The sequence below is a fragment of the Chitinophaga oryzae genome (assembly GCF_012516375.2).
Lineage (GTDB): Bacteria > Bacteroidota > Bacteroidia > Chitinophagales > Chitinophagaceae > Chitinophaga > Chitinophaga oryzae.
In genome coordinates this window covers 4,209,038-4,266,708 of sequence record NZ_CP051204.2, presented here as the reverse complement: position 1 = coordinate 4,266,708, position 57,671 = coordinate 4,209,038, and the positions used below count along the sequence as shown (strand labels likewise).

49 protein-coding genes (2 of these 49 running past the window's edge) are annotated in these 57,671 nt (G+C 51.7%); 28 read left to right on the top strand and 21 right to left on the bottom strand.

The features are described 5' to 3' along the window. From HF324_RS17745 to HF324_RS17730, 4 genes are all read right to left on the bottom strand, one after another. Positions 1 to 738, bottom strand: partial view of an NHL repeat-containing protein gene (locus HF324_RS17745; RefSeq protein ID WP_168860388.1) — the 5' portion only. It extends 288 nt beyond the left edge of the window; the window shows 738 of its 1,026 coding nt (coding positions 1-738); the start codon lies at positions 736 to 738; the stop codon falls past the left edge of the window. 14 nt (positions 739 to 752) lie between these two features. Next, positions 753 to 2,207 (bottom strand): DUF1501 domain-containing protein, encoded by a 1,455-nt coding sequence (locus tag HF324_RS17740; protein WP_168860387.1) that lies wholly within the window; start codon positions 2,205 to 2,207, stop codon positions 753 to 755. Between the two features lie 54 nt (positions 2,208 to 2,261). Further along, positions 2,262 to 4,583, bottom strand: coding sequence for a PSD1 and planctomycete cytochrome C domain-containing protein (locus tag HF324_RS17735; RefSeq protein WP_168803749.1), 2,322 nt, complete (start codon positions 4,581 to 4,583; stop codon positions 2,262 to 2,264). A 262-nt stretch (positions 4,584 to 4,845) separates the two neighbouring features. Next, complete coding sequence (locus tag HF324_RS17730; protein WP_168860386.1) at positions 4,846 to 5,988, bottom strand: glycoside hydrolase family 43 protein; 1,143 nt, start codon at positions 5,986 to 5,988, stop codon at positions 4,846 to 4,848. Between the two features lie 255 nt (positions 5,989 to 6,243). On the opposite strand from HF324_RS17730, the gene HF324_RS17725 reads away from it, so the two are divergent. Genes HF324_RS17725 through HF324_RS17715 form a run of 3 tightly spaced genes read left to right on the top strand, consistent with a single transcriptional unit; the run spans position 6,244 to position 7,475 of the window. After that, positions 6,244 to 6,660: an EbsA family protein gene (locus tag HF324_RS17725; RefSeq protein WP_220101197.1), complete on the top strand. Its 417-nt coding sequence runs from the start codon at positions 6,244 to 6,246 to the stop codon at positions 6,658 to 6,660. Further along, positions 6,644 to 7,150, top strand: coding sequence for a hypothetical protein (locus HF324_RS17720; RefSeq protein WP_168860385.1), 507 nt, complete (start codon positions 6,644 to 6,646; stop codon positions 7,148 to 7,150). The genes HF324_RS17725 and HF324_RS17720 overlap by 17 nt, the downstream gene beginning before the upstream one ends. A gap of 16 nt (positions 7,151 to 7,166) precedes the next feature. Then, positions 7,167 to 7,475, top strand: coding sequence for a putative immunity protein (locus HF324_RS17715; protein ID WP_168860384.1), 309 nt, complete (start codon positions 7,167 to 7,169; stop codon positions 7,473 to 7,475). 5 nt (positions 7,476 to 7,480) lie between these two features. Here the strand turns inward: HF324_RS17715 and HF324_RS17710 are convergent, their stop codons facing one another. Beyond that, a complete protein-coding gene (locus HF324_RS17710) occupies positions 7,481 to 8,425 on the bottom strand; it encodes a terpene synthase family protein (RefSeq protein ID WP_168860383.1) in 945 nt (314 codons plus the stop codon). A gap of 382 nt (positions 8,426 to 8,807) precedes the next feature. On the opposite strand from HF324_RS17710, the gene HF324_RS17705 reads away from it, so the two are divergent. The 3 genes from HF324_RS17705 to HF324_RS17695 are packed head-to-tail and all read left to right on the top strand — an operon-like array spanning position 8,808 to position 11,237. After that, the gene (locus tag HF324_RS17705; protein WP_168803743.1) at positions 8,808 to 9,689 is read left to right on the top strand and encodes a pentapeptide repeat-containing protein; all 882 of its coding nucleotides are present in this window, start codon (positions 8,808 to 8,810) and stop codon (positions 9,687 to 9,689) included. A gap of 11 nt (positions 9,690 to 9,700) precedes the next feature. Beyond that, on the top strand, positions 9,701 to 10,468 hold the full coding sequence (locus tag HF324_RS17700) for an ABC transporter ATP-binding protein (RefSeq protein WP_168803742.1): 768 nt from the start codon (positions 9,701 to 9,703) through the stop codon (positions 10,466 to 10,468). 1 nt (position 10,469) lies between these two features. Further along, positions 10,470 to 11,237, top strand: coding sequence for an ABC transporter permease (locus HF324_RS17695; protein ID WP_168803741.1), 768 nt, complete (start codon positions 10,470 to 10,472; stop codon positions 11,235 to 11,237). Positions 11,238 to 11,244: 7 nt separating this feature from the next. Here HF324_RS17695 and HF324_RS17690 read toward each other — a convergent pair whose 3' ends face one another. Continuing rightward, positions 11,245 to 11,595 carry an immunity 51 family protein gene (locus tag HF324_RS17690; protein WP_168803740.1) on the bottom strand — a complete coding sequence of 117 codons (351 nt, stop codon included), beginning with the start codon at positions 11,593 to 11,595 and terminating at the stop codon, positions 11,245 to 11,247. A 342-nt stretch (positions 11,596 to 11,937) separates the two neighbouring features. On the opposite strand from HF324_RS17690, the gene HF324_RS17685 reads away from it, so the two are divergent. Genes HF324_RS17685 through HF324_RS17665 form a run of 5 tightly spaced genes read left to right on the top strand, consistent with a single transcriptional unit; the run spans position 11,938 to position 15,456 of the window. Continuing rightward, a complete protein-coding gene (locus HF324_RS17685) occupies positions 11,938 to 12,267 on the top strand; it encodes an ArsR/SmtB family transcription factor (RefSeq protein ID WP_168803739.1) in 330 nt (109 codons plus the stop codon). Positions 12,268 to 12,322: 55 nt separating this feature from the next. Beyond that, on the top strand, positions 12,323 to 13,162 hold the full coding sequence (locus HF324_RS17680; RefSeq protein WP_168803738.1) for an arsenite methyltransferase: 840 nt from the start codon (positions 12,323 to 12,325) through the stop codon (positions 13,160 to 13,162). Positions 13,163 to 13,217: 55 nt separating this feature from the next. Then, positions 13,218 to 14,291, top strand: a complete 1,074-nt coding sequence (gene arsB / locus HF324_RS17675) for an ACR3 family arsenite efflux transporter (RefSeq protein WP_168860382.1) — start codon at positions 13,218 to 13,220, stop codon at positions 14,289 to 14,291. A 29-nt stretch (positions 14,292 to 14,320) separates the two neighbouring features. Further along, complete coding sequence (locus tag HF324_RS17670) at positions 14,321 to 14,734, top strand: arsenate reductase ArsC (protein ID WP_168860381.1); 414 nt, start codon at positions 14,321 to 14,323, stop codon at positions 14,732 to 14,734. Continuing rightward, positions 14,734 to 15,456 carry a sigma-70 family RNA polymerase sigma factor gene (locus HF324_RS17665; RefSeq protein WP_168860380.1) on the top strand — a complete coding sequence of 241 codons (723 nt, stop codon included), beginning with the start codon at positions 14,734 to 14,736 and terminating at the stop codon, positions 15,454 to 15,456. The genes HF324_RS17670 and HF324_RS17665 overlap by 1 nt, the downstream gene beginning before the upstream one ends. Here HF324_RS17665 and HF324_RS17660 read toward each other — a convergent pair. The 4 genes from HF324_RS17660 to HF324_RS17645 all read right to left on the bottom strand — a co-directional run bounded on the left by HF324_RS17660 (position 15,346) and on the right by HF324_RS17645 (position 21,606). After that, the gene (locus HF324_RS17660; RefSeq protein WP_168803734.1) at positions 15,346 to 16,269 is read right to left on the bottom strand and encodes a phosphatase PAP2 family protein; all 924 of its coding nucleotides are present in this window, start codon (positions 16,267 to 16,269) and stop codon (positions 15,346 to 15,348) included. The two genes, HF324_RS17665 and HF324_RS17660, sit on opposite strands and share 111 nt — an antisense overlap. A 77-nt stretch (positions 16,270 to 16,346) precedes the next feature. Then, a complete protein-coding gene (locus HF324_RS17655; RefSeq protein ID WP_168860379.1) occupies positions 16,347 to 17,102 on the bottom strand; it encodes an SDR family oxidoreductase in 756 nt (251 codons plus the stop codon). Positions 17,103 to 17,255: 153 nt separating this feature from the next. After that, positions 17,256 to 19,367, bottom strand: a complete 2,112-nt coding sequence (locus HF324_RS17650) for a sigma-54-dependent Fis family transcriptional regulator (protein ID WP_168860378.1) — start codon at positions 19,365 to 19,367, stop codon at positions 17,256 to 17,258. A 97-nt stretch (positions 19,368 to 19,464) separates the two neighbouring features. Next, the gene (locus tag HF324_RS17645) at positions 19,465 to 21,606 is read right to left on the bottom strand and encodes a DPP IV N-terminal domain-containing protein (RefSeq protein ID WP_168860377.1); all 2,142 of its coding nucleotides are present in this window, start codon (positions 21,604 to 21,606) and stop codon (positions 19,465 to 19,467) included. A gap of 723 nt (positions 21,607 to 22,329) precedes the next feature. Here HF324_RS17645 and HF324_RS17640 point away from each other — a divergent pair. The 8 genes from HF324_RS17640 (at position 22,330) to HF324_RS17605 (ending at position 33,714) form a co-directional block, all read left to right on the top strand. Then, the gene (locus tag HF324_RS17640; RefSeq protein WP_168860376.1) at positions 22,330 to 25,476 is read left to right on the top strand and encodes a SusC/RagA family TonB-linked outer membrane protein; all 3,147 of its coding nucleotides are present in this window, start codon (positions 22,330 to 22,332) and stop codon (positions 25,474 to 25,476) included. Positions 25,477 to 25,497: 21 nt separating this feature from the next. Further along, on the top strand, positions 25,498 to 26,949 hold the full coding sequence (locus HF324_RS17635; protein ID WP_168803727.1) for a RagB/SusD family nutrient uptake outer membrane protein: 1,452 nt from the start codon (positions 25,498 to 25,500) through the stop codon (positions 26,947 to 26,949). 125 nt (positions 26,950 to 27,074) lie between these two features. Next, complete coding sequence (locus HF324_RS17630; RefSeq protein WP_168803726.1) at positions 27,075 to 27,731, top strand: Imm19 family immunity protein; 657 nt, start codon at positions 27,075 to 27,077, stop codon at positions 27,729 to 27,731. Positions 27,732 to 27,739: 8 nt separating this feature from the next. Further along, positions 27,740 to 28,480 carry a DKNYY domain-containing protein gene (locus HF324_RS17625; RefSeq protein WP_168803725.1) on the top strand — a complete coding sequence of 247 codons (741 nt, stop codon included), beginning with the start codon at positions 27,740 to 27,742 and terminating at the stop codon, positions 28,478 to 28,480. Between the two features lie 319 nt (positions 28,481 to 28,799). Beyond that, complete coding sequence (locus tag HF324_RS17620; RefSeq protein ID WP_168860375.1) at positions 28,800 to 29,597, top strand: terpene synthase family protein; 798 nt, start codon at positions 28,800 to 28,802, stop codon at positions 29,595 to 29,597. Positions 29,598 to 29,835: 238 nt separating this feature from the next. Continuing rightward, positions 29,836 to 31,518, top strand: coding sequence for a hybrid sensor histidine kinase/response regulator (locus tag HF324_RS17615; RefSeq protein WP_168860374.1), 1,683 nt, complete (start codon positions 29,836 to 29,838; stop codon positions 31,516 to 31,518). A 97-nt stretch (positions 31,519 to 31,615) separates the two neighbouring features. Next, on the top strand, positions 31,616 to 33,094 hold the full coding sequence (locus HF324_RS17610) for an adenosine deaminase family protein (RefSeq protein WP_168803722.1): 1,479 nt from the start codon (positions 31,616 to 31,618) through the stop codon (positions 33,092 to 33,094). A gap of 131 nt (positions 33,095 to 33,225) precedes the next feature. After that, the gene (locus HF324_RS17605) at positions 33,226 to 33,714 is read left to right on the top strand and encodes a hypothetical protein (protein ID WP_168860373.1); all 489 of its coding nucleotides are present in this window, start codon (positions 33,226 to 33,228) and stop codon (positions 33,712 to 33,714) included. A 100-nt stretch (positions 33,715 to 33,814) separates the two neighbouring features. Here the strand turns inward: HF324_RS17605 and HF324_RS17600 are convergent, their stop codons facing one another. After that, positions 33,815 to 35,299: an FAD-binding oxidoreductase gene (locus HF324_RS17600; RefSeq protein WP_168860372.1), complete on the bottom strand. Its 1,485-nt coding sequence runs from the start codon at positions 35,297 to 35,299 to the stop codon at positions 33,815 to 33,817. 227 nt (positions 35,300 to 35,526) lie between these two features. Here HF324_RS17600 and HF324_RS17595 point away from each other — a divergent pair, with 227 nt between their 5' ends. After that, complete coding sequence (locus HF324_RS17595) at positions 35,527 to 36,117, top strand: YdeI/OmpD-associated family protein (RefSeq protein ID WP_168803719.1); 591 nt, start codon at positions 35,527 to 35,529, stop codon at positions 36,115 to 36,117. A 53-nt stretch (positions 36,118 to 36,170) separates the two neighbouring features. Here the strand turns inward: HF324_RS17595 and katG are convergent, their stop codons facing one another. The 3 genes from katG to HF324_RS17580 form a co-directional block, all read right to left on the bottom strand. Beyond that, positions 36,171 to 38,438, bottom strand: coding sequence for a catalase/peroxidase HPI (gene katG / locus HF324_RS17590; protein ID WP_168860371.1), 2,268 nt, complete (start codon positions 38,436 to 38,438; stop codon positions 36,171 to 36,173). 224 nt (positions 38,439 to 38,662) lie between these two features. Continuing rightward, positions 38,663 to 39,817 (bottom strand): FAD-dependent oxidoreductase, encoded by a 1,155-nt coding sequence (locus HF324_RS17585; RefSeq protein ID WP_168860370.1) that lies wholly within the window; start codon positions 39,815 to 39,817, stop codon positions 38,663 to 38,665. Between the two features lie 75 nt (positions 39,818 to 39,892). Beyond that, positions 39,893 to 40,753 (bottom strand): AraC family transcriptional regulator, encoded by an 861-nt coding sequence (locus tag HF324_RS17580; RefSeq protein ID WP_168860369.1) that lies wholly within the window; start codon positions 40,751 to 40,753, stop codon positions 39,893 to 39,895. A gap of 76 nt (positions 40,754 to 40,829) precedes the next feature. On the opposite strand from HF324_RS17580, the gene HF324_RS17575 reads away from it, so the two are divergent. Then, positions 40,830 to 42,068 (top strand): thioredoxin family protein, encoded by a 1,239-nt coding sequence (locus HF324_RS17575; protein ID WP_168860368.1) that lies wholly within the window; start codon positions 40,830 to 40,832, stop codon positions 42,066 to 42,068. Positions 42,069 to 42,078: 10 nt separating this feature from the next. Next, the gene (locus HF324_RS17570) at positions 42,079 to 42,636 is read left to right on the top strand and encodes an SMI1/KNR4 family protein (RefSeq protein ID WP_168860367.1); all 558 of its coding nucleotides are present in this window, start codon (positions 42,079 to 42,081) and stop codon (positions 42,634 to 42,636) included. Between the two features lie 27 nt (positions 42,637 to 42,663). On the opposite strand, the gene HF324_RS17565 is transcribed toward HF324_RS17570, so the two are convergent. Then, positions 42,664 to 43,302, bottom strand: a complete 639-nt coding sequence (locus HF324_RS17565) for a response regulator (RefSeq protein WP_192023256.1) — start codon at positions 43,300 to 43,302, stop codon at positions 42,664 to 42,666. After that, positions 43,266 to 45,221, bottom strand: a complete 1,956-nt coding sequence (locus HF324_RS17560; RefSeq protein ID WP_168860366.1) for a sensor histidine kinase — start codon at positions 45,219 to 45,221, stop codon at positions 43,266 to 43,268. The genes HF324_RS17565 and HF324_RS17560 overlap by 37 nt, the downstream gene beginning before the upstream one ends. Positions 45,222 to 45,370: 149 nt before the next feature. Between HF324_RS17560 and HF324_RS17555 the strand changes: the two genes are divergently transcribed. Beyond that, positions 45,371 to 46,330 (top strand): TolB-like translocation protein, encoded by a 960-nt coding sequence (locus tag HF324_RS17555; RefSeq protein ID WP_168860365.1) that lies wholly within the window; start codon positions 45,371 to 45,373, stop codon positions 46,328 to 46,330. A 73-nt stretch (positions 46,331 to 46,403) separates the two neighbouring features. Here HF324_RS17555 and HF324_RS17550 read toward each other — a convergent pair whose 3' ends face one another. Together HF324_RS17550 and HF324_RS17545 are read right to left on the bottom strand one after the other, a co-directional pair. Further along, positions 46,404 to 47,549, bottom strand: a complete 1,146-nt coding sequence (locus tag HF324_RS17550; RefSeq protein WP_168860364.1) for an FAD-dependent monooxygenase — start codon at positions 47,547 to 47,549, stop codon at positions 46,404 to 46,406. Between the two features lie 141 nt (positions 47,550 to 47,690). Continuing rightward, a complete protein-coding gene (locus tag HF324_RS17545; RefSeq protein ID WP_168803710.1) occupies positions 47,691 to 48,488 on the bottom strand; it encodes a GNAT family N-acetyltransferase in 798 nt (265 codons plus the stop codon). Between the two features lie 357 nt (positions 48,489 to 48,845). On the opposite strand from HF324_RS17545, the gene HF324_RS17540 reads away from it, so the two are divergent. Both HF324_RS17540 and HF324_RS17535 read left to right on the top strand, forming a co-directional pair. Beyond that, positions 48,846 to 51,242 carry an ABC transporter permease gene (locus HF324_RS17540; protein ID WP_168860363.1) on the top strand — a complete coding sequence of 799 codons (2,397 nt, stop codon included), beginning with the start codon at positions 48,846 to 48,848 and terminating at the stop codon, positions 51,240 to 51,242. 117 nt (positions 51,243 to 51,359) lie between these two features. Next, a complete protein-coding gene (locus HF324_RS17535) occupies positions 51,360 to 52,259 on the top strand; it encodes a DUF6892 domain-containing protein (protein WP_168860362.1) in 900 nt (299 codons plus the stop codon). Here the strand turns inward: HF324_RS17535 and HF324_RS17530 are convergent. Then, positions 52,251 to 53,273 (bottom strand): WG repeat-containing protein, encoded by a 1,023-nt coding sequence (locus HF324_RS17530; protein WP_168803707.1) that lies wholly within the window; start codon positions 53,271 to 53,273, stop codon positions 52,251 to 52,253. The two genes, HF324_RS17535 and HF324_RS17530, sit on opposite strands and share 9 nt — an antisense overlap. A 62-nt stretch (positions 53,274 to 53,335) precedes the next feature. Next, entirely contained in the window at positions 53,336 to 53,866 is a 531-nt protein-coding gene (locus tag HF324_RS17525; RefSeq protein ID WP_168803706.1) for a class I SAM-dependent methyltransferase, read from the bottom strand. 125 nt (positions 53,867 to 53,991) lie between these two features. On the opposite strand from HF324_RS17525, the gene HF324_RS17520 reads away from it, so the two are divergent. Continuing rightward, positions 53,992 to 54,912, top strand: a complete 921-nt coding sequence (locus HF324_RS17520) for an SDR family oxidoreductase (protein WP_168803705.1) — start codon at positions 53,992 to 53,994, stop codon at positions 54,910 to 54,912. A gap of 38 nt (positions 54,913 to 54,950) precedes the next feature. Here HF324_RS17520 and HF324_RS17515 read toward each other — a convergent pair whose 3' ends face one another. Continuing rightward, positions 54,951 to 56,186, bottom strand: a complete 1,236-nt coding sequence (locus HF324_RS17515) for an amidohydrolase family protein (RefSeq protein WP_168803704.1) — start codon at positions 56,184 to 56,186, stop codon at positions 54,951 to 54,953. Positions 56,187 to 56,249: 63 nt separating this feature from the next. Here HF324_RS17515 and HF324_RS17510 point away from each other — a divergent pair, with 63 nt between their 5' ends. Continuing rightward, complete coding sequence (locus tag HF324_RS17510) at positions 56,250 to 57,137, top strand: helix-turn-helix domain-containing protein (protein WP_168860361.1); 888 nt, start codon at positions 56,250 to 56,252, stop codon at positions 57,135 to 57,137. Between the two features lie 81 nt (positions 57,138 to 57,218). Further along, positions 57,219 to 57,671: the start of an NADPH-dependent aldehyde reductase Ahr gene (ahr, locus tag HF324_RS17505; RefSeq protein WP_168860360.1), read on the top strand. Its footprint extends 558 nt past the window's final position; the window shows 453 of its 1,011 coding nt (coding positions 1-453); it begins with the start codon at positions 57,219 to 57,221; its stop codon lies off the right edge, out of view.

Sequence of the window (57,671 nt, the reverse complement as noted above, 5' to 3'; positions counted from 1 at the left end):
TACGCAGGCGCCGGGCAGGGAGATCACTTCCAGCAGCTTGCCGTCCATGCTGAAACGTTTGAAACAGTTACGGGTGCGATCTGTCACCAGCAGGGAAGGAGCGCCCTGGCGACGGTCGACGCAGATGCCGTGGGCATTGTCCAGGTGAGCATCGCCTTCGCCACGGCCGCCGAAAGTATTTAACAGTTTACCCTGGCGGTCGTAATGCATCACATACTGTGCACCATAACCGTCAGCGATATAGATATCACCTTCGTCGGTAACGGTGGTTTCGGTAGGAACGAATTCTTCTTTCTTTTTGTAGTGCCCTGTTTCTGCCGGGTAGCTGATCGTCATCACGATCCTGCCGTCCATGGTGGTTTTATAGACCTCGTGTTTGTCGGTGTCGGTGATGAACAGGTATTCGGTACCGTTTTCATTGGCCAGCGTCAGCCCGTGGGCGCCGGGAAACGCGTGGCCCCAGGAATCCAGCAGTTTACCGGATTTACTGTAAACGAGGATATTGTTCTTCGTTTCATTGGTGAGCAGGATAATACGGCCCTTTTTGTCCTGCACCATTTCGTGACAGTCCTTCACCGGATGGCGGCTGCTGTCGAGCGTGCCCCATCGTGTGTCGAGGGTATAACGCATGTCCTGGTGGCCGTATACCGGTCCTTTGGGACGGGCAAACAGGTCGCGGGAAATGTAAAAAGAGGCGGCTAGTAACGCAGACGATTGTACGAATTTTCTTCTCTCCATGTGTAATATTTTTATCAGGCCATCAATCCGGGAATGACTTTCCCGGCCACATCGGTAAGACGGTAGCGGCGGCCCTGGTGTTTGAATGTTAGTTTTTCGTGGTCCAGCCCCATCAGGTGTAAAACGGTGGCATGGAAATCATGTACGTGCACGGGATCTTTCACAATATTGTAGCCGAACTCGTCTGTCTCTCCGTAAACGATGCCCGGCTTTACGCCACCGCCGGCCATCCAGATGGAAAAAGCGCGTGGGTGGTGATCGCGGCCATAATTATCTGCGGTCATCTTACCCTGGCAATAGTTGGTTCGGCCAAATTCACCGCCCCATATTACCAGCGTTTCATCCAGCAGGCCGCGTTGTTTCAGATCGGTGATAAGCGCGGCGGAGGCGCGGTCCACATCTTTTGCCTGTCCGGCCATTTCATTGGGCAGGTTACCGTGCTGGTCCCATCCCTGGTGATAGAGCTGTACGAAACGCACGCCGCTTTCGGAGAGCTTGCGCGCCAGCAGGCAGTTGGCCGCAAACGTGCCGGGAACAAGGCATTCCGGGCCATATAGTTTGATGATGTCGTCCGGTTCCTTGGACAGGTCGGTCAGCTCCGGCACAGCCGTTTGCATACGGTAGGCCATTTCATACTGCTGGATCTTGGTGCTGATCTCCGGATCACCGAAGTCTTTGTAGGACTGATCGTTGAGTGCTGCCAGCTGGTCCAGCATCTGTCGGCGGTTGGACATATCGATGCCTTCGGGATTGTTGAGGTACAGCACGGGGCTGTCGCCGCTGCTGAATTGCACTCCCTGGTGGATGCTGTCGAGGAACCCGTTGGACCACAATTTGGAATATACCCCCTGGCCGTTGCCTTTGCCGCGGGAGAGCAGCACGCAGAAAGCGGGAAGGTTTTTGTTTTCGCTGCCGAGGCCGTAGCTCATCCAGGAGCCAAAGCTGGCGCGGTTTCCCTGTTGTGCGCCCGTCTGGAAGAAAGTAAGCGCGGGGTCGTGGTTGATGGCTTCGGTGAACATGGAACGCACGATGCAGATGTCGTCTACTATTTGTGCGGTATGCGGAAAGAGATCGCTTATCCATGCCCTGGCCTGGCCATACTGTTGGAAGTCATAATGAGAACCTACCAGCGGGAATGACGACTGTCCGGCGGTCATGCCGGTAAGCCTTTGTCCCATGCGGATGGAGGGCGGCAGTTCCTGGCCCATCATCTCCCGCAGTTTGGGTTTATAGTCGAAGCTCTCCAGCTGTGAAGGAGCGCCGTTCTGAAACAAATAAATGACCCTTTTAGCTTTGGGGGCGAAGTGCGGCATGCCGGGGATGAAGGGCGCCTCGCTGGCGCTGCTTTTTCCGAACAGGTCCGGTATCAGCAGGGAGCCAAGCGCTACGCTGCCGACGCCCAGACTGAGCCGGGAGAGGAACTTCCGGCGGTTCATATTCAGGTGACGCTCCAGGAATTCGTTTTTCATCTTGTTATTATTTTAAAGAGAAAAAATGAGAGATGATAAATGATCAATGCCGGTTTATGTTTTGGAAAGTGTTTCTTCCAGGTTATAAATAGTGGTGATCACCTGCATCATGGCCGCCCAGGAGGCCTGGTCCAGATTGGTCGCCATGGGATATTCGCCGTGGTGCAACAGTTTGGAGGCATTGGCCGGTTGTTGTTTATAATACGCTTGCTGCTGTTCATAGTATTTCAGCAGGGTAGCGGTCTCCTGTGCCTGCGGCGTACGGCATACGATCAGGCGGAAAGCCTGTTGTATGTTTTGTTGTATGCCGCTGCTGTTTTGTTGCAACAGGCGGGAGGCCAGTACCCTGGAGGCTTCCAGCACTGTCGGGTCGTTGAGCATAATGAGCGCTTGCAGCGGTGTATTGGTGGCCGCGCGTTTCACTTCGCACTGGTCCCTGTTGCTGGCATCGAAGATCATCATCGATGGCGGTGGTACGGTTCTTTTGATGAAGGTATACAGCCCGCGGCGGTAAAGGCTGGCGCCATGGTCCTGGCGGTAGGTGGACAGCTGTCCGCGGCCGGAGGTAGCCATTTCCCACAGCCCTTTAGGTTGGTACGGTTTTACGCTGGGGCCGCCGACTTCGGGCACCAGCAGGCCGCTGCTTTGTAATACAAGGTCACGTACGGTTTCCGCCGGCAGCCGGAAACGTGGCCCTCTTGATAGATATACGTTCTCCGGATCTGCTTTCAGTTTCTCCGGGGAGATGACGGCTGACTGCCGGTAGGTGGCCGACATCACGATTTGTTTCACCAGTCTTTTAATATTCCAGCCGTGCTGCACGAAATCTGTCGCCAGCCAGTCCAGCAACGCAGGGTGGCTGGGCAGGTCGCCCTGCATGCCAAAGTCGCCGGTGCTTTTGACGATGCCCCTGCCAAAAAATTCCTGCCATACCTGGTTGACGAATACGCGGGCGGTAAGCGGGTTCTTCGCATCGAACAGCCAGTTGGCGAGCCCCAGCCTGTTGGCGGCGTAGCTGCCGGTGCTGAAAGGTAATATGGCCTGCGGCGTGCCCGGTGTCACTTCCGTGGTGGGATTGTCGTAGTTGCCGCGGCCCAGGATAAAGGTCTTTCGCGTGCTGTCTCTTTCGCCCATCACTGATACGATCAGCCTGGACGTGTCCTGTTTGTTGATGAAATGCAGTATGCCGTTGAGATCTTCCCTGGTGATCTCCATGTAAGGTTTTTTAGCATACGTTTCCGGGCCGCCGACGGTGGATTCCAGCCCTATTTCCTTGACGTTGTTGAAGAACGCGAAGACCTCATAATATTCTTTCTGGGAGAAGGGATCGTATTTATGGTCGTGGCAGTGGGCGCATTCAAGCGTGATGCCCAGCATACTTTTACCGAAGGTGTTGGTGCGGTCAGTCACATATTCAATGCGGTATTCTTCGTCTATGACGCCACCTTCTTCCGTAATCTTATGGTTACGGTTAAAGCCTGATGCCAGCAGCTGTTCGCGGGTAGCGTTAGGGACCATATCGCCGGCGAGTTGCCAGGTTACAAAATCTTTATAGGAGAGATTTTTGTTAAAGGCGTGTATCACCCAGTCGCGCCAGGGCCACATGCTGCGGTAGTTGTCGTCCTGGTAACCATGGGAATCCGCATAACGCGCCACATCCATCCAGTGGACGGCCATTTTTTCGCCGTAGGCGCTGTCCTGCAGCAGTTCATCCACCATCAGCTCATAGCCTTTGTCGCTGGTGTCTTTGGCAAAGCGTTCCATCCTGGCGAGCGTAGGAGGCAGACCGGTAAGATCCAGACTGAGGCGCTTCAGCAGCCGTTCGCGATCGGCCGCGGGATTTGGCGAGAGCCCTTTTTCATTCATCTGTGCCAGCGTGAAAAGGTCGATCTCGTTACGCGGCCATTTGCGGTCTTCTACCTGTGGCAGTGCGGGGGATACCGGTGGTACAAACGCCCAGTGGGGTTTGTATTTAGCGCCCTGTTTAATCCATTTCTCAATGAGTTTTACTTCAAAACTGCTCAGTACCATGTTACTGGAGGGCGGCGGCATACGCATGGAAGTGTCGGCGGTGCTGATGCGCTGGTATAATACTGACGCTATGGGATTGCCGGGTACCAGCGCATGTGCGCCAGGATCATCCCGCAGGGCTTTATAGGCGCTGTCAGCGATGTCGAGACGCAGGCCGGCTTCGCGTTTGTTGGCGTCGGGACCGTGACAGGCGAAACACTTGTCGGACAGGATAGGCCGTACGTGGAAGTTGTAATCCACGATGTCCGGCATCTTTTCCTGCGACTGGTCCTGCGTGTCCTGGTGATTACAGGCCGTAAGGATAGTGAGCATGCAGGCAGCTGCTTTTACATAACGTTGGAACATAATCTGATTATTCGTGTACAATTGTTCACTTACTAGGCTGGATGGCACGCCACTTCCTGTGCATAGAAAAACAGGCCCGGAGCCGGGACTATCTATGCTATTTTGATCCTGATTGATGCTTTTTTTGCCTTTCTTAGCTATCCAACAATTCGTTCATATGTATGAACATAAACAAATATAGTATTTCTATTTACAAATCAATAGCAGGAAATAATTTTATTGACGAACGGCAGGCGTGAAGAGATGGAAAATCGGAAGTCCGTTATTTTCGTTTAGGCGCTACCTGTGGGGTGGTAGTAGGTCCTTCTACCATCAGCTTCCCGTCTTTTAAGATCTTCACCCGGTCGATAAAAACCACGCGTTCATCGCCGGTGGCCAGGGTACGGGCGTGATATACGCAAAACATCTCTTTGCCGTCCGGCGACCAGGTGATGCTGTTATGCCCTGTGCCGGTCACTACGCCGCCTTTATCATTGTTTTTCTGCAATACCGGATTGTTGGCTGCTTTCACAAAAGGCCCCAGCGGGCTTTTGGAGGTGGCATATCCTACAGCGTAGTTCTTACCGCCAAAATAGTTGGCGGAGTACATCATGTAGTAAGTATCGCCCTTCCGGAAGATGGCCGAACCTTCTGTCCAGCGGCGGTTGACTTCTTTCGAGGTAACGGAGCGGCTTTCCCATTCTGTCTGCTGATCGCCCATTTTTACCGGTGGACGCAACAGCAGTACCGGTTCCCCGACAACGCCGCTGAAATCAGGTTTCAGTTCCACTCCGTATACCCAGCTTTCTTCTATACTGTCGAACCATCCTTTTTTCCGGGCCCAGTCAGCCACTTCGCTTTCTACCGGATGTTTGTAACAGCAGCGGGAATAGTAGAGATAAATCTTCCCGCTTTTGTCAAATAACACGTTGGCATCGATGACAGGATAGCCGGGATCGAAGATGGGTTTGTCTGTTAGGTCGGTGAACGGGCCGGCAGGACTGTCGGCAACGGCTACACCTATACGAAAATTTTCGAGTTCCCTGCCAGGATTGTTTTTCCATTGTGCGCTGTAGAACAGGTAGTATTTACCCTGGTGGGCATACACCTCCGGCGCCCAATAGGCGCCGTCCCAGGCGGCGGTGGAATCACTCCAGCCGTTCCTGTTGCCGGCGTAGTATACCTGTCCTTCTTCTTTCCAGTGGACCAGGTCGGGAGATGAATAAGCGGCAAAGCCGTTTTTGGCGCCGCCGCCCGTCCCGTACATATAGTACTGGCCGCCCTTTAACTGCAGCACATAGGGGTCGCCGAATTTTATGGGCAACGGGTTTTTATAGGTGGCGCTTTGGTTTTGCGCTGTTCCGGTACGGTGAACAAGGAACGTGGCAAAGAGGCATCCGATGGCAATTTTTAGCTTGTTGTTCATAAGTGGACATGTCAGGTAAACAAATATAACCGCCGGAAGTTATAAATGAAAGCTATTTTCTGAGGAGCGTCCTATCGGAAAAAAAATATCCATTACGCTGCGAAATGCTTAAATTTGCCGCTCCCAACGGGAATGGATAAACTAAACCGTGGGAGGTAACCCAAATCCGGACCAATTGAAATACCTGTATTAAACCTGAATAGTTCATCAATGGAACAACCCAAAAATTTTACCAGAGAAGGTAACGTGTACAAAATGAAACCCCAGTTAGGGTTCAATATTGTAGTGATAGGACTGGCGCTGCTTTTCGTCGCCCTTGGCATCTACATAAAATCGCCCGGCGTAATATGGATCTTTGCCGCCTGCGCTGTCATCTTTGTCCTGAGTGCTTTTACAAAATCGCTGGTCATCGACATGGACAAAAAAGAGATCAGTGGAAGGATGGCACTGATCAAATCCGGTTATACCATACCGATTTCGGCGATACAACATTTTGAACTGTATTCTCTCCGCCAGAATTTTATTACCACCAATACCACCCTGAACGTATACTACCTGAAGGACGGTAAAGAGAAATCAGTATCCCTGGTGCAAGGGTTTACCGCCAGAGGCATACAGGGTATTTTAAATGACATCGAGGAAATAATCGCAACAGATGGGTCTAAAGGATAAGTTAAATGTGGTGATCTCACCCGGCAGGATTTCGTTACAGCCCAACCGGAGACTGGTATCGAGCCTGGCCTGGTACGCAGGGATCATTGCTGTTGTTGCCATCTTCCTGGCCATCTTTTATGTCCGGATCGGTGAAGCTGGCAGGATCGTGTGTTATGCCCTGATGATTTATTTCGTGGGCCACGGTTTGGTCGACTATATGTTCCGGTTCAACGTGCGTTATGAATTCGACAGAGAGACCAACGCGGTGTACAAGGAAAATCCGCCTTTTGGAAGAAAGCGGCTTATGGCGCTGGACGAGATCGTGATCTTCACCAGATCCTCGTCCGGCGAGTGGCACTATGCCATGGGCAAAAAGAAACAGCACCTCATCAGAAGCTACAAAGTCAGTCCCGCTTTTGGCGGCGGAAAAGCCCAGGAGCAGCTTGCAGCGGAGTTTGAAGAAACCATTCTGCACCCTATTATGGCGCTGGTACCGGCTCCTTTGTAAACACAGCTATCTATATATGATCCTTCCTAAAATCAGGGATGAAAGGTTTATTACTGTCCGCCGGGGAGGCACCCTGTCTGATGAAGACCATCATCTGCTGGCCATCTGGGCGGTGGCAGTGGCCCATGTGGCGGCGCATGAACTCGGGGCAGCTGCCTATGCCATCAGGGCTGCTGTGGCTGCAGCGCCGGAAAATCAAAAGGAAGAAGCCCGTGTTAAAGAACGCCAATGGCAACTGGACCAGCTGCCGGGAAAAATCCGGGCCCTCGTGGTCGATGATCAGCGGCTGCGGAATGACATCTGCTGGTCGGTTTTTGGTAACTAACCAGCTTACAGGACGGTCCGGCCGTTGACCAGGTCCTCATCGGCGTCCGATAGCTGCCGGTACCGCATTTTGCGGCTCTCGGTACAATACCTGACAGAGCCGGACTCTACGTACTTAAAATAAAGCACTTCCCGCGGATAATCAGCCTCCAGCTTGTTGCAGGCCTCTTCCATCTCCAGCTCATAATCATAAAACAACTGGATACACCTGCGGATGGCGGCGTCTTCGTCCAACCCTTCGGCACGCTGCATTACCCGGAGAAGATTGGTGTAGTCGGATTTCTCTGCTTTTCTCGCTTTTAAATTGTACAGGTCAAGCAGCACAGCGATGCACCTGCTGGAGCAATCGAAAATGTGCGCAAACCCGGGATGCCGGAAGGTAGACAGCTCCAGGTCGTCCTGCGTATCATACAATATCGAGAAGATGACCCACATAGCGATATTATAATGCCGGTAACGGAGGTATTCGTCCACCGTAAGCAGCTGTTCCTGTACTTCTGCTATGCGGAGGCGCATCATACCGTCGAGGTATTTCTTCATCTCGTTCCTGAACAGGGCCAGGGTCCCTTCGTTCCAGTCAGGGCGGGAGCAGAACGCATGCACCGGTGCAAAGCGTTCGTCGTCGGACGTTCCTTCCATCGCTGCTACAAACTGCTCCATCAGCCTGCGGATATCGTCCAGGTCGGTGGAATTGTCAAAATACCGATCGTCTATCAGCGCCCAGTAGGCAAAAAAGCGGGCCACTGCCTTCAGCTTCCGGGTGTCTCCCAGCGGGTAAATGTAAATAGAATACAGGGCGCCGGCCGCCACATAGTCTCCGTATTGCCGCGTATTCTCATCGAGAATATCGAAAGCTTCCGTGCTGAAAAACTGTTTGGTGTCGGCGATGATTTCGTTTTTCTGAGGGTGTTCCATCCCGGGAAAACGGGATACCAATAAAGGAATTTCCATTTGGACAGGTGATTTAATAAATGGTTACTGAGTACAGATCACAGGAATAGATAAAACAGGCATGCAAACATGACGGGTCGATGGCTAAGTTATCTTTCCAGACTGCAATATGGCCTCAGCAGGGACAACCGGCAGTTGTCATAGTGTCTTTGTTTTTAATATATAGGTCTTCAAATAGTATTCCCCGGGGGCGAACGGCCGTGGCCGGCGGTTATACGATAAGAGGGGAAGCATTTAAACTGACTGATTATCAATGGTTACTACTCCCGGTTGTCGAAAAACAACCGGGAGTAGCGATCATACAACTAACAGTAGCGATGCTTTTGATGGTCCTGTAATGAACCCGGATATCTTTGCATTATCGAAAAACAAAACAGTACAGATGGACATTAAAATCATCGGCAGCAAGATTGCCAGAGCAAGAAAACAGGCAGACATGTCGCAGGCGCAATTGGCTCAATTACTTTTTATCAGTCCGCAGGCGGTAGGAAAATGGGAGCGGGGTGAGTCTATTCCGGACATTATTACTATGAACCGGTTGGCACAAGTGCTGGGAGTCGATCTCAACTATTTTTCCGAAGGCTTCCCTTCTGCTGCCGGTGAGTCGGATCAGCCGCTGGCGGAATCCACAGCGGTGGAGCACGAACCAAAGCGTGCCTGGGATATGTCGCTCGGCAACTGGGTGGATGCTGACTTTTCCGGCCTGAAGCATCTGCATGAGAAATTCAGCTCGTCTAATATGCAGCGTTGCAGGTTCATCGGCTCAGACATGGCGGGATTGCTGCTGAAAGGCAATCATGTGAGCAGTTGCGATTTTTCCGGTTCCGATATGAGCGGCAGCCATTTTCAAAAATCCCATATAGATACCAACCTCTTTAAAGAATGTTCGCTGAGAGAAGCCGAATTCTCCGGAAGTCATATTAAAAGCTGCAATTTCTCAGGGGCGGATTTCACCGGGGCCAGCTTCCATTCTGCCAGCTGCGCAAAAAATACGATGACAAACGCCGTGTTGAACCGGACTTCCTTCGTGAATACATCCCTGGCGGATATGGTGTTCGAAGGCAGCACGCTGGAGGACTGTTATTTCGACAACTGTTCTTTTTCCAGGGTGACCTTCCAGGATGCCAGGCTCTTCAATACCTTCTTCAAATGTAAGACGTTAAAGCCGCTCCGGTTTGTGAACTGTGAGGCTGACCGGATGACGTACGAATTCCTGAAAAACGGCAAAGCAGATATGAGCGGCATCACGCTAATCACTTTATAAATCCAGTATACATGTTACAAAATGAATTCGCTATTTCAGTAAGAGGATTGAAGAAATCCTACAAGAACGTACCGGTACTTACGGACGTGGATTTCCAGGTCAGGGCGGGCACCATCTTCGCCTTGCTCGGTTCTAACGGCGCCGGCAAAACGACCATCGTCAGAATCCTGACCACGCTGCTCCGGCAAGATGGAGGAACTGCCCTGGTAAACGGTTTCAATGTGGCGTCGCAGCCGGAAGGGGTGCGTCGGTCCATCAGCCTGACCGGCCAGTTCGCAGCCGTGGACGAGATCCTGACCGGCCGGGAGAACCTGGTGATGATCGCGCAGCTGCGGCACCTCGCGCAGCCACACCAGGTGGCTGACGATCTGCTGCAACGTTTCGGTCTTACCGATGCTGCCAACCGCAGGGCATCCACTTATTCAGGAGGAATGCGACGCCGGCTGGATATCGCCATGAGCCTGGTGGGACAATCCCGGCTCATTTTCCTGGACGAGCCCACCACAGGGCTGGACCCCGAGGCGCGCATTGAGGTGTGGAAGATCATCAAAGAGATGGCCAACAGCGGCACCACCGTCTTCCTGACCACTCAGTATCTCGAAGAAGCAGAGCAGCTGGCCGACAGGATCGCCATTCTTCACAAGGGCCGCATTATTGTAAATGGTACGCTCGCAGAGCTGAAGCAGCTGTTTCCGCCTGCCCAAAAAGAATACATTGAAAAACAGCCGACGCTGGAAGAGATCTTCCTCAGTATCGTTGGTAAAAAGGAGGTTGTATAAAATGGAAGCGACAAAAAACTACTATTTCATGGATATGGGCGTTATGCTGGGGCGTTCCATGCGCCATATCTTCCGCAGCATGGACACTATCATTACGGTGACCATCATGCCCATTGCACTCATGCTGTTGTTTGTATACGTGCTGGGCGGCGCCATTCAAAGCGGTGCTGACAACTATGTCAACTACCTGTTGCCGGGCATCATGCTCATCGCGGTGGCCAACAGTATCGGGTACGTATCTTTCCGCCTGTTTACCGATGTGCAACGGGGAATATTCGAACGTTTCAACTCCATGCCTATCGCCCGTTCCGCTGCCTTATGGGGGCATGTGCTGACCTCGCTGGTGTCCAACGTGATTTCGGTGTCCGTGATCGTGCTGGTGGCGCTGCTGATGGGCTTCCGTTCCTCCGCAGGGGTACTGTCATGGCTGGCCGTCGCAGGGATACTCGCCATGTTCACACTGGCGCTGACCTGGGTGGCCGCTATCGCCGGACTGTCCGCCAAATCGGTGGATGGCGCCAGCGCCATCGCTTATCCGATCCACTTCCTGCCGTTGATCAGTTCGGCATTTGTGCCTACCAGCACTATGCCGGCGGGCGTACGGGCCTTTGCTGAAAACCAGCCGCTGACGCCGATGGTGAATGCCATCAGGGCGCTGCTTTCCAATCAGCCGGTCAACGGTGAAATATGGGTGGCGCTGGCGTGGTGCCTGGGAATTATGCTTGTAGCTTATGCCTTCGCCATGCGGGTGTATAATAAACGAGGGTAGCGGATGGCTAGTCCAGTTCAGCCCGTGAAAACAAATCCTTTATCAGCGTGTTGTTTTCACATGCCTCTTTGAAGGAAAGCGCAAATTCTTTCAAGGCCTCTTTGTTGAGCGAATAGGCGCAAAACATATCCGCTTCGGGGTCAAATTTAACAATGCCGGCTAATGCCGGTTTTTGTTCTTGTAAGAAAACATGGGCTAAAGACGCCCAGTCATATCCGTTTCCCTCAAAACCTTCTTCCTCCCGGACCTGGAAAACCTCTGCTTTGTACGTGCCAACATTCAGACAGATGGACACGCTGCCTTCGTGTTCTACCCAGAAAAATGGCTGTATCGCCGTTTCAAAATTGGTTGTTTCCATATTGCGCTAATGATTTAAAATGTTCATCTCCGTTGGCTTTGATGCCATCCCTGTATTTTACCGGTATTTAGTCGCCACGCCGCTCCAACCAGTCGTCAAAAACATTTTTCCACTCCCGTGCCTTCTTTTTTGATTAACAGGTTGGCATCCGTTGGATGCTTCCCTGCGATTAAAGGAGTAAGTTGATGTTCGCCGGCGATGGCTGTGCAATCTTATCATTTTTTCTCATCCGGGCACACATTTCTTCTATGTTTTTTTATAATCTTATCATGCATGGGTTTCCTGAAAAATTTTTCTTTAAAAACGAAATTAATCGTAATATTGCAATAATACAATTAATCTATGGGTGCAACGAAAACAGATCTTTTTACGCAACAGCAGAACGAAATGGCTGCCATGGCCAAGGCTTTGGCGCATCCGGCACGTATTGCGATCCTGCAGTACCTCGTGAAAAAGAATGCCTGTGTGTGCGGCGACCTGGTAGAAGAACTGGGCCTGGCACAGGCCACTACTTCCCAGCACCTGAAAGAGCTGAAGACAGCCGGCATCATACAGGGTTCCATAGAAGGAGCGAGCGTGTGCTATTGCATCAACCCCAAAATCTGGAAGCAATACAAGGAGCTTTTTAATGCGTTCTTTAAAGACGTCGACCTGCAGAATACCTGCTGCTGATATTTTTTTGCTTTTATATATCGCAATATTGCAATAATACGATAATTTATAAGTGATGACTACCGATGAACAAATGAAGGAGATCGTGAGACAGAAATACAGTGAGATCGCTTTGCAGGACAAGGCCACCAACGCGGCTTCCTGTTGCGGTTCCGGATGCTGCTCCACGGAGGTGTACAATATCATGAGTGACGATTACTCCTCGCTGCAAGGTTACAACCCGGACGCCGACCTGGGCCTGGGCTGCGGACTGCCAACACAATTTGCAAAAATTAAAAAAGGTGATACGGTGATCGATCTTGGTTCCGGAGCGGGCAACGACTGTTTTATCGCCCGGCAGGAAACCGGTGAAACAGGAAAGGTAATCGGTATTGATTTTACGCCGGCCATGATTGATAAGGCCCGGGCGAATGCGGAGAAACTGCAGTTCAATAACGTGGAGTTCCGCCAGGGGGATATTGAGAAAATGCCGGTCACCGCAAACACTGCGGACGTAGTGGTAAGCAACTGTGTGCTGAACCTGGTGCCCAATAAAAACGGCGTCATCAGGGAAATATTCCGGGTACTGAAGCCCGGTGGTCATTTCAGTATTTCAGATATCGTATTGCAGGGGACTTTGCCGGCCACTATTCAACAGGCTGCGGAAATGTATGCCGGCTGCGTATCCGGCGCTGTACAGCAGCAGGAATACCTGGACATGATCAAAAACAACGGGTTTAAAAACATCACCATCCAGAAAGAGAAGACCATCACCATTCCGGATGATATCCTGGCCAACTACCTGAGCGCGGAAGAAATCGCTGCATTCCGTTCAGGCACTACAGGCATATACAGCATTACCGTTTATGCTGAAAAGCCGGCGGATGCTGCCTGCTGTCCTCCGGGCTGCTGCTGACCGATTCCAATTTATATTACCTGTGGGTACCTGAAACCAAATACATAATAACAACATGCAAAACTGTCACCCGGCTCAACGTAAAGAGCTGCGTTTTTTAGACCGGTATCTTACATTATGGATATTCCTTGCGATGGCGCTTGGCGTCAGCATCGGCTATTTCTTTCCGGCATCATCAGGATTCATCAATTCCTTTTCATCCGGTACCACCAACATTCCGCTGGCCATTGGACTGATCCTGATGATGTATCCTCCACTGGCTAAAGTGAAATATGAGCAGATGGGCGAGGTATTCCGCAACACGAGGGTGTTGTCCGTTTCCCTGCTGCTGAACTGGGTGATAGGTCCTATACTCATGTTCGTGCTGGCGGTACTGTTTCTGCGCGGCTACCCTGAATACATGACAGGACTTATTCTGATCGGGCTCGCCAGGTGTATAGCGATGGTGATCGTTTGGAATGAACTGGCAGAAGGCAACAGGGAGTATGCTGCAGGGTTGGTGGCGTTGAACAGCATTTTCCAGGTATTGTTATACAGTGTCTATGCCTATATCTTTATCACCTGGTTGCCTGGTGTTTTCGGCATGAAAGGGATCACCGTGGCGGTGTCCATCGGAGAGATCGCAAAAAGCGTTGGCATTTACCTGGGTATTCCGTTTGCCGCCGGTATCATCAGCCGGTATGGCCTGATCGCATGGAAAGGAGAGAAGTGGTTCCGGGAAAAATATGTTCCATTCATTTCGCCGGTCACGCTGATCGCCCTTTTGTTTACCATCGTGGTAATGTTCAGCCTTAAAGGAGAGCTGATCGTGCAGATACCTTTCGATGTCATCAGGATAGCGGTCCCGCTGATGATCTATTTTATCATCATGTTCCTGGTGAGTTTTCTGCTGGGGAAGACGATGGGCGCCGACTATTCCCGGAATACATCCATTGCATTCACCGCTGCCGGAAATAACTTTGAACTGGCTATCGCTGTGGCGATAGGCGTATTCGGCATCAATTCAGGTCAGGCCTTCGTGGGAGTGATCGGGCCGTTGGTGGAAGTCCCCGCACTCATCGCCCTGGTGAACGTAGCCTTCTGGCTTCGCAGAAAATGGTACCCTGCTGCCAACAGTATAAACGCTTAATATTTTCAGACATTAATATCTCTCAAGACATGAAAAGAATACTGGTCCTTTGTACCGGCAACAGCTGCCGCAGCCAGATAGCGGAAGGCTATTTAAAACATTTCGCCGGGGAAAAGGCGGAAGTTTACAGCGCCGGCGTGGAAACGCATGGGGTCAATCCACGGGCCATCGCCACCATGGCGGAAGACGGTATCGATATTTCCGGCCATACTTCCAATAACATCGCAGAATACCGGGATATCCCCTTTGACTATGTGATCACCGTCTGCGACAACGCGAAGGAAAGATGTCCTTTCTTTCCCTCCACTGCACAGAAATTCCATGAGAACTTCCCCGATCCGGCCAAAGCTACAGGGACGGAAGAAGAGATCATGCAGCAGTTCAGAACGGTAAGGCAAATTATCAAAGATTACACGCAAAATTTCGTAGCAACCAACCTGTAATGCAACAGCCGGTAACCGCCATATGGCAACAGTTCAGCAACGAGCTGGAAAAATTCATCTGCAGGCAGACCGGAGACGATTCCGTATGCAAGGACCTGCTACAGGAAGTATTTATGAAGGTGTATGTCAATTCTGCTAAAGTGAGTGCTGCCGATAATATCAGGGCATATCTGTATCGTGTGGCAAGCAATGTCATTACAGATCATCACCGGCGCAGGCAGAATGGCCGGCAGGTATCAGCGGTGTACGGGCCGGAAGCTGCAGATGAAATTATGCATCCCGGAGATGAGTACAAACTGGCTGATTGCCTCAGGCCTATGGTGGCTGCGTTGCCGCCAATATACCGGCAAGCCCTGACATTGACGGACCTCAACGGCTACACGCAGAAACAATACGCTGAAATATCGGGCATATCTGCATCCGGTGCTAAATCGAGGGTACAGCGGGCCAGGCAGCGGCTAAAGGAGATGATTCTGCAATGTTGTGAATATGAATTTGACAAGTACGGTAATATCCTGTCCTGTTGCGATCATTCATCCCCCGGGGTAAGTTTTGTTGAAGTAAAAACGCGCCTTCTGCCAGGAAGGCGCGTTTGGTCGTATACGTTAGTATCAAAAGGTCTCTTTCTTCTCCTTCCATTCTTTTCGTGCCTTTTCCAGATCTGCTACGAACAAGGGATTTTTATGCCAGGCATTGAGCAGATGCCAGCTAACGACCCGTGATGCTTCGTTATCACTGGGATAGTGTATCCCCATCAGTTCCCGTGACCAGCGCACTTCTTCCGCCATTTTAAGAAATGCGGCCCTTTTTTCCGGGATAATCTCTGCGAATACAAATGCTTCCGAAAATGCCCAGAGCGAATGACCGCTGGCAAAGGAGGGTGAACTGATCCGGGCCAGCGGTTTTAATGCCGGTTCCAGGTGATAAGGGCGTGGACGTTTGAAGGTCCATTTTAACCGGAACTCCGTTACCCGTATATCCTGGATACACTTCAACAGCAATGCTGCGGTAGCCGGAAAATTCCTGTCGTTATACCATTCTCCGACAGGGGAGGCAATATAAAATAGCTGTTGCCGGTTCAACTGATAGTCGGGATCCTCCGGGTTTAGTATGTTCGGCCAGGAGCCAATGTTGGCGATGTATCGGGCGCGTTCCGTTTCTTCGGGCGTTCTGTTTTTCTGCAGCTGCAGCATATAATCCAGTTCAGCGCGCGTTTGGTCTGAGCTGTTGGCTGGTGCATGAATCAGGACCGCCAGTTTTGATTCTTCCTCCGGGCTGAGATAAGTGGTCCGCCACAGCATATTGCTGATGGCGCCTTTGCCGTACTCCGGCCAGGGATACCTGATCGTATCCATCCATGCGCGGCTATCGTTGGGGCGCGGATTCAGTGCGGCGAGTGTTTTATAGTGATGGTCGACCGCTTCCAGAGGATGGATACGGCCGGAGGTGATCCGGAATGCGCTCAACAGGAAGCCTGTAGCGGCAATAATCAGCAGGAAGTACAAAGTCCTTTTCCGGTGTTTCATTTTCGTCATGATTTAGTGGTTAAAAAATGTATTTAACCTATGACGGAGAATACCGGAAAAGGACGCAACCGGAGCATAGTGTGCCTTTAGGCTTTGGCCAGCTGGCTGCTCATCCAGTGCTCAACATCAATGGCGCCCAGTTTAGCCTGTCCTGCGGGGACCAGCGCTGCATAACTAATGCGGGCGCCATAGTATTGCAGGTTTTGATTGGCCTCTACCTGGCGGGGATCATTGGTGGCTTCCAGGTAGCGGGTCACCAGTTCGGGCATGGTAAAACGGCCGGGGCCGGCGATCTCCTGTATACCGTTGACAGGCGCTGACAGTGCTGCTTCAGCTACAAAGGTGGCCACATCTTCAGCTGCGATAGGTTGGAACTGAAGATCTGATATATGTACCACATTGCCGTCCGTTGCCTGTTGGGCGATGCCACCAATGAATTCGAAGAACTGTGTGCTGCGGATAATGGTATAAGGTACGCCGGATTGCCTGATCAGCTCTTCCTGCACATTCTTGGCGCGCATATAGCCGCTTTCCTGCATAAGCTCCACGCCAACGATAGATAATGCCAGGTGATGCTTCACCCCGGCTTTCACTTCCGCTGCCATCAGGTTTCGGCCGGCGGTCTGAAAAAATTCCAGCACCGCTTTGTCCTCAAAGGAAGGGGAGTTGGCGAGGTCTATCACCACGTCTGTGCCGGCCAGCGCTTCGTCCAGCCCTTCGCCGGTGATGGTATTGATACCTGTTGCCGGTGATGCTGCTATCACCTCGTGACCTGCCTGGCGGATTTTAGCGACTACTTTGCTGCCGATGAGACCTGTGCCTCCGATGACTACGATTTTCATAAGTTTGAATTTTTAGTTTGCAGTCAGTAACGCCAGCCATATGCCGAAAATGTAAAATATTGATAATTATATCGTTGTGTCGATTGATGCATTTTCTTTTTCACTTTATATCGTGAAAACACGAAAACACTCACGATATAAAGTGAATGACTGTCAGGAGAAGTAATCTGCTTTGGTGATACCCAGTTTTTTCATTTTGGAGTGAAGGGTATTGCCGGGCACCCGTAGAATTTCTGCTGCGCCGCCGATGCCGGAGATCTTTCCGTGGCAGCGTTTGAGGACTTCTATGATATAGCTGCGTTCCACTTCTTCGAGCGACCGGTTGGCAGCAGGTGCGGGGCTTTGTTTTTCTGCTGTAATTTTCGGGGGAATGAAAATGTCATTCAGTACCCCATCAGTGGCTAGCAGTACGCTGCGTTCTATCATGTGCTCCAGTTCACGCACGTTGCCAGGCCAGCTGTAATGACGGAGCTGTTGTATCGCTTTGACGGAGATCCGGGCTATTTTCCTGCCGGCATTCCGGGCGTATTTTTTCACGAAGAAATTTGCCAGCGGTTCGATGTCTTCCGGCCGTTCCCGCAGCGGTGGTAACCGGACAGGGAATACGTTCAGCCGGTAGTAGAGGTCTTCCCGGAACTGGCCCGCTCTGACGGCTTCTTCCAGGTTCCGGTTAGTAGCTGCGATCAACCGCACGTCCACCCGGATGGTTTGTTTACCGCCCACTCTTTCGAGCTCGCGCTCCTGGATAACGCGCAGCAGTTTAGCCTGTGCTTCTAACGGCAGTTCGCCGATTTCGTCGAGAAACAGCGTGCTCTTGTCCGCCAGCTCAAATTTGCCGATATGTTTTTCCGTAGCGCCGGTGAAGGCGCCCCGTTCGTGGCCGAACAGTTCGCTCTCTATCAGATTGGCTGGTAAGGCAGCGCAATTGACTTTTACCATCAGTTTGTCCTTCCGGGCAGATGCATTGTGAATGGCGCGGGCAATCAGCTCTTTGCCGGTGCCTGTTTCACCATGCACCAGTACCGTGGTTCCCGATGTCGCCACCAGTGATATCAGCCGGTAAACCTCCTGCATGGCAGCCCCGTTGCCTACTATTTCGGAGAAATTATAGATTGTCCTGATCTGTTCTTTCAGATAGTCGTTTTCATTTTCCAGCTGTTTTTTATAGGCCAGCAGTTTTTCGTTGGCCTGAATGTTGGCAATAGCGATCGATATCTGCGCACAGATACCTCTCAGCAGCAACTTGCTGAGTTGGTTGGCCAGCATCCAGATGGTGCCTATATTGCGGTCGCCCACCCGCAGGGGAAAGCTGTACATATTTTTCCGGCCGGTAGTAGCCCATAGCTTCGCATAGTCGTTACCGTTTTTTATTTCCTCCGCAACGCTGAAGACCAGTCCTTCTTTACTGGCCAGTACCTTCGAGGTGTAAGGTTCGTCTACCGTAATCTGTGTGCCGGACATCTGTTCAAAAGCCCTGGCGCCGCCAAACAACGTGGGATCGCACATAAACATCGAAAGGTGAATGCCGTCGTCGTCAATTACCCGGATCATGGCCAGCTGAGTGTGCATGGTTTTATCCAACACCTTGAAGATAGCAGCCTGCAGCTCCGGCTTGGACCGGACCTGGGCTATTTCATTGCTGAAGTCCAGCAGAAAGGATTTCTCCCTCTCTGTCCTATAGATCTCTTCGTTTTTAAGGATGTTGGAGACAGCGCCCGATAACTGGGGAATAATACCATTGATCACACTCCGGAACTCGCGGGTGAAACTTCCGGGTTTGTCGGTATACAGGTGGATGAAGCCCACAGGCTTGTCTTCCATCATGATCTTCGTCATCAGTATTTCCCGCACGCCTTCCTCATAATTCACTTTAAGGAAGACTGGGCTGCCCGGCCGGTCCATCACGTCTTCCAGCAGAAACGAGATAGGGCCGTCGGCCTGTAATACCGCCTGTATAAAAGGTTCATTCAACGGGAAACGGGCAGTGGCGAGTTGTGTGTATTTCGGGTGGGTGCGGATAGGAGAGTATTCATTGTCCAGCAGGAAAGGCGTGTAGGTGCCGCCCTTTTCATCGATGAGGGTGACGATCGTGTGCGTGAAATAGAAATATCGTTTGAGCCGCCTGGAGAAAAGGAGCAGCAGATCATTTTTATCCCTGACGCGGGTGATGTCATTACCGAGGTCCAGTAACATCTTCCTTTCCTGTTCCAGCACGGCTTTGGAAAGAACAGGCTGCTCCGGTCCCTGTAATTTTTCTTTTTTCATGGGCGCACATTAAGACAGGATAAATATAATGAATAAGACTTTTACGTCAACACGGAGAAGCGCTGCTTCTGAAGCGGGAGCGCTTCTCTGCGGGAAACTATTCATTGTTGTTCCTGTCCGGCGGTGTGGCTTTCAGCAGATGCCGCACAAAGAAGTCATTGCGTTTAGTCCGTCCATACGGACCGCCGTCGCTGTGCCCCATTCCTGGTATGGGAAGGAATTCGAACGTTTTGTTGCTTTTGATCAGCGCGTTGACAACGCGATAAGTAGACTCCGGCGGCACATTGGTATCTGCTTCGCCCAGCAACAGGTCGCCTTTCAGCTTGCCGGCATTGGTGACGTTGGACTGTTCTTCATAATGTTTCCCTACCGGATAACCCATCCATTGTTCGTTCCACCACTGTTTGTCCACGCGGTTATCGTGGCAGCCGCAGGAAGCCACCGCCGCTTTGTAAAACTCCGGATGAAAGAGCAGGCCGCCGAGTGCATTTTGGCCGCCGGCAGAAGTGCCGTATAGCCCTACACGTGTTGTGTCTGCGAAGGGATATTTTTCTGCCAGTGCTTTGATCCAGCGGATACGGTCGGGAAAACCGGCATCTGACAGTTTTTTCCAGCATACGTCATGAAATGCCTTGGAGCGGTTGGCAGTACCCATACCGTCTATCTGGACTACTACAAAGCCCAGGTCCGCCAGGCGCTGCATGTCTGTATAGTAGCTCATAAAACTTTTCGGCACAAATGCATCATGCGGACCGGCGTAGATATTCTCGATAATGGGATATCGCCGTGTGCTGTCATAATCAGAAGGGCGGCACATAATGCCCCATATGTCTGTTTGCCCGTCCCGGCCTTTTGCGTGGAACGGTACGGGGAAAGGAACGCCGGTAGACCGCCAGGCGCTGACATCGGCCCGTTCTGCTATCGTAATGAGTTTGGCATCGGCAGTACGGCGCAGTTCATTCACCGGGGGAACATTTACCTGCGAGTATTTATCAATATAATATTTCCTGTCGGGCGAAAAGGATACCTGGTGGTTACCTGCCGCCGGTGTAAGTTTGAGGAGGTGCTGCCCATCGAAACCGATACGATAGTAATGAATGAAGTAGGGATCTTCTCCCGGCTCCATGCCACCTGCACGAAACCATACCTCCCTTTTGGCTGTATCCACGCTGTCGATGCCACGTACCACCCATTCGCCGCGGGTGACCTGGTTCTTTACCGCCCCGGTGAGGGTGTTGACGAGGTAAATATGCCGCCAGCCGTCTTTTTCGGACGTCCACAACATTTCGTTGGTCTCCGGCAGATAATGGGTATAGAGGCGTGACTCATAGATAAAAGTGGGCGCCTGTTCATCTAAAACGGTACGGGTGGCGCCGGTAAGTGCGTCCACTTCAATCACCCGGAAACGCTGGTGGCCGCGGTCCACCTTTTCATATAAAAAATAGCGGGGGGCCTTATGCCGCCAATGTAATACAGGCGGACCAAAAAAATCCAGCGCTTCCGCATCAGTACGCACCACCTTTTTATCCGCGATCGAAAATATATACATCTGATAGGCGGGGAAAGGATCTCCTGGTTGTTTATAAGGATGGGAGCGAAGCTGTCCGCGGGTAGTGCCGGCGACGTCCGTCAGCACGTAATAGGCCGCCGAATCGGTAACCGGCCGGGTAAGATACCCTACCACATATTTGCTGTCGGGAGACCATGCCAACGCTTCATAGCGGGCTGCCCGGGCAGTGTCGGCGCCGTTGGTGGTCAGCCGCGTCAGCGCGCTGTCACGGGTAGATTGAATATATACGTTACCGTTAATGATCCGGGCTATCCATTGTTTATCGGGAGATACGGAATCTGTTTCGAAGTCCTGCCATCTGGACGGTCCTCTTTGTGCTACCTGGGATGACGGTGTGCCGGCAGCGATCAGGCGGTTTTGTGCTGCAGTGTCTTTTATTTCTTTTTTGCGTCCTGTAGCGGCTTGTACCAGGTAATAAGTCTTCGTAGTGTCTTTACTGTTACCGACGGTATACCAGAACTGTTCTCCGCCGGGGAGCCAGCCGGCCTCCACGTTATGCCGGAATACCTTTCTGCGTGTAAGGCTGTCCAGAAGTTGTACTTTACGGTAACGTTCCATGACCGCTGCATGGTCCGGCAGGTAAGGCTTCCGGGAAAGCTGTTGCGCCGAAAGCGCAGCCCCGTAAAGGTTGCAGGCCGTAACTACACTCCAAAATAGGCGATGTTTCATATGTCTGTCGTATGCTTTTCACGCATAAATATAGTGATCGCTGCGGGCAGGTGTTAGCGGTTATTGATGAATGATGACCGTATATTAACTACGGCTTCAGCAAATATTCTCCTGTATTTTGAGGATGGACTCCCATTTAAACATCGCTATTGGGCAATGAAAATAGACATATTGGTTTACTATGTAGCTCGCTAGGAACGGGCGCCTCTTCGTATAGTGGTGCTCGTTTTTTTATAACTAATCATAAATAAATTTGGAAATTATAGTTTTGTTAAATTATCTTGCAGTCGTAAAGTAGAACGAGTGCATTTTGAGATCTTTTTGTGAGAAGTTGTTTGCTGTAGCAACCAGATATATGTTGACTTGCTTATGTTTGAAATAGCCAACTGTGTTGACTAAACTCCAAGAGTGTGCTTTATCCCTGGCCTCTGTTGGTATAACTAACTTTCTTCCTGAAGTGACCTTGTGCAAATTTTTTCAGTCGAATTATTTAGAGCATTATTTAGCATTTCCCGGCAGGAATTTTAAAATACTGTAGATGGTTTTTGCTGGCTGTTTTCACGATGAAACAGCAGAAGAGAAGTATATTTGGTCCCTGCCAAAATTTAAACCGCTTAGAGAGGATAATTAAAATCTAAATCAATTTACAGCACAGCGCCAATATCGTGACTCAACCTCCCGGATGAGACGGGTGAACATTTATCTAAACCAAAATCCATAACAATGAAGAGAGTTCTACTTCTATTGATGCTGCTATGTTCGGGGATAGCCGGACTGCAGGCTCAAAACAGGACGATTACAGGTTCGGTTACAGACGCCAAGGGCGGTAACCCGTTGCCAGGCGTAACGGTACAAGTCAAAGGTGAAAGAACCGGCACCGTGACCACTGCATCTGGTACTTTCACCCTGGTAGTGCAGGGTCAGAACAAGGTACTTCGGTTTTCATTTGTAGGTTACGAAGAACAGGAAGTGGCACTGGGCGCAGGCTCAGACATCCGTGTGGCACTGAAGCCCGACGACAAGGTACTGGACGAAGTACTGGTAGTGGCTTATGGTACACAGAAGAGGGCCACCTTTACCGGTGCTGCCTCTGTGGTAAAAGCAGAAGTGCTGGCAGAAAGACCGGTAACCTCTTTTGAAAAAGCTTTACAAGGTAATGTGCCTGGCGTAACAGTACAAAGCGTATCCGGTCAGCCCGGCGGCGCCACCACTATCCGCATCCGCGGTGTTGGCGGCTTTGGTACCAGCACTAACGCCAACGCCAACAGTGCTCCTTTGTATGTAGTGGACGGTATCGCCATCGCTACCGGCGACTTTACACAGGCTTCCACTACTGCTGACGTACTGGCTACCCTCGATCCTAAAGATATTGAAACCGTAACGGTGCTGAAAGATGCTTCCGCTGCTGCATTGTATGGCTCCCGCGCTGCCAACGGCGTGATCCTGATCACGACCAAAAAAGGTAAAGCCGGCAGAATGAGCGTGAACGTGACCGGCAGCAATGGCTGGTCCGGTATCGCTGTTGACAGGCATGACTTCCTGGGCAGTGAGGAATACTTCAAATACTGGTGGGATTCCTACTACAAAAAAGGCGTTGCCGGTGGCGCTACGCCTGCTGATGCGGCTAAACAGGCCAATGCATCCACCATCGCGGCGCTGCAGGCCAATCCGTTCAACAACGCCAATCCTTATGGCGCAGACGGCAGGCTGACTTCCGGTACCGTTAAGTATTATGATACGGACTGGAGAGACGCGGTGACCAGGACTGGTGTGACCCAGGATTACGGTATCAGTGTTGCCGGCGGTACAGACAAAACCACTTATTATTTCGGTGCTGGTTATTTCAACCAGAAAGGCGTAATACTGGCATCAGACTTTAAACGTTATAATGCCAAACTGAACCTGGAAACCAGGGCTACCGACTTCCTGAAATTTGGTGTGTTCTCCACGTTCTCTTCTACGGATCAAAACACCCCTCCGGGTGCTACAGGTTCTGCTAACCCTATCTATTTTGCGGACAGAATCTCTCCGGTATATTCCCTATATCAGCGGGATGCCAGCGGTAACCCCGTCCTGGACCCTTCAGGCAAAGGCCTTGCTTACAATTACATCAACCCTGTGATGAAGGATTATAACCCGGTAGGCCTGAGCAAATCCAATATACACAATGCTAAAACGCTGAGAGCTATCCTCTCCGCCTATGCCGAGGTGTATTTCCTGAAATACCTGACCTTTAAATCACAAGTGGGCGCTGACGTGGTGGACCTGCGGGAAAGCCGCTACTACAACCCGCTGAATGGCGACGGTAAGGCCGTAAACGGCCGTAGCAATAAATATGCGCCGAGAGATACCAGAACAACCATCGTGAATACCCTGACATTTGACAACAACTTCAATAAACACCATGTGAACGTACTGGTGGGCCAGGAAGCATTTAACTATGTTTATACCAACCTGACCGCCGGTTCTACTGGGTTTCCGTTTGAGGGTATCTCCGAACTGGGCGCAGGATCTACTGCCAGCAACCCTACTTCAGACCGCACACAGAAGAAATTTAACTCTTATTTTTCCCGTGTTAACTACGACTTCGATAATAAGTACATCCTGTCTGCCAGCCTCCGTACAGACGGATCTTCTGTCTTCGGTGAGCAGAAAAGATATGGTACTTTCTGGTCCGTAGGTGGAGCCTGGATGATCTCTAAAGAGAACTTCATGAGCAGCACGGCCGGCTGGTTAAGAGAACTGAAAATCAAAGGCAGCCATGGTGTAAGTGGTGCTGATAATATCGGCCGTTATGACCGTCTGGACCTGTATGATGCAGGCGCTAACTATAACGGTCAGGCCGGTACGAAATACGCCCAGCTGGGTAACCCGCTCCTGCGCTGGGAAGGCGCCATCACTACCGATGTGGGTATTGAAGCATATTTTATCGACAGAATCCGCGTGGAAGCAGGTTACTACCGTCGTGGCTCTGACAGGCTGCTGTTTCAGAAGCCGCTGTCCATGACCACCGGTTTTGAGTCTGTGATAACCAACCTCGCTAAACTGAATAATACCGGCTTTGAGGCGGTAGTAGAAGCGAATGTAATACGTAACAACGACTTTACACTCGATCTGGGCGCTAACATCACCACCAACAAGAACAAAATTGTTGATCTCGGAGGCGTTGATTCCATCATTGCGCCTACCGGCAGCAAACTCTGGAAAGTGGGAGGCGATCGTTATGAGTTCTTTATCCCGGAATACGCAGGCGTAGATCCTGAAGACGGCAGACCGCAGTGGTACAGAAACGAAACTGACAACAACGGTAACCTCACCGGAAAACGTATCACTACCAAACAGTACACACAGGCGAGCCGTTACAAAATGGGCAGCTCCCTGCCTAAGTTCTATGGCGGTTTCAACCTGAAAGCTACCTATAAAGGGTTTGACCTGACTGCGATGCTGTTCTTTAACTACGGTAACAAAATCTATGATTCATACCTGCAGGCTATCTCTAACGATGGTTCCGCTAAAGGTACCAACATTGCCAGCGATGTGGCGGCCGCTGCATGGCAGAAAAAAGGCGACGTTACAGACGTACCGCGCTTCATGGAAAACAATACCGACCAGGGTTCCAGTACTTCTTCCCGCTTCCTGTTCGATGGCAACTATATGCGTCTGAAAACAGTAAACCTGGGTTATAGCCTGCCTAAATCCATCCTGAACAGGGCGCATATCCAGCGCGCCAGAATTTATCTGGCTGCTGAGAACCTGTTCACATGGGCCAAACATAAAGGTATGGACCCCGAAATTGAAGTGGACGGTTTCTACGGCAATGATATCCCTAACGTAAAAACATTTACAGTAGGTGTTAACATTGGATTATAAACCATGCAAAAAAGTTTAATAATGAAGAAGAACTTATATATTACGTATATACTGGCTGCTGGCTTTGCATTCTCCAGCTGTAAGAAATCTTACCTCGATACGGCACCTGTGCTGTCGGTAGAGTCCCAGGACGCATTCGGCTCACCGTCACGCGTAAACGCTGCTATGATCGGCCTCTATGATCTGATGCAGCCCAGCCAGTTTACCAACCACATCTTCCTGACCGTAGATGTAAAAGGCGGCGACCAGCTGATTAAAAGCACCGGCAACTATAACCGCTTCGTTACTGAATACCAGTTCACGGAAGTAGCTAACGGCGGTACAGCCGCACTTTCCTTTATTTTCTGGAAAAGAGCCTTTGAAATGATCTCCAGCTGTAACCAGGCGATCGTCAACCTGCCAAAGTCCCCCATCGCGGAAGACGTAAAGGCCGATTACCTCGCGGAAGCCAGGGTATTAAGGGCCTGGGCCAATCATCAACTGATACGCCTGTACGCGCAGCCGTATGCTGTAAGCCCTGATGGCCTGGGTATCCCTAAAGTGGACAAACCGCTGAAAGCAGATGATCCTACGCCAGCCCGCTCTTCCGTGAAGGAAATCTATGCCTTCATGCTGGAAGACCTTAAGTTCGCGGAACAGAACCTGAAGAAAAGCCGTACCAACGCTTTCCGTATTACCATCAACGCTGTATATGCTTTGCAGGCGCGCCTGTACCTCGATATGGGCAACTGGGCGGAAGCGAGCAACTATGCTAAAAAAGCCCGCGTGGGATATCCGCTGGACCCCGCTGCCACACTGCTGGGCGGCTTTGTGGATAAAACACCGGAGTGGATATGGGGCCTGGACTACCGCACAGATGACAATACCGCCTTCCTGATGCTGGCATCCTTCCAGGAACCGTATGATATCGGTTACAGCACCTTCCGTGCCTCCAAATCTTTCTTTGCGCTTTTTGCAGACAATGATATCCGCAAAAAACAGTTCTACGTGAACCTGGACAAGGTAGAAACTACCGTCGGCGATGCACTGCAACGGGATGACGTAGTGGAAACCAGAGACGGTTACCTGATGAACAAATTCTACTACAGAAGCACTCTGGACCTGGACATGCCACTGATCCGCTCTGCTGAAATGTACCTGATCGAAGCAGAAGCCGAGTCTGAACTGAATAACGACGCGGCTGCACAAACAGCCCTGTTCGAAGTACAGAAAAGAGCGATCACCGGTGCGGTGAAATCCATCAACACCGGCGAAGCACTGAAAACCGAAATCGAAAACGAACGCAGAAAAGAACTGCACGGCGAAGGTTTCCGTTTCTTCGATATCATCAGACGCAAGAAAACACTGGAGAGAACTGCTGCTGACCACTGGAAACCCATCACCCAGGCTTCCGGCAACGGCCGCAACATACTGCCTATCCCGCAGCGTGAGATCGACATCAGCCACCTGGAACAGAACCCGGCTTACAAATAAGCTGTTTTTCAGATAATAGTGTAAAGCCCGCGCAATCGCGCGGGCTTTACTTTTTTTTATACCTTTATGGCTGCCATATAAAAAAACGGCATTGTTGATCCGGTTACCCAAAAAATGTACGACGAATGCAACTCAATTTATCAGATAAAAATTTCTGCCTGTTCCTGCTGACCCAATTCCCTTTTGCCTCCGACGATGAATTGGAAACCATGCTGACTGACTATCTGCCGGAACATTTTTCCATGCCGCCTGGTGAATGGTGGGAAGAACTGACCGGTAAAACAGAAGCGCCATGGGACGGATATACCTATGTACATCGTCTCAACGAGGCCGTAACTTTTTTCGCGGAGTTTCATCCTAACGAAACCATCTACTTCTTCAACGATACTTATCTCGGTAATACCGGCGGTAATTTTCACCTCTCCCTGTTGAGGTGGACAGAGCTGCAGGCTATCATCAGCAAAGACGAAACAGACCCGTCGCTCCTGTTTTTTATGTTGCTGCCACTGGTGGCGGGAAACCGGTCAGAGCTCGCTGAGATAACGGCAGCGATAACTGATCACCTGAAGGAGATGGCGCTGGAACTGCCGGCTGACCAGCTGGAAATCCTCACCCGGTTCCTGGGCAGCCATCTTATCTTCGGGGAGGAAGAAAGCGATATATTTGAACACCTGCCGGATACCGGCTGGGCCATCAACCGCAATCACTCTGAAAGAAACCGCCGCAACAGGGCAGAAGACCTGCGCAGTATCAATCAGCTGATCGGTTCAGCTACTTTATAAACGGAATTATGTGGGAAAAACCAACAGCATGGCCATCTGCCCAAAACCTTCCCGGTGGCAACGGCTACTATTTCATCGACGGTCAGGGTGTCTGCTACAATACATACCCTGTTAAACATGCCGATGCGGAAACATTTGTATGCCGCTTTGACTTTGCAAAGGATAAAGCCCGGTGCTACCGCATGGGAGAGCCTTTTAAAGGAGCAGACCCCACGTCCTTTGAAGTGCTGAACTACTATTTCGCCAAGGACAAACATCATATTTACAACATCGGCGGCGCCGATAAAAAAGTGGATTATGACACGTTTGAGGTGCTGGATACCGGCTTTCAGCTGAATGAACACGGGCAACCCAAAAAGACCACGTCTTATGCGAAAGACAAAAACGGCCTGTGGATGATGGAGTACTATTCGCAGCAGCCTGTCGCCATCAAAGGGATAGACACTGCTGCTTTCAGCCGGATCAACGGCAGCTACGCCAAAGACAGCCGTTATGTGCTGTGGCGGGGTAAAAAACTGAAGAAAGCCGATCCCGGGACCTTTACAGCTTTCAATACCAACTACGGTAAAGATGCAGCTGCCGTGTTCTTCCAGGAACAGGCGCTGGCAAATGCCGATTACGCCACGTTTGAGACTGTGGACACCAATGTCACCATAGCGAAAGACAAAGACCGCTTTTATCATTTCGGGGAAGAAATTACCGCCGCTGAGTTTGCGGAGTGCCTGAAAGATGTGCTGACCGGCGGGTGATGCTGCCGGACCGATAGAAACGTTTATCCCTGCCCGTTTCCCGTTAAACCTCCTTTATTTGAGCATGGCGGCTCCGGTCGCCGTGCTTTACCCCTTTAGTGACGGCCATCACTATCCTGTTTTCCTGTTTTTTGTTAAATTTAGTTGAGTGCCGCCTTTCATCTTTCTCCTCACACAAAAACTACCTCCCATGTCCACCTTAACCAAATTCTATTACCCACTGCCTGTAAGGGTAAGCGAGCATGCAAACTTCCTTGATAACCTGGTAAATGAGTGGTTATCAGCATATGATTGTTTAGATGCAAACCAAAAAAAGAAGATGCTGAATGGTAAATTCGGCAACCTCGCCGCGCATTTTTTCCCGCTGGCATCTCTTCCCCAGCTCATCTGGATGACGCGCTGGAACCTCACCTTCTTTGTCTTTGATGATTTCTATGGCCCGTTGCCGCTCGGGGAGCTGAGCGCCAAAATACAACGGGCGATGGAGATTTTACAGGGCGCTCCGCTGACGAAAGACGATAATGAGATTTTCCGGCAGATGTTCATCATGAGAAAAGAGATATTGCCGCATGTCGAAGGCAATCTCTTCTGGATGGACCAGTTCAACGCCAGTATGGGACTGTTCTTCGAAGGGATGAAGGCAGATACCGCTTTCAGTTACCGGGAAGAAGTAAGATATCCCCGGCTGAAAGAGTACCTCGTGCTGCGGGAGAAAATCGTAGCCACGTACCCGTTACTCGACTTTGCGGAGATTGAAGTACATGCCATCCTGCCGCCTCCCGTGATCAACGATCCCGTGCTTCGCCGCCTCCGCCAGCTGGCCTGCCGGCTCGTCTCCTGGAGCAACGATGTCTACTCACTGAAAAAGGAGCTGGAAGATCATGAGGCCATGAACCTGGTGCTCGTAATTAAAGAAGAGTTCAACTGTTCCACGGAAGAGGCGATCGACCGGGCGGTGGATATCCATGAGCGGGACCTGTCGGCCTTCCTGGAGCTTTCCAACAACCTCCCCGGTAACTATGGGCCCTATGGGGCAGCGGTGAGAAGGTATGTCGATGCCATCGGCCTGCTCTTGTCAGGACACATCGAATGGTATGACCACACCCTCAGATACTAACCGCCGCCGCTCCCTCATTTCGCTTATGCTATTTGTTAATAGCGTCTGTGTTAACATGTGATTAACAATTTCCTTCCCTCATTTGGTTAAATTCATGTCAAGTAAAAGTAATGGCCGCGGCCCGCCTCACCAGGCTTACCTTCCACCATTTTTGAACGCTGATGTTATGATACCCTCATCATATGTTGATGCGACTAAACCGGTAAATGTGATAACAGACGATCTTAAGGCAGCATCCGTGAAAAAGGCAATCCGTATCTTTAGCCAGATCACCGCTGTTGTCGCTATTTCAGCCGGATTGATGATTTATCTTGTGGTAAAACCTTCACTGGCCATTCTGATTCCTGCTATCATCGAATGCCTGGGATTTCTCATCATATTACGTATCAACGAAAAAACAGACTACCGGGTAACTTCCCTGCTCTATTTTACGCTGCAGAATATAGCCACGCTGTATTTCGGACTGGTATTGGAACCGGCCGCCGGTGTACATATCATGTGCCTGTTCAACGCGGGGATCGTCATCATCCTGTATACGTCCCGGCGGGACCGCTGGCTCGCATGGACGGTGGTCGGGATCCTTTTTTTTATCATGGTGTTGAACTACGCCTACCGGTTCGTACCGGTAGTGATCCCTAGTGCGAACAACCTGCTGACGTATATTATCTACCCGGTTATTTTCCTGCATATCCTCATCGTATTCAACCTGTATGCGGATGTGAACCATAAACTGGTGGAGAAAGAGCGGTTACAGACGAACGAACTGTATGAGAAAACGCAGCAGCTGGAAAAACTGGACCGTTTCAAGAACGCCTTTATCGCCGAAAATTCTCATGAGCTCCGAAGCCCCATCCAGATAATCTTCACCATCAGTGAAATGCTGAAAGCGAAGGTGATGGGCAAAGCCGGGCTCCTGTCTGCACAGGAACTGGTAAATGATCTGCATATCTCGGTAGACCATGCCAGAAGCATTATCAACAATGGGCTGGTGTTTTCCAAGCTGGAACAGGGCCTGCCTAATCCAGCCAATAGCCAGCCGCTCAATATCAGGCGGTTCATCGCTGATATCCGCACTATCTACCAGTACTACGGAAAACAGCGCAATATCCATATTGATTATTCGGTAACTGCCTCATTCCCGAATAACATCCTTACGGATAAAGTCAAGCTGAAACAGATACTGGGCAACCTCATTGAAAACGCTATCAAATACAACCGGGAAGGAAGTAACATTTTCGTCCGGATACAGGAGACGGCCGCCACTTTCAGGATCGTTATAGAAGACCAGGGGCCGGGACTGTCCGCCGAACAGGCTGACCGGATCTTTGATCTCTACGCTACCAGCAATCCCGGTACCGGCAGCGGCATAGGCCTCTATGTCACCAAAAAGCTGGTCACGCTGCTGGGAGGTACTATTCAGGCCTCCGGCAAGCCGGGAAAAGGAACCACCTTCACCCTCGTGTTCCCGCTGCATCCCACTTATGAAGAGGAAGAACATAGCAGGTACAACGACTACTTCGATGGCAGGGGATTAAAAGCACTTGTCATCGAAGACGATTCCTTTACGCAGAAATACCTCAGCAAATTCCTGGAAACCTACCTCGGCTTTGAAGCGGAGATAGCAGGTACCGGAGCTAAGGCGCTGGAAATGAGCCGCAACAGCGACTATGCTGTTATTTTCCTGGATGCCTATCTTCCTGACATACGACTGGCCGACCTGATATCAGCCTTCTCCAAAGAAAGACAACAGGCGCCCATCGTGCTCACTTCCGGTGCATCAAGGGAGAGTATCAGGGAAGAACTAAGCCCGGAAGAACAGGTGCTGCTCAACAATATAAAAGGGTTCCTCTCCAAGCCCTATTCCTTTGATGAAATCAGTACCTTTCTGATGGAGAACATAGCACAGCATAAAAACCTGTAGCGGCCTGCCCGTTTTCCTGCTTATGCTGTAACCGTATTTCCGTGAATTGTCTTTCTTTTGGGTAAGCAAAGGCTTACCGACCTTTTAGCAAAACACTATGAAGAAAAAAACGCTGCAAACTATTGCTGTTGCGGCCGGTGTAGCCGGCCTGATGGCATTGAGCCCTGTACCTGAAGACAAAGACCTTTCCCGCCGGGCAGGCGATTATTTTGAACAGATCCGCCGTGATCCGCTGTTACTGACTGCCTTTTTTACGGCGATGCCTAAAGGGGGAGATCTTCATCACCATTTTTCAGGGTCGATGTATGGAGAGACCTACTGGCAGATCCTTGCTGACCATAACGGCTGGATCAACACTTCAACAATGGATGTCGACACGCCCGGCACTGAGCACGCCCTGCCCTGGAAACGTTTTGCGGCACTGCCGCGCGATGCACGGTTTGACTCACTGAAACAGGCGTTTCTGCGGTCAGTGTCCGCGAAAGATTACGAAGCATCGCTGCGCCCATCGGACGAGCATTTTTTTGCCACCTTCGGGAAGATGTCTTTCGTTGCCTCATTTGGCATGGAGGAAGGGTTACGCGAACTGAAGCAGCGGGCGGTCAGTGAAAACGTTCAGTATATAGAAACCCAGACGGGCCAGCCGGATATGCGTATCGACCAGCCGGAAAGCGCTGACTGGGAGAAATCGCTGACAGGCGTCTCCCTGAAAGACAGCCTCGTGGTATTCGGCATCCTGGACAAAGTACGGGATTCGCTGCTCGCACATGGGGCAGTCCATTGGGCGGACAGCTGCCGCCGCCGGATGGCGGAGATACACCGCAATGCTAACGTGGACGATAGTACGTTTATATTACGGTATCAGCTCAGCGCTTCCAGGGCCGGCGCTCCGTTAAGCGTGTACCGGCGGTTAATGCTGGCTTTCGAGGTGGCCAGCCGGGATTCGCTGGTAGTGGGCGTAAACCTGGTGTCCCGGGAAGACGGGGAAGTGTCGATGAGGGATTATCAGTTGCACATGCTCATGTTCGCTCATCTGGACCGCAACTATCACGGACGGGTACCTTATTCGCTGCATGCCGGGGAATTGACTGCCGGTATGGTCAGGCCGGAACAGCTGCGCTCCCATATCACGGAGGCGGTGATGGTTGCCGGCGCCAGAAGGATAGGACACGGGGTTGACATCGCTTATGAATCAGCCTGGAAAACTGTCCTGGACCATATGGCCCGCAAGAAGATCCCGGTCGAAATCAATTTGAGCAGTAATGAATTTATCCTGAAAGTGCAAAATGAACTGCATCCGGTATTGTTGTATTTTACCCACAAAGTACCCGTTGTTATCAGTACAGATGATGCCGGCGTGCTCCGGACAGACCTTACCCGGCAATATGTATTACTGGCCACCCGCTACCCGTCATTGCGGTATGCAGATATCAGGCAGATAGTCAGCAACAGCATCCGGTATAGCTTTATACGGCCTGCTGCACTGAAGGAAGAAAAGTTGCGTCAACTGGATATTGCCTTCGCACGGTTTGAGCAGCAGTTGCTCCGTTACGGTACCGGAAAGGTAATCCGTTGATGGCCCTGTAGAATCCTTTACAGATAATCGTTTCCAAAACCCTTAGTTCAAAATGCTGGTTTCCCGGTATTGTCATGGGTAGCATACCATCCTACCTTTGGGTCATTCATTTTAACCTTCAATACACATAAATGGGAACTAGAAAAGCAAAAAACATTGTTTGGGGACTGTGCCTTGCGGCGATGGCCAGTGTAGTATTTACCGGTTGCAGCAAAAAAGATGACCCGGCGCCAGCCAATAAAATTACGATTAAATATACAGTGACCGCGACAGGGGTTACCGCCGAAGATGATGTTGAAATCTGGGCAAATGCCGGCAATCATGATGCCAGCCAGTATGGAGCCTCCGTATGGAAGATCAACGGTGCAGATCAGGGTAATGCCGATGACGTTAACGTAGATGAAACGAAATTCCTGGGCGCTACAAAGACCTATGTTTTTGAAACTGTTAAATCATTCGATTTTGGCAGCTTAAGTGTAGCTGTAAGCAATAGGGAAGGTGCGCCGATTATCGTAAGTTATAAGGCAGAAATCAACGGGACAGTGCAGACAAATGCTCAGAATATTTCTGTTGCAGCAGGAACGCGTCATGACAAACAATTTACTTACAAAGGTCAGTAATAGGTTCAACTCAGCGGTTCAGCTGATTTCATAATTGTTACAATAAATAGCAAAACAAGCAAACAAGCGAAGCGGTGCACGTCTGTGCGCCGCTTCGCTATTACAGGGCTGCCTGTATGGATAAGGCATGATGGAAGATGTTCAGCGGGTCCCATTGGGCTTTCACCCGTTGCAGCCTGGGATAATTGTCTTTGTAATAGAGCGTGTGCCACGGTGTGCCGGAGCGGTTCCAGGCGGCATCGGCCAGGTCGGTGTCCGGATGATTGATCATAGCCCCGTCGGTTTGTTCGTTCGGCACCGGTACACCACCGGTATCCGGGAAGAGGTCCCTGTAAAAATGCCGGACCCATTCGAGGCTGGCCGCCGCTCCCCGGGGATCCATCCATCCCGTGTTGCAGGCCACGTCCATGATACAGCTCCGTTGGGCGGTGGCGGTGGCATCTGGTGCAACAGTATTGACTTTGCCGCCGTAGGTGGCCATACCCAGGCCGCCGCCGATGGGAACTGCTGCGTTGAGATAACGGTAGGCAGTCGCCATCTGGCTGTCCGTCAGCGGCTGACGGAACCAGGCGTCTTTCACTTTGGAATGTATATTGTCCAGGCCCGGTTGAAACAGTTCCGGAAACGGATTAAGAGCAAAGCGTAACCAGGGCGTTTCTTCGGTCTGCAGAGAATAAGGAACGCCAACAGGTACTGCCACATCGGCCAGATGATGGTCTATCAGCTGGCGGGCATTGGCTCCGGTGGCCAATCCCTTAATATCTACTTTACCAATATTCCGGTGGTTCAGAAAAAGTATGCTGAATAAAGGGAGGCTGGGGGAGTCGGGGCTGCTGTTTTCCAGGCACCAGGCACCGAAATTTTTCGTTAGCCGGTTAAAAGCGCTTTCATCCAACTGCTGCCAGTCCCACGATACCCGGAAAGTGGTCACGGATGACGGCGCCAGGGGCAATGCAGTGTACGGGTCATTGCCGGTAGCATCCGCAGCACGAAGCCAGTAGCGGGTAACGATTCCGAAGTTACCGCCGCCGCCGCCGGTATGCGCCCACCAGAGCTCCCGGTCAGGATCATCTGTTTCCCGTGTAGCGATGACGGCATGGGCTTTCCCGGAAGCGTCGACCGTTACTACTTCCACGGCATAAAGATAATCTGCTGCCAGACCGTATTCCCGGCAGAGAAAACCAAAAGCGCCGCCCAACACATGCCCGCCCATGCCAATGCCGGGATGTTCGCCCGCGGGCAATACCACGCCCCAGCCGAGAAAAAGCTTCCTGTACATTTCTCCCACGGTGGCGCCGGCCTCTACGGCAAAGGCCGCCCGTCCGGCGTCGTAATAAATATCGCTCATCATCGACAGGTCGAGTAATACCTGTACGGCAGGATCTGTTACAAAGCCCTCCAGGCAATGGCCGCCACTGCGTACCACCAGCCTGCGCCGGCTGCTGACCGCTTCCTGCACGGCCGCTGTTACTTCTTCCGTGGATGCTGGTAAAACAATGTATTCAGGTTTTCCGGCAAAACGTTTGTTGAACCGCTTTTCTGCAAGATCGGCATAGCGTATATCCTGCGGGGTGATTTTTTCCATAGCATTCGTTTGATAAAGATATGTTTGTCGTGGATAGCAACTTGTTGTTGGATCGCCGGAGACGGCGCACATGACCCTGAATAAAGATAATACTTGCCGGAAAATTTACAAACGCAAACCTGTTGACGAAACAGGGTAAAGCACGATAAATTAACGAATACGGTATATATTGCAGGCGAAAACCAAGGCGATAACCAGCTAAAAAATCAGCCAAAAACTATATTTCTATGGCAAAAACCGGTGCAGAAAAAGTAGATGCGTTCATGGAGCGTTCCGAAAAATGGCGGGAGGAGTTTGAAAAACTGAGAGACATTCTACTCGATTGTCAGTTGACAGAAGAATTAAAATGGGGTGTTCCCTGTTACACGTACAACGGTACCAACGTGGTGCTGATGCACGGCTTTAAGGAATACTGCGCATTGTTATTCTTTAAAGGCGCACTGATGGCCGATCCGGAGGGCATCCTCGTGATACAGTCGGAGAACGTGCAGGCTACCCGTCAGGTCCGTTTTACCAATGTAAAGGAGATTGTAAAGATGACACGTATGTTGAAATCTTACGTGTTTGAAGCCATCGAAATAGAGAAAGCCGGTTACCAGGTGCAATATAAAAAGACGGAAGAATTTAACATGCCGGAAGAGTTCCGGCAAAAGCTGGATAAATTACCGGCGTTGAAAAAAGCCTTTGAGGCGCTAACGCCCGGGCGGCAACGGGGCTACCTGCTTTATTTTTCGGCAGCCAAACAAGCCAAAACACGGATGTCGAGGATCGAAAAATATATGGAACATATCCTTGATGGAAAAGGATTGAACGACTAAAACAAAACAGCCTCCCTCAGGGAGGCTGTTTTGTTTTCCTTTATTTCATACCGTTAGCGGTGCAAATCAAACCGGTCAAGGTTCATCACTTTATTCCACGCTGCCACGAAGTCTTTCACAAATTTCTCCTGTCCGTCGGCACTGCCGTATACTTCCGCAATGCAACGCAGTTCAGCATTGGCGCCAAATACCAGGTCGGCGCGGGTGCCTGTCCATTTTACTTCCCCGGTGCTGCGGTCGCTGCCTTCATAGATTTCCTTATCAGGGCCGGTCGCTTTCCAGGCGGTCCTCATGTCGAGCAGGTTGACAAAGAAATCGTTCGTCAGCTGACCCGGGCGCCTGGTAAAGACGCCATGTTTAGAGCCGTCGAAGTTGGTTTCGAGTACACGCAGGCCGCCCAGCAATACCGTCAGCTCGGGAGCGGTGAGTGTCAGCAGCTGCGCTTTGTCGATCAGCAGTTCCTCGGTGGACACCGGGATTTTAGCCTTGCGGTAATTACGGAAACCGTCTGCCTGCGGTTCCAGGAAGCCGACAGATTCCACGTCGGTCTGTTCCTGGGAAGCATCCATGCGGCCGGGCGCAAATGGCACGGTTATATTATGTCCTGCATCTTTGGCGGCTTTTTCGACGCCTGCGCAACCGGCCAGCACGATCATATCAGCCAGGGAGACTTGCTTCGCACCATTGAAGTCTTTCCGGATAGCTTCCAGTGTGCTCAGCACCTTATCCAGCTGAGAAGGGTTATTGACCTGCCAGTATTTCTGCGGGGCCAGCCGGATACGGGCGCCATTGGCGCCACCGCGCTTGTCGGAGCCGCGGAAAGTAGATGCGGACGCCCATGCCGTGGAAACCAGTTCAGATACGGTCAGGCCGGAGGCCAGTATGGCTGTTTTTAACGCTGCGATGTCGTTCTCATCGATCAGCGGATGATTTACTTCAGGGATGGGGTCTTGCCAGATCAGGACCTCTGACGGCACATCGGGGCCAAGATAGCGGCTGCGCGGGCCCATGTCGCGATGCGTCAGTTTAAACCACGCCCTCGCAAAAGCGTCTGCAAATTCATCCGGGTGTTCGAGGAAACGTCTGGAGATCTTTTCGTATACCGGATCAAAACGGAGGGACAGGTCGGTGGTGAGCATCCTGGGCAGGTGTTTTATATTACCGTCATAAGCATCGGGGATGATGCTGTCGGCATTGGTAGCTACCCATTGGTGTGCACCGGCCGGACTTTTAGTCAACTGCCAGTCGAAGGCGAACAGGTTTTCGAAGAAGTTGTTGCTCCATTGCGTGGGCGTTTTGGTCCAGATGACTTCCAGGCCGCTGGTAATGGTATCGGCGCCTTTACCGGTACCGTGGCTGTTGGCCCAGCCGAGTCCCTGCAGCTCTATGTCTGCCGCTTCCGGCTCTTTGCCTACATGGGAAGAAGGGGCGGCGCCATGGGTTTTACCGAAGCTGTGGCCTCCTGCGATGAGGGCGACCGTTTCTTCGTCGTTCATGGCCATCCGGCCAAAAGTATCACGGATATCTTTCGCTGCGGCGATCGGGTCGGGATTGCCGTCAGGACCTTCGGGATTTACATAGATAAGTCCCATCTGTACGGCTGCCAGCGGTTTTTCCAGGTTACGGGAGTGTATATCTCCATCTGCGTCTTCATCTGTTACCGTTACACCGTGGTTTTCTGCTACGCCCGGGGAACCGTGCGCATAACGCAGGTCGCCCCCCAGCCAGGTGGTTTCTGCGCCCCAGTATACGGATTCATCCGGTTCCCAGGCGTCTTCGCGGCCGCCTGCAAAACCGAATGTTTTAAAGCCCATGGATTCCAGCGCTACGTTACCGGTAAGGATCAGCAGGTCGGCCCAGGAGAGCTTTTTGCCATATTTCTGTTTGATGGGCCACAGCAGCCGGCGTGCTTTGTCCAGGCTGACGTTGTCGGGCCAGCTGTTGAGCGGCGCGAACCGTTGCTGTCCGGACCCTGCGCCACCACGGCCATCGCCTACGCGATAGGTGCCGGCACTATGCCAGGCCATACGAATGAACAATGGACCATAGTGACCGAAATCGGCCGGCCACCAATCCTGAGAATCGGTCATCAGCGCATGAAGGTCTTTTTTTACGGCTTCCAGGTCAAGCGTCTTGAAAGCTGCCGCATAGTCGAAATCTTTATCCATCGGATCCGATAGGGACGAGTTTTGACGGAGCAGACTAACTTTCAACTGATTGGGCCACCAGTCGGGATTCCTGGTGCCGCCACCGCCAACATTATGCTTCATTGTGCCATTGTGAAATGGGCATTTACTGATGTCTTTTACTTCTTTTTCCATTTGTTTCAATTTTGGGTATGGAAGGAATATGTGCTTGCACCTTTTTTACAGATGCGGTCCGGTAAAAGTAAAGGCATTAGGGATATAGGAAAAATCAATTAGTTCTATAATCTGATAGTTAAAACCTATTCGTTGGACATGCTGTCGGCGAGGAATCATCTGTCGATATGGATGCGCACCGCGCTGCGACACGGTTTGCCGGTTTTACTTCTAATATACTAAATTTAAGGATTATCTCCGCTGTTGTAAAGTAAGGCACTGCCCTTTTTGGACGCGCTGATGGCCGCAGCGCTGTATGACAGCATCTCCTGTTCATAATTTAATAATGTTTCCATCAGGGGGAGATGACCATCTGCCGACTTTTTCAGGTGTGCTGCCAGCGCGGCGGCATCCCGTAAAGCGGTATTGGCGCCCAGCCCGGCAGCAGGACTCATGGTGTGTATGGCATCACCGCTAACGGTTACACGTACCTGCTGAGAGCGACCTCCCTGCACCGAGTGCCGCACAGGCACAATAGCGCCGGCGGTGACTGCCGCTCCGGTAAACAAAGGGCTCAGCGCATCAGGAAATGTGCTGGTAGCCTGCGCAACGGCCTCCTGTAACTGCGGAACAGAGAGCCTTAGCGACTGGCCGGGCTGCAACCCGAAACTGCTGCGCTGACCAATCAGTGCCCAATAGAGATAATCTTCCGGAGGCATAACGGAAGATCGCGTGGTCCGGTTAAACTGCATCACGTCGATAATACCGGCAATGTTTTCTCCGAAAATAACATTGGTGCCCTCCCGGAGCAACTGCTGAAGTTCCCCGTTCCATGGAGCTTTACCATAGATGCAGATGTCGCCGGTATCATGCAGGGAAGTGCCGGGAAAACAGCCGGCCACCAGCGTGGAAGCAGCGCCATTGGCTATTACCAGCACATCTGCCGTGGCAGTCTCTCCATCGGCGAACAGGCACTGTATCGTCTGGTCGGGCTGTTCACTGTATGCGGTAAGCTCCTTGCCAAAATGTACATGGTCTTCAATGCCCTGCATCAGCACCCGCCGTAACGTGTGCCGGTCAGCCTTCAGGTCGGCAGGTATTTCCCGCTCGTCTCTTATCCATTGGTCCACCCATTTGTCTTCCATCGTCTGCATCCGGGTATCGAGCGTATACACGGGCGCCGGCAGGGCGGCAGTGTTCTCAAAGGCATTATATAAATCGGACGGAAGGCAGGCAGCCAGCGCCTGTTGGCCGCTATGGTCTATCCTGATGCGGTAGCCCTGTGTCCTGCTGTCGAAAGCAGCATCTCTTTCATATACTTCAAAACCGATTCCGGCTTTGCTTAATCCCTGTGCCAGGCAAAGGCCGCCCAGGCCGGCGCCTGCAATAATTACTTTCATGTGTTGTATGTTTTACCGGCAAAGCTCCGGCACAAACGCATACTGAAAAATGGACAAACACCGGGATGCCTGGTACTATTTTCGGGAATGGGCACGAAATTGTTGTGGCGTTAGCCCTGTTTTTTTCCGGAATAGCCTGGAGAAGTAAGCATGGTCTTCATATCCCAGCCCATGTGCTATTTCTTTGATCGTTTCGTCGGTATGGTACAACCGCCGCCGGGCTTCGAGCATCAGTTGCTCATGTATCCAATGGTGGACCGTAAACCCCGACTGGGCGCTTACCGTTTCGCTCAGATAAGCGGCCGATATATGCAAGGCCGCTGCGTATGCGGAAGGGGTCCGTAACGTAAGGTAATGATTGACCAGCAACGCCCTGAACTGGCGCATGATCATTTCAGGCCGGTTGCTGTTGGTGTCTGCTTGTTGACCGTCTTTATACGCGCCGGTAAAGATACCGGTGCACACATCGATGGCGCCGGCCAGCATCTGCTGGCGGAAAAACATGTCTGCCGGCTGTTCCAGCAGCTGTTCCAGTAATTGCAGTCCCTGAAGCAATATGCCGGTAGCAGCGGTGTCGAGGGAAGCCGGCTGCTGCATGCCGTTAACGGTTTCAAGGGCTCCGCTGTAAATAGCCGGTATCAATGAAGGGGCCAGGGATAACGCTACCGCCTGTACCTGATCGGCACGGGTGCAGACATGTACCTGTCCCGGGTATACGTAGATAACTTCATTTTGCCGGAGGTCGTGCTGTTTAAAGTCGATCATAAACCGGCAGCTGCCGCTTGTTACCAGCAGAAAAAGATAATGGTCGTCCCGGTGTGCCTCCGGCTGAAGGATATCACCGGTGCCGGCCGCGTGCAACCGCCGCAGCACGACGCCGTGACCGTGGGCTGTTTCCAGCGTATGAATCGGAATAACTGTTTTCCCGCGCCTCATGACAATAGCAGTTATTGGTGCAAGATCCGGTTTTTTCTATATTTACCATCATTCCGCCACCTGTTACTCATTTACCATGAAAAAACTGATCTCCTTTTGCTCCCTGATACTTGTTTGTTCCGCTGCCTCTGCCCAAACCGGTATTGCTTTCTTTAAAGGCTCCTGGAAAGAACTACTGGAGGAGGCCCGCCTGCAGCACAGGATGATCTTTGTAGATGTGTATACCGAATGGTGCGGCCCCTGCAAATACATGGACCGGGAAGTGTTTACCGATCCCGGCGTGGCCCGGAAATACGCAGACCAGTTTATTGCCTATAAACTGGACGCTGAAAAAGGAGAGGGCGTGACGCTGGCCCGTAAGTATAACGTAGGCGCCTATCCGACGTTTCTGTTCCTGAACAGTGACGGTTACCTGGTGCATAAGGCAGTCGGCGAAAGAGAAAAGATGCCTTTTACCCAACTGGCGGATGTGGCGGTACAAGCGGGCGCTGACAGGAATAACCCGGGCAATCTTGAAAAGATGTTCAACGAAGGGAACCGGGAGCCGGGGTTTCTCAGGAACTATCTTTCCCGCCTTGCAGCGGCCGATCTGGACAACAGCGAAGTGCTGGACGCCTATTTTGCCGCTATCCCAGCACAGGTATTGAACAACGACAGTACATTGTTGTTTTTGGCCCGCCAGGTCAACGGGACACGATCAGCCACTTTGATGTACCTGATGGACCACTATCATCTTCTCAGCGACGCTTCCAAAGCACAGGTGACAGGCCGTCTTTTCGAAAAACTGGTCAGAAAGGGTGCCGGCACCGCGTTCACAGACCGGCGGCTGGTGGAGTATAATGCGCTGCTGGCATTCGGGAAGCAGTTATACGGCCTCAATGCCGGCCAATATAAGTTCCTGAACCGTCTCGATCTCCTCTACAGTACACTGGTGAGGGACTACAGCCTGCTGAAAAAGGCAGGTTACACGATGACTGAGAAAGCCTTCAGCGTTTCCATAGATTCTATCCGCCGGGAAGACAAACGGCGTTATGATAAAATCATGCAGCCTTTTTTGAGCGGGGAGCAAGACAGCACCAAAATGCCGGGGTTTGCGGAGGAGCGGAAAATCGTCGCCCAAATTTATTCAAGAGAAATCAGCGACCAGTTGTATACAGCTGCCCATGCCTTTGCGCAGCTGCCGGCATCGGAAAAACAAGCATTGGCAGACGCCCTGCAATGGGCCAGGCGGTGTAATGAGCTGATGCCTGAAATCAAAGGACTGGCAGATTTGATACAGGAACTGGAAAAGAAAAAAGACAATAAAAGACAATAAAAGGTTTGCCATGCATCACACGTTAACCACACTGGACCAACACCTGTCACAGTTAAGACCGGAATTTTATGCCAGCCTCAATGCACCGCTGACAGAAGAAGCTATCGCCGCACTGGAAAAGAGCTACGGCATCACGTTGCCTGCTGACGTGAAAGCCTTGTACCAATGGAAGAACGGTCAGCGGGATGACTGTTACGAAGCATTTGTCAATAATTCAGCATTTGTGCCCTTGCAGGAAGCACTGGAGATCGCCAAAGAACTGACAGGCATGATCGGGTATGACTTTGAAGCAGAGAATTGGTGGCATGCCGCCTGGATACCGCTTTTTCACAATGGCGGTGGCGATTATATCTGTTATGATGCGGAAGGGCTTTTCACCGGAGACAAAGGGCAACTGCTGGAGTTCTGGCATACCGACGGTGACAGGAATGTGATCGCGCCCGGACTGGAGGCCTTTTTACAGTTGATCAATCAATATTATGCCGGTACCGATCCTGCGACTTTTGATGAGTTTTTTACGTTGGAACGATATCCGGAAGGTTACCCCCAGCGGTTTTACGCAGGGTAGCAAGAGGATGTATAATAAGTTGAACTTCTACAACAATCCATACTCCCCGGCCTTTTTGATTAAGGCGGCGGCATTACTGACCCCCAGTTTCTGCATCAGGTGCTGACGATGCGACTCCACCGTTTGGCGGCTGATAAACAATTTGCCTGCGATCTCTTTCGTGGTGGCTCCTTCACTGACCAGCAGCAGGACTTCTTTTTCCCGTTGTGTAAGTTTGGGGAAGGGGGCGTTATGGTTGGCCGCCGGTTTAAAAAGAAGTTGTTGTAAAGGTCCCGGTAACTGATACTCATGGCGGAGCACCTGGGTGATCACCTGTAACAGCTCTTCTTTCGGAGCATTTTTTAACAGGTAGGCGTCGGCTCCGTTCTTCAGCATGTCCAGTACCATGCTTTTCTCCGCATGGTTGGTGAGTACGATGACAGCGGTATGAGGGCATACCCGTTTTATAGTGCGACAGACCTCCGGGCCTTGTACGCCCGGCAGGCTGATGTCGAGCAGGGCGATATCTACCGGATGTTCCTTCAAATAATGCAGCGCTGTTTCTCCATCGGTAAATGCCGCCACGACGTCGAGCTGCGGGGCATGCTCCAGGACGGTGCGCAGGCCTTCGATGAAAATGCTATGGTCTTCTATAACGATGACGGAGATGGTGTTGTTGGTTTGCATGATAGTTCAATATTGATGATGGTGCCTTTACCCGGGGAGGATTGTATCTCCATTTTACCGTTTAAGAACGCTACCCTGTTCCGGATGTTCTGTATACCGATACCTTTGCCGGCCGGTATCCCGGCCATTGAAAAGCCTTTGCCGTTGTCTTCTGCGGTAATGTAGAACATGTCATCCAGCTGACTGCATTGTATCAGTACTTCTCCGGCTGCTGCATGTTTGGTGATATTGGTCAGTAGTTCCTGCACAATACGGTAAATCATAAGTTGTACCTGTTGAGGCAGGTCATCCCGGATATCCATCGTCTGCAGTGTGACCGTCGTACGACTGTTGGAATGCGTTTCGCTCAGGTCCTGTAATGCCGCTTGCAGCCCAAGCCGGAAAAGAGCCTCCGGCGCCATGTTATGCGCGATACGCCGCAGTTCACTCACTGCCAGGTCCAACTGGCGGCTGATGGGTGCAAGCGGACCGGCGGGAATGCCGGAAACTTCCGACAAGCGGATACTGATACTGGCCAGCGTGCCGCCTAATCCGTCATGCAGGTCGCGCGCCAGCCGGCTTCGTTCCCGCTCTTCTCCGTATAACAGCGCTTTCGCGATAGCTATCTGTTGCGCCTGCAGGGCTTTGCTCCTTAGGGACCGGTAGAGAAATATCAATACCACACAGAAGGGAACCAACAGGAAGATAATGCCCCACAACAACATTTTCTGACGGACTGCATGGGCTTTCACCAGCAACAACGCTTTTTCTTTCTCCGCATAATTGTATTTCGCTTCCAGTTCACTGATTTGTTGTCGCGTTTGGCGTTCCGTCAGGGTGTCCGTCAAGCTGGAGTATTGCAGTAACCAGTCATATGCTGCCTGCGGACGGTGCAGGGCAGAATCAGTGCTGGCCAGTTCCCGCAGTATCAGCCGCATATTCTCCGGCATTTCTCTTACATAAGGCCGGCGGTAGATATCCAGTAATATTTGCCGGGCGGTATCCAACGCCCCCTGTGCCTTATAGGTCTGGTACAACTCCATTTTGATGGTGGTCGCATCGTAGGGCCGGTTTACGTTCTCTGCGAGTAGTATGCCTTGTCGAAGATGGGACAACGCCTGCGGCCACGCCCTTTGATGATTGTAATACCTGCCCGTAGTGCGGTAATAAGCAGGGCCAAGGCGAGAGTCCGGATACCGGTTTACATAACCGGCGGCGCTGTCGAGATATATTTTACAGGCAGCCGCATCGTTGAGCGACAGGCAGCTGGTGGCGGCGGCAGTGTAACACGCTATCAGGTATTCGCTGCCCGGCTGCTGCCGGTTGAAAACAGCGGCTGCCTGCAGTGCGTATGTTGCGGCACGCTTGTAGTCGAAAATATTATCAAAGACGGTGCTGAGGCTCAGGTAGTAATTGCCCAGGCGCAGCGTATCGCCCGCCTGTGTGGCCAGCGGTACGACCTTGTTCAGCAGTATTGCTGCGAAATTTTTTTCGCGGCCCTGACGTTGTTCCAGGGCGCCGTAGTTGTGCCATGCTTTTGAAAGCAACAGGACAGCTTCTCTGCTCTTGCGCTGTTCAAGCCGGTGTATGGCCTGCTGGTACTCCTGTTGCGCCCGCGGAATATCATACTCAAAAAAAGCGCCGGCCAGGAAGTAATGCCCGCGGCCTTCGTGGTAAGGATCATGCGGGATATATTTCAACGCCTCCCTCGCATATGTCACGCCCCGGCCACTGTCCAGATCGGCCCAGTATTGTGATAGCTGGAAGAGTATTTCCGCTTTTTCCGCTTTGTTTGACTGGTAGTGGAGTAGTTGCAGAAGGCTGTCCGGATAAGGTTGTCCGGAAGGCTGTTGTGCGGGGCTCACAAAAGGGAGCGACACCAGCATGCATAGCAACAGCCGCCTACAGCGGTACAATGGAAAACCGGGTAATGGTTGCATACAACTAAAATAGCAAGAATACCGGACTTCCATACCAGGGAAATTATGGATACGGGAAAATCAATATTTTACCTGATTGTCTTCTATAGAAGGGTGTATGAAATTTGTATCAGGACTAACAGTTGTTAACCACTCAAAAAACTATCACGATGACAAGAATTTTCTCTTCCCTGTTGTGCCTGACAGCCGTACTATTGGGCACGGGTTGCAGCAAAAAAGACAATGCCGGTCCGGGAGATGGTGGCTGGCAGGCTTCGGGGAACATCTATTATGACTGGGCGGAAGGAATGGGGCTGGCGGTGACCTACCGGCTGGACCTGGGCAGTGGCGTACGTTCCAAGGCGTTGGGGTACAATGGTGACCGTCACGCCTGGGACATCAGCCGCGACGGCAGTATCATGGTCCAGTCGCTGGAAGACCCCAATGATTATGACGGAGAAGTATACCGTATCATCAACCCGCAGAGCGGGGAAACCCTTTCGGAATTCCGGAAGAGAAATTCAGAAGTCAGCAATTTTACGCAACCGCAACTATCCCCCGACAAATCAAGGATAGCAGTACCGCCGGTGTCTGACAGAGGCTTGCTGGTAATGGATTTACAGGGACGGCTGTTAAAGGAGGTGGTTACCATCGGCGGAAAAAGAGTCAATGGCAGTATCGCCTGGATGCCGGACAACAGTATCGTCTGTGTGGCGGGGAGTACCGTATACCGGCTCAATAACCAGTACACCTGGGGCGACGTGGTGACGCAGATGAATTTCAACGACTGGAACCACCTGGCCGCCAGCCATGACGGCCAGCGTCTGGCGTTTGCAGGAGGAAAACACATCTGGATGATGAATGCCGATGGGAGCAACAGGGTACAGGTCACCACCAGTAATGAAGAAGAAGGCTACCCGGTGTTCTCCCCGGATGGAAAATACCTGCTGGTGGGTACTAACTATGACGGGGAAGGCAATGCCATACAAAACTGGGAGCTGACGATCATTCCGGCGGACGGCCAGCAATATAATGTTACAGACGGTGCAGACAAGCGGGTTGTACAGCTGAAGGTGAAGGGCAGCGATATGCTGCAGGAAAACTGTAATGACCTGATGACATGGCGATAGGCGTCTCATCACGCCATCATCCTGCCATGCAATACTGATACCATTCCCACGACGCTGTACCGGGAATAATCATTTACAGGTCAATGTTATAAATGAAATCCAGCTGCTTTTTGGCGACGCCGGGAGGAACACTGCGCAGGAGAAAGTTGCGGATACCCACTGTGCAGGAACCTTTCCAGTTGGTGACTTGTGCCAGCTGCCAGGATATGCGGACGATCTTGTGGGTGCGTGCCAGCCGTTTGGCGGCATAGTGCCGGAAGGCAGTCTCATGATCAGGATGGGAAGAAAGGCAGTCTGCCAGCACATAGGCGTCTTCGATGGCCTGGCTGGCGCCCTGTCCCAGGTTGGGCGTAGTGGCATGCGCTGCGTCGCCCAGTAATACTACCCGCCCTTTATGCCATTGGCGGATGGGCGCCAGGTCGTAAAGATCCGAGCGTATCAGTAGGGAAGGAGTGAGGTGTGCCACAACTTCCTGCATATGACCGCTGAAGTCAGCCAGGTCCTGCTGTATCAGCGCTAATGCTTCTTCACCGGTGAAGGCGGTACCTTCGGGCAGCTTTTTGGTGAACCAGAAATACACTTCGTTACCACCTACATGCATAAACGAAGCTCTTACGCCATTGCCTTTGCCCCATACTTCGGCGCTGTTCAGCCGTTCAGCGTTGGGCAGTTCCATGTTAACGGTAGCGCGCCAGCAGGTCTGCCCGGAATAACGATAACCCTGGCTGCCGATGTAGTACTCCCGTACGGCGGACCTGATGCCGTCGGCCGCAATCAGGATATCTCCCACGGCTTCGCTGCCGTCGTCAAAGCGGGCGATAACACTGTCCGGGGTTTCGGTTACGGCGATACATTTTTTGCTGGTGCTGACCGGCTGTTGTAGCTGTTCCAGCAGCGCTGCCTGCAGAGCAGCCCGGTGAATCGGCAAACTACGGGAGCCGTACTGCCGTTCCAGCAGGTTGTTGTCGATCTGTTGTAATACTTTTCCCTTGTAATCTTTGATATATACCCTTTCCAGGTATCCGCCGCGGCCCGCAAGTTCTCCTGCTATGCCCAGCCGCTGATATACCTTCATGGCGTTGGCGCCCAGTAACAGGCCGGCGCCGACTGCTTTGTATTCCGGCGTGGCTTCATATACCTCATAATGCCAACCCCTTTGCTGTAAGGCAATAGCAGTCGTGAGGCCGCCTATGCCGCCACCGATGATGATTGCTTTCATAAAATATAAATTTAGGCCAAATGTACTAATTTTAATTTAAAAAGCACAACTGGACTGAATTTTATAAGAAAGGGCCTTTTTTACCCCGGCAGGAAAGGTAATCACTTTTGGTGGGCGAGGATCGTTTTCTGATGCAGCAGGCTATATCCGCAGCCTATAAAAGGGTAGTTCTTTCGATACTTCAAACCCCAGTTGCTGCGCCAGTTTACGTGAACCAGTGTTACTGCCGCGGCAGGCCCATATCGGTTCCAGTCCTTTCTCAAGGCAATAATCAATCAGCACGGCACAGGCGTGGTAAGCCAGGCCCTTTCCGCGGTAGGGCGCGCAGGTCTCGATGCCTATTTCCAATACTTCGGGATCAATAAAAGCGGCAAAAGCGATAGCGGCGAGCGCCTGGTCATAATATACGCTGTAGCCTATACTACGGCTGACAAATTCGTCGGCGTTGTTCCAGAAAGAAGCGGGGATAACGGTACCGGTCATGCTGTTAAATGCTTCTCGGGTAACGGTGGTAATCTGTATGGGCGCATCTGCCGGAACAGCTTTGCGTTGTGCAGAATATTTGTCGGCGTTGAATTTGAAATTGAGCCGGCGGTCTGTTTCCACGCGTTTGGGTTCCTCCCGGAAAAGCCCCTCCAGCAAAGAGTCCCAGCTGCCGGGAAATGCCTGCAGCCATTCGTCCCCCTTCCGGTGTCCCCGGACGTTGAAGGCATAATCCCTGATCTCGTCGTGAAATGCTTTGTCGTTGCTTTCTCCCCATAGCAGTGACATACCATATGGGTGTATAATGTAAAAGGCGCCGGGATCAGCGGGATTGTCCGTATATACTTTCCCGTTAACTTTCCCTTCTACGACCGCCTGGGCAAACAGGGTGTTGATGGGGGCAGATTTCAGCGATGCCGCCAGTTCGGGATAGGCGGTTGGGTCTGATGGTTTCATGGTTTCAATACTGTTTCCCTGCAAGTATACAGATAAACAGGTCCGCGGCTGTAGTCCGATGTAAAGAAGGCGTGTAGTCCGGTCAGGCGGACAAGGTGGACTGCACCTGCGCCAAACCGAAATGCTTATACAGATTTTTGCCACGCCGGCCTCGTCCGGCAGCGGGTTGATACCGGTGGCCTGATGCCCTTGCTTGTAGAACAACCGGGCGGACCGCTTTTGCTGTCCGGTTTCGGACAACTGTCGTTCATATGTGGACGGACACATGACCCGGGAATTGCCTGGAATTGGCTACAATAGCGTATTTTCGGGAAGCGGCAGCATTCTTGTTGCATTGTAACGCAAAACAATACTGTCATGTTAAGGAATTATTTCAAGATCGCCTGGCGCAATCTGTTACGCAACCCGGGATATTCCTTTATCAATATCTTTGGCCTGGCCACAGGACTGGCCTGTTTTATCCTCATCCTGCTGTTTGTGCAGCATGAATGGTCATTCGACCGTTTCCATGCCCATGCAGAAAGGATTGTCCGCGTTATACAGCAACGCCCTGTCTCCAAAGGACAATCCTACTGGTCTACCACTTCTCCGGCGCTGGCCGGTGCGCTGCGGCGGGAGTTCCCGGAAGTGAAGGACGCCACTACCGTGGAGCCAACCTTTAACCCGTTGCTGAGCGTGGGTGACAACCACTTTAAGGAACAGGGTATTTTCGCTGACACTGCTTTCCTGCACCTGTTCAACTTCCCGTTTCTCGAAGGAGATCCGCAAACGGCGCTGAAGATGCCTAACAGCATTGTGTTGACAGCATCTATGGCACGAAAAATATTTGGCGAACAGGACGCTATGGGAAAAACCATCCTGTACCAACAACATCAGCCGCATACAGTTACGGGTGTCATGGCGGATATCCCCGCAGCATCCCACCTGCAGTTTCAATATATCCTCCCCGTCACCGCCGACCCACACTATGTGGACTGCTCGGTGAAAGAGCCATGGATGAACAACGGCGTCTATACCTACGCCCTGCTGGAAAATCCGGCCTCGGCGCCGCAGCTGGAGCAGCGATTACGCGCCTATATCGACGGAAACTTGTCCCGCTGGCGTCCGGAAGACCGCCTCCGGTTCCTGCTGCAGCCGCTCAAAGACATCCACCTGCGCTCCCAGCACCTCGATACACTTGAATTTGAAAAAAGCGGCAGCGATAAATACGTATACCTGTTTCTTGCCATCGGTTTTGTCATCCTGCTGCTGGCCTGCGTAAACTATACCAACCTGGCCGTGGCCCGCTCTGCCCGCAGGGCGCAGGAAATAGGGATGCGCAAGGTGGCTGGCGCCATGCGCGGCCAGCTGATTGCCCAGTTCCTGGGAGAATCGCTGATCACGACGGTGCTGGCGCTGGTACTGGCATTGGGGCTGGTACATCTGCTGCTGCCGTTTTTCAGCCAGCTGATGGACCGCACCCTCCGCATCGACTATTTCGGTAACCCGTTCCTGCTGCCAGGATTGCTGTTGCTCGTATTGATGGTAAGCCTCCTGTCCGGTAGTTACCCTGCTTTCCTGATGACGTCCCTGCGCCCGGCACAGGTGCTTAAAGGCAAACAGGGCGTCCGTGCCGGCAGCTTCTCGTTGCAACGGATACTGATCGTAGGACAATATGCCGTGTCCATCATCCTCGTGGCCGGCAGTTTTATCATCTACCGGCAAATGCAGCTGGTGCAGCATCAGAACCTGGGATATAACCGCGAACATGTGCTCGCCATAAGGGTAAACGACGAAGCGGTCAGCAGCCATTACAACACGCTCCGCAAAGAACTGCTCAGTCACCCCGGTATTTTGTCCATGAGCTACTCCCTGTATCTTCCCACCGAGTTTCATACCAACCAGAGCATGATGAACTGGCCCGGCAGCAACGGCGAAAGATTGTCTACCCGTACAACGGGCATAGATTATGACTTCCAGGAGGTATATGGTCTGAGTACTGTGGCCGGCCGCGGTTTCTCCCGCGACTTTGGCGCCGATACCCTGGGCGCGCCCCTTGCGGTGATCAATGAAACGGCTGCCAAAGCCGTTGGCTGGACGCCGGAAGAAGCGGTCGGAAAATCATTTGACTACTCGGACGGCCACGGAAGAAGGACCGTCATCGGCGTGGTGCGGGATTTTCACTTCAATTCTGTTCACCATGTACCGGGACCGCTGGTGCTTACGCTGGACCAGTCACCCACCGGCTACATCTCTGCAAAGGTACGGCCGGAAGATCTCCAGGGCACCATCGCGCTCTTTGAACAGGCGGTGAAACGATACACCCGTTATCCGTTCGAATACCAGTTCCTCGATGATAAATTCGATCAGCTGTATAAAAAGGATACCCGTCTCGGTAAAATGTTTGGCGGCTTCACCATATTGGCTATCCTGATTGCGTCCCTCGGTCTGTTTGGCCTGGCCGCATATACCACCGAACAGCGGCGCAAAGAAATCGGCGTGCGGAAAGTATTGGGGGCCACCGTGGTTAATATCGTGGGACTGCTCAGCAAAGACTATATCAAGCTGGTGCTCTTCGGTTTTGTCATTGCGGTACCCGCAGCCTGGTACATCATGGACCGGTGGCTGGAAGACTTTGTCTACCGGATACAAATACAGTGGTGGATGCTGGCATTAGCCGGCCTGCTGGCGCTGATTATCGCATTGCTGACGGTAAGCTACCAGTCTGTAAAAGCAGCTTTGATGAACCCCGTCAAGTCATTGAAATCAGAATAACTACCGCTCTTTCCTTCTAAAACAACAACGATGAAGCAATTGCTTCATCGTTGTTGTTTTATTAACAGGGAAAAGTACGATATTCGCCCCTGTTTGTTAACAGGAAAAATATGATCTATGCAAATCACCATCACAGATAATAGCTTCGCGCTGAACGGCGCGGAAATGTCGTTCCCGCTGGATATTCAACAGCTGAAAGCCCTGTTGGGGGAAGCCAGGCATGTATCAAAGAAATACAACCACATCTATACGTGGGATAAACTTGGCCTGTTGGCTTATTCCAAAAACGGAAAGGTGGCCGAAGGCCTGCATATCGATTATATTACCAATGACATGGATTTTTCCCCGGAAATGGTCTTCACCGGCGTCTTTACGATCAACGGTCTGGACTACCGGGCCTATTTTGATAAACATAAACAGTCAGCCAGAAAGGTAACCAAAAGGGATGAGGGCGGAACGCTCACGGTTGGTAATTTTGATGTATACGTCGATGTGGAAGACGGTATTATGAAGAGTTTTGGCATTGGCCCGTATGATCCGCCTGCGCCTAAAGTATATTCCGATAAATACAAACAACCGCCGGTCGCTGCGGAAAAGATTGACTTCACGGACTTCAACTTCAAGCTGGCAGTCATACAGAAGCTGATGTATAACAAAAAACTGCTGAAGCCTGCCTTCGATTTGTATGAATTCGTGGAGAACTACGCCGGCCGTGAGATAGATATAGAAGAAGAAGGGTACGGGTTCATTCCTGAAGTGACCGCCTACTTTGAAGCGCTGGAGATCGATAAAAAGTATGCGCCTGAAATAACGGAGATATCCCAGGATGGCGGAGATGACATCTATGGTCAGCTGCTGAGGTTCTGGGATGGGGAAGATGAGACCTTCAATATTGTCCATTTTGAAGACATCAGACACTTCCCCAACCTGAAACGGATGAACCTTTTTCACGCCGACAATCTTGCAGAGATCGCGGAGCAGCTGGCTAAAAAAGGAATTACCGTGGAATCAATTTGACGGTTCCCATTCCTTTAACCGCGCGTCGGCATCAAACCGGAAGGGCGTGTCGGAATGCTCCTGCATAAACGCTTTGGCCGCTTTTAATTCCGTAATGATCCACTGCTCTAATGGCACTGGTTCTTCTCTGTCGGACCAGGGCTGGTAGCGGTAATTGGTGCCATCAGGGTCCACGATAAACTGTATCCTGTCTTCCCTTTGCTGGCGTGAAAAACTTTGTATGGTATAGTAAGGAAAAGCGGGCGTGGGCCGCTCCGTTATTTCGAACTGCAGCAGTAAATCCTTTCGTGGCGCGTCGTCATAAACGTTCACCAGGTGGATGTCGTTGATCACATCCAGCCGTTGCAGGCTGTCGATGATCTTTTGTTCGGCAGCATTGTAGCGGAACGGATAAGGATACCAGGCGCCTTCATACTTGTAGTCTTTTGCCTGCCCGGCCGGAAGGGGATTTACCCGTTCTCCTTTTTTATTGATAAGGTAACTGACTGATTTCCCGGAGACCGCATCTATCCACCAGTGCTCTCCGCCCGAATCGTAGTGTTTCACCCAGCCGCCTTCATACACAACGGCGTAACCGTAATTGAATGGGCTGGCGAAATCCCATTTTGCCGGCAGAACCTTATGCCCGCTTTTATCTGCGAATCCAACCTTGCCGTTCTCCACAAAGCGGCGCAGACCTTCTTCCCAGTAATCGGGCCCATTATCATAAGACAGCGGGTAGTAGAGGAAGCGGCCTTTTCTGTCATAAACCTCACCGCCGGGAGCGGCCGGGGATAATTTCGGCGTTCTTAATGAAACAGATACATCACAGAATTCAATGGTAGGACCAGTAATCGGCTGATCGTACGCATAGTTAATGGCACCGGAAAATTTAGCCGGAACAATGACCTTTCCCTGATCATCTTTTACGCCGACCTTACTGCTGTCAGCCGTTGGGAAGTAGTAGAGCTTATCCTGGGCACAAACAGCTACAGTAGCGCACAACAGGCTGAGGGTAACAATACGCTTTCTCATTTTTCTTTTACTGGTTTTTCAGTTGAAAAAATAAAGAAAAATGAGGACACCACTTTGTTTAATTATGTTAAAGTTTTTTTTGCAGGTTGAATAATCATGCAAAAAGAGCCACGGGGCGGCGCCTGAGAGATGACCGTCTCCAGTACGCCGAATCCCGCCTGTTGCAGATGCTGCGTGATCTGCGCAGCCAGCTGGGGGATGGTGTTGTTGAAGGGGGTGTCAAAAAAAGCGAAGATCTTTCCTTTCGGTTTGATCAGCTGTCGTAATACTTTCAGCTCTGCCTGCTGCCCTTTCCAAAAGAAGTTAACGTTAAAAGATACGATACGGTCGAAGGGATGGGCTGTCGTATAGTTTGCAAATTCCGACGTCACCAGCGTTACTTTGCCGGCTGTTATATAAGCCGCATTGCGTTGCGCCGCCTTTTGCAGCATGGGGCCTGATTTGTCCAGCGCTATGAGTTCTCCGGTGGTAAGCCTGGTGGCCAGTAGCCCGATCAGCAGGCCGGCGCCACAGCCTATTTCGAGCACATGGTCTGCTGGTAAGGGCGCTACAAGATCAGCTGCCCAGGTAAATCTTTCGGGCACGTTTTTCATCTATGGTCATAGTTTGATGGTCCAAAGATACTGGTAAAAGTAATTTCATTATCTTGCGCCGCGAACCTGGCATCCGCATCACCACGGTCAGCATCGTTGAATAACCTTTTACAAAATCAGCTTTCATGGAAAACAGGAAACCCCTCGCCGGCAAAGTGGCATTAGTCGCCGGCGGAACACGCGGCGCCGGCAGAGGCATAGCCGTCGAACTGGGCGCCGCAGGCGCTATTGTCTATGTAACAGGCAGAACTACACGTCAGCAACAATCGGAATACAAACGTCCGGAGACAATCGAGGAAACGGCGGAACTGGTAACTGCGGCCGGTGGCCAGGGGATCGCCGTACAGGTAGATCACCTCGTACCAGCCCAGGTGGAACAACTGGTTCAGCGTATCGACCGGGAGCAGGGCCGGCTGGATATCCTGGTCAATGATATCTGGGGCGGGGAAAACCTCATGGAATGGAAGAAACCGGTGTGGGAGCATACGCTGAATAACGGCCTGCACTTGTTCCATTTGCCGTTAGATACTCATCTGATCACAGCGCATTACGCACTGGCGCTGATGATACGGCGCCCGGGCGGTCTGTTGGTAGAAGTCACAGACGGCACCGCGGAATACAACAATCGCAATTACCGCCTCAACGTATTTTATGATCTGGCCAAAACGGCCACCATCAGAATGGCCTGGGCGCATGCACAGGACCTGGCGCCTCATGGCTGTTCCGCAGTGGCGGTCACGCCGGGCTGGATGCGCTCTGAAATTATGCTGGAGGCCTTTGAAGTAAAAGAAGATAACTGGCAAGACGCTATTCAGAAAGAGCCCCATTTCGCTATTTCTGAGACGCCCCGTTATGTGGGCAGGGCAGTGGCGTCGCTGGCGGCGGACGAAGACAAGCAGCGGTGGAACGGACAGTCGCTGTCCAGCGGTCAACTGGCAAAGGAATACGGCTTTACGGACATTGACGGCTCACAGCCCGACTGCTGGCGTTACCTGGTAGAAGTGCAGGAGGCAGGTAAACCTGCTGACACAACAGGTTACAGATAAGATAAAAAAAACGGGACTTAACCAGTCCCGTTTTTCTTTTATTTGACAGCTGCTTTTGCGTCGTAGATGATCTTCCCCTGGCGGAGGGTGTAAGCCACCGCTGCAAAGTTTTTCACGTCGTCATGCGGATCGGCTTTCAGCAATACCAGGTCGGCATCGAGTCCTTTAGCAACACGCCCGCAGCGCTGTGACATGCCGAAGCGTTTAGCCGGCGCCGTGGTCAGCGAGGTAAGTATCTGGTCAAAGGTAAGCCCCGCAGCCCCAAGGAAACGGAATTCATCTGCCGTATCAAAATCGGAGATATAGCCTACGTCTGTGCCGAACAGGATTTCACCACCTGCTTTGGCGTACATCCCGATCTGTTCTATAGCGGTCTTCACCAGCGGATGATCTTCCGCAGAGGCCACCTTGTTTCTTTCCAGCTCCCATTTATATAGTTTCAGCGTAGGGATCACCGCTACATGGCGCCGCTTCAGTAAATCGACATCCGCCTGCTGCCAGCCAACATAACCATCGGGCGCCACATGGGCCAGGATGTCCGCGCCACCGGCCACGGCTACACGCCATCCGGTATCAGAGGTGGGATGCGCGAAAACGGGCTTGTGATACTTATGGGCGGTTGCGGTGGCGGCTTGCACGATGTCCAGCGGCATGGCCACCACTTTGTTATCGCCTACCGGCGAAGCAGACCATATCTTGATGGCATCGGCGCCTGCATCGAGCTGTTTCCTGACATAGGCCACTGCTGCCTCCGGCGTACTGATCTCCGGCAGTTTTATCGGGTGTACGTAAAAAGGGCTGCCATTCGGTGGTACAAAGGGTTCGCCGGCAGACAACAAGGCCGGGCCCTCCACTTCACCGGACCGCAGCCGGTCGCGCAATGCCCGCAGGTTACGGAAATTGAGCGTCGCCAGATCGAAGGCATGGGTGAAGCCGTAGCGGGTCAGCATCTCCGTCATCTGCCGGGTGAGCTGTGCGGCCGGCAGGCTGTCGGCATGCTCCCACACAGGGCTCATAAAATGCACGTGGGAGTTCCAGAAGCCGGCCATCAATACCAGTCCTTTACAGTCTACCACCTGTACGTGTGCCGGAATTTTTACCTGGCGCCGGGTGCCAACTGCCGTGATCTTACCGGCTTTGATCAGTACCACGCCGTCCTCCAGCGGCGGCGCTCCGGGCGATGGATATATGCGGGCGCCGGCAAGCGCCAGGTCTGATTGAGCGTTTGTTGAGAGGAAAAAGCAACAGAGTATCGCTAAGAGATACGTTTTCATATGAGGGACGTTGTGAAGATTCAAGATACGTTTTTATTCTTTGATTTGCTTAGTTTTGACATCATGGGAAAACAGGAAACCATAGCGGCGTTTTATGACAGCAGAGGCATCATCGGAGAAGGGGCCCGTTTGTTTAATGTCTTCGAAAACGGTGATCATTGCACGGTACCACACATCTACAACCGGCGGGATTATTATAAAGTTTCCCTGTTGCAGGGACAGAGCCGGTTGAGCTGGCATGATCAGGAGATCATAATAGACCGTCCCGCCCTGGTGTTCTTTAACCCGCATACGCCTTTCGGCTGGGAACCGTTGTCTGCTGCCCAGCCGGGTTATTTCTGTATGTTCCGGAAGTCGTTTTTACAAAACGCGGAACGGAGTGAAAGCATGCAGCAGGCGCCGCTATTCAGGGCCGGCACCAGCCCTGTTTTTTTCCTTAACCCCGTGCAGGAGCAGCGTATCAGTAATATCTTTCAACAGATGCTCGAAGAAATGCGGTCGGACTACCTCTATAAATATGAGCTGCTGCAGAACTACCTGCAGCTGCTGATACATGAGGCGCTGAAGATAGCGCCGCATACTATCAGCATCCGGCAACGGAACGCGGCGGAACGCATCACTGCCGGCTTTTTTGAACGTATGGAGCGGGAATTTCCGATAGACGCTCCCGGCCGCCAGCTGACGCTGCGCTCTGCCGGCGATTATGCAAAAGCACTGGCGGTACACGTCAACCACCTGAACCATGCTGTGCGGGAGGTAACGGGCAAATCCACATCCATACATATCGCCGAACGGGTGCTCACAGAAGCAAAAGCCCTGCTGCGCCACACCGATTGGCCGGTAGCCGCCATCGCTCACAGCCTGGGCTTTGAATCGCCCAACTACTTCTACAACTTCTTCAAAAAACAGACAGGACACGCTCCGGGGCACATACGTGTGCCTGCCCTTTGATTTTTATACTTTTCCCTTTGAATATGTGAGATGTCACACCCGCCTGCCGTATAATTTTACAGGCAGAAAAAATACTGCTATATGACGAAAGTTACGGGATACGCCGCCACGGCGCCTCACGCAAAGCTGGAAAAATTTGAATATGAATTACCGGAAATTGGTCCGGAACAGGTAGATATCCGGGTAGCTTATTGCGGCCTGTGTCATTCTGATCTGAGTATGATCAACAACGACTGGGGCTTCTCGCAATACCCGTTGGTGGCCGGTCATGAGATAGTGGGAGAAGTTATCCGTACAGGAAGCCTGGTAAAGGGAGTAAAGGCAGGCGATAAAGTCGGCCTTAGCTGGTTCTCTGGATCGTGTATGCACTGCCCGCACTGCCTGGAAGGCAACCAGCAGTTATGTGCTACCGCGGAACAGGTAGTGGTGGGCCGCCACGGCGGTTTTGCAGACATCGTGCGGGGCCACTGGTCCTGGATAATCCCGCTCCCGGAAAAGATGGATATGGCCAAAGCAGGACCGCTCCTGTGTGCG

Excerpts from the sequence above, each read along its gene's own strand:
- HF324_RS17585 (WP_168860370.1), bottom strand. The coding sequence starts at position 39,817 with ATGAAAGTAATTATTGCAGGCGCCGGCCTGGGCGGCCTTTGCCTGGCA.
- HF324_RS17670 (WP_168860381.1), top strand. The coding sequence starts at position 14,321 with ATGAAAAGAATACTGGTCCTTTGTACCGGCAACAGCTGCCGCAGCCAG.
- HF324_RS17600 (WP_168860372.1), bottom strand. The coding sequence starts at position 35,299 with ATGGAAAAAATCACCCCGCAGGATATACGCTATGCCGATCTTGCAGAA.
- HF324_RS17655 (WP_168860379.1), bottom strand. The coding sequence starts at position 17,102 with ATGAAAATCGTAGTCATCGGAGGCACAGGTCTCATCGGCAGCAAAGTA.
- HF324_RS17540 (WP_168860363.1), top strand. The coding sequence starts at position 48,846 with ATGTTAAGGAATTATTTCAAGATCGCCTGGCGCAATCTGTTACGCAAC.
- HF324_RS17700 (WP_168803742.1), top strand. The coding sequence starts at position 9,701 with ATGTTACAAAATGAATTCGCTATTTCAGTAAGAGGATTGAAGAAATCC.
- HF324_RS17725 (WP_220101197.1), top strand. The coding sequence starts at position 6,244 with ATGAAACCCCAGTTAGGGTTCAATATTGTAGTGATAGGACTGGCGCTG.
- katG (WP_168860371.1), bottom strand. The coding sequence starts at position 38,438 with ATGGAAAAAGAAGTAAAAGACATCAGTAAATGCCCATTTCACAATGGC.
- HF324_RS17560 (WP_168860366.1), bottom strand. The coding sequence starts at position 45,221 with ATGCAACCATTACCCGGTTTTCCATTGTACCGCTGTAGGCGGCTGTTG.
- HF324_RS17740 (WP_168860387.1), bottom strand. The coding sequence starts at position 2,207 with ATGAAAAACGAATTCCTGGAGCGTCACCTGAATATGAACCGCCGGAAG.
- HF324_RS17610 (WP_168803722.1), top strand. The coding sequence starts at position 31,616 with ATGAAGAAAAAAACGCTGCAAACTATTGCTGTTGCGGCCGGTGTAGCC.
- HF324_RS17660 (WP_168803734.1), bottom strand. The coding sequence starts at position 16,269 with ATGACGAAAATGAAACACCGGAAAAGGACTTTGTACTTCCTGCTGATT.
- HF324_RS17570 (WP_168860367.1), top strand. The coding sequence starts at position 42,079 with ATGCATCACACGTTAACCACACTGGACCAACACCTGTCACAGTTAAGA.
- HF324_RS17550 (WP_168860364.1), bottom strand. The coding sequence starts at position 47,549 with ATGAAAGCAATCATCATCGGTGGCGGCATAGGCGGCCTCACGACTGCT.
- HF324_RS17640 (WP_168860376.1), top strand. The coding sequence starts at position 22,330 with ATGAAGAGAGTTCTACTTCTATTGATGCTGCTATGTTCGGGGATAGCC.
- HF324_RS17735 (WP_168803749.1), bottom strand. The coding sequence starts at position 4,583 with ATGTTCCAACGTTATGTAAAAGCAGCTGCCTGCATGCTCACTATCCTT.
- HF324_RS17710 (WP_168860383.1), bottom strand. The coding sequence starts at position 8,425 with ATGGAAATTCCTTTATTGGTATCCCGTTTTCCCGGGATGGAACACCCT.
- HF324_RS17605 (WP_168860373.1), top strand. The coding sequence starts at position 33,226 with ATGGGAACTAGAAAAGCAAAAAACATTGTTTGGGGACTGTGCCTTGCG.
- HF324_RS17510 (WP_168860361.1), top strand. The coding sequence starts at position 56,250 with ATGGGAAAACAGGAAACCATAGCGGCGTTTTATGACAGCAGAGGCATC.
- HF324_RS17555 (WP_168860365.1), top strand. The coding sequence starts at position 45,371 with ATGACAAGAATTTTCTCTTCCCTGTTGTGCCTGACAGCCGTACTATTG.
- HF324_RS17690 (WP_168803740.1), bottom strand. The coding sequence starts at position 11,595 with ATGGAAACAACCAATTTTGAAACGGCGATACAGCCATTTTTCTGGGTA.
- HF324_RS17665 (WP_168860380.1), top strand. The coding sequence starts at position 14,734 with ATGCAACAGCCGGTAACCGCCATATGGCAACAGTTCAGCAACGAGCTG.
- HF324_RS17525 (WP_168803706.1), bottom strand. The coding sequence starts at position 53,866 with ATGAAAAACGTGCCCGAAAGATTTACCTGGGCAGCTGATCTTGTAGCG.
- HF324_RS17545 (WP_168803710.1), bottom strand. The coding sequence starts at position 48,488 with ATGAAACCATCAGACCCAACCGCCTATCCCGAACTGGCGGCATCGCTG.
- HF324_RS17530 (WP_168803707.1), bottom strand. The coding sequence starts at position 53,273 with ATGAGAAAGCGTATTGTTACCCTCAGCCTGTTGTGCGCTACTGTAGCT.
- HF324_RS17715 (WP_168860384.1), top strand. The coding sequence starts at position 7,167 with ATGATCCTTCCTAAAATCAGGGATGAAAGGTTTATTACTGTCCGCCGG.
- HF324_RS17645 (WP_168860377.1), bottom strand. The coding sequence starts at position 21,606 with ATGAAACATCGCCTATTTTGGAGTGTAGTTACGGCCTGCAACCTTTAC.
- HF324_RS17595 (WP_168803719.1), top strand. The coding sequence starts at position 35,527 with ATGGCAAAAACCGGTGCAGAAAAAGTAGATGCGTTCATGGAGCGTTCC.
- HF324_RS17575 (WP_168860368.1), top strand. The coding sequence starts at position 40,830 with ATGAAAAAACTGATCTCCTTTTGCTCCCTGATACTTGTTTGTTCCGCT.
- HF324_RS17520 (WP_168803705.1), top strand. The coding sequence starts at position 53,992 with ATGGAAAACAGGAAACCCCTCGCCGGCAAAGTGGCATTAGTCGCCGGC.
- HF324_RS17695 (WP_168803741.1), top strand. The coding sequence starts at position 10,470 with ATGGAAGCGACAAAAAACTACTATTTCATGGATATGGGCGTTATGCTG.
- HF324_RS17580 (WP_168860369.1), bottom strand. The coding sequence starts at position 40,753 with ATGAGGCGCGGGAAAACAGTTATTCCGATTCATACGCTGGAAACAGCC.
- HF324_RS17650 (WP_168860378.1), bottom strand. The coding sequence starts at position 19,367 with ATGAAAAAAGAAAAATTACAGGGACCGGAGCAGCCTGTTCTTTCCAAA.
- HF324_RS17635 (WP_168803727.1), top strand. The coding sequence starts at position 25,498 with ATGAAGAAGAACTTATATATTACGTATATACTGGCTGCTGGCTTTGCA.
- HF324_RS17685 (WP_168803739.1), top strand. The coding sequence starts at position 11,938 with ATGGGTGCAACGAAAACAGATCTTTTTACGCAACAGCAGAACGAAATG.
- HF324_RS17630 (WP_168803726.1), top strand. The coding sequence starts at position 27,075 with ATGCAACTCAATTTATCAGATAAAAATTTCTGCCTGTTCCTGCTGACC.
- HF324_RS17625 (WP_168803725.1), top strand. The coding sequence starts at position 27,740 with ATGTGGGAAAAACCAACAGCATGGCCATCTGCCCAAAACCTTCCCGGT.
- HF324_RS17535 (WP_168860362.1), top strand. The coding sequence starts at position 51,360 with ATGCAAATCACCATCACAGATAATAGCTTCGCGCTGAACGGCGCGGAA.
- HF324_RS17515 (WP_168803704.1), bottom strand. The coding sequence starts at position 56,186 with ATGAAAACGTATCTCTTAGCGATACTCTGTTGCTTTTTCCTCTCAACA.
- HF324_RS17730 (WP_168860386.1), bottom strand. The coding sequence starts at position 5,988 with ATGAACAACAAGCTAAAAATTGCCATCGGATGCCTCTTTGCCACGTTC.
- HF324_RS17565 (WP_192023256.1), bottom strand. The coding sequence starts at position 43,302 with ATGCAAACCAACAACACCATCTCCGTCATCGTTATAGAAGACCATAGC.
- HF324_RS17680 (WP_168803738.1), top strand. The coding sequence starts at position 12,323 with ATGACTACCGATGAACAAATGAAGGAGATCGTGAGACAGAAATACAGT.
- HF324_RS17720 (WP_168860385.1), top strand. The coding sequence starts at position 6,644 with ATGGGTCTAAAGGATAAGTTAAATGTGGTGATCTCACCCGGCAGGATT.
- HF324_RS17705 (WP_168803743.1), top strand. The coding sequence starts at position 8,808 with ATGGACATTAAAATCATCGGCAGCAAGATTGCCAGAGCAAGAAAACAG.
- HF324_RS17620 (WP_168860375.1), top strand. The coding sequence starts at position 28,800 with ATGCTGAATGGTAAATTCGGCAACCTCGCCGCGCATTTTTTCCCGCTG.
- arsB (WP_168860382.1), top strand. The coding sequence starts at position 13,218 with ATGCAAAACTGTCACCCGGCTCAACGTAAAGAGCTGCGTTTTTTAGAC.